This window comes from Streptomyces toxytricini (genome assembly GCF_014649915.1).
In the GTDB taxonomy this organism is placed as follows: Bacteria; Actinomycetota; Actinomycetes; order Streptomycetales; family Streptomycetaceae; genus Streptomyces; species Streptomyces toxytricini.
This window is the reverse complement of sequence record NZ_BMTY01000018.1, coordinates 45,403-100,657: the sequence shown is the minus strand read 5'-3', so window position 1 is coordinate 100,657 and position 55,255 is coordinate 45,403. Positions and strand designations below refer to the sequence as shown.

The following is a 55,255-nucleotide window of genomic DNA, read 5'->3' as shown; positions in this document are numbered from 1 at the left end:
GTCGGGGCGCTGGTCCTGGCGTCGGCACTGCTGCACGGCCTGGCCGCGCCGCGCGGCACCGCGGGCGCTCGCGGCACGGCGGAATCCGCTACAGGTCCTGCGGCAGCCTCTGCCACAGCTCCCGGCGGTCGGCGGAGCCGCGGAGGGCCGTGAGGACGGCCGGGTGGGGTTCGGCGTACAGGTCGGGGTAGTCGGCCTCGCCGAGTCCGGGGCGGACGGGGAAGGCGAGCCGTTCGGCGCCCAGGCGGAACTGGGCGTCCACGCCGGGTTTGTTGCCGCGCGGGTCCTGGCGGGCCCAGCCGCGGGAGCCGGGGAGCCGGAGGGCGATGAGGCCGTGGACGAGGGGCTGCGTGCCGTCGTCCTCGGTCAGCCGCTGGTAGCAGAGGCCGGCCGGGATGCCGCGGGCGCGCAGCAGGGCCACGAGGGCGTGCGACTTGGCGTGGCAGATGCCGTTGCGGGTCGCGAGGACGTCGGAGGCGCGCCAGGAGACGCGCAGGTCGCCGGAGTCCGCCGAGTGGGGGACGGCGTCCCGGACGAACTCGAAGGCCGCCTTGGCGTATGAGTATGCGTCCCCATGGGCGGACCACAGGCTGCCGGCCAGCTCCCGGACGTACGGATGGTCGTGGTCGACGGCCTCGCTCGCCGCCGTGTACGCGCGCTCGTCCGGGCTCCGCGGGATCAGCTGCATGGGGCGGAGCATAGGCATACCCCCGACCGCAATTCAATGGAATTGCGGTCGGGGGTATATCCATTCATGCGACCGTGCGCGGTCGGATCAGCGGGCCAGCTCTTCCTTCAGCGCCTGGAGGAAGCCGTCGACGTCCTCCTCGGTGGTGTCGAAGCCGCACATCCAGCGGACGTGGCCGGCGGCCTCGTCCCAGAAGTAGAAGCGGTAGCGCTCCTGGAGCCTGCGCGACACCTCGTGCGGCAGCTTCGCGAAGACCGCGTTCGCCTGGACCGGGTAGAGGATCTCCACCCCGTCGGTCTCGCGGACGCCTGCGGCCAGCCGCTGCGCCATCCCGTTGGCCTGCCGGGCGTTGCGCAGCCACAGGTCCTTGGCGAGCAGCGCCTCCAACTGGACGGAGACGAACCGCATCTTCGACGCGAGCTGCATCGACATCTTGCGGATGTGCTTCATCTGGCGCACCGCGTCGGGGTTGACCACGACGACGGCTTCGCCGAACATCATGCCGTTCTTCGTGCCGCCGTACGAGAGCACGTCGACGCCCGCCGCGTTGGTGAACGTGCGCATCGGCACGTCCAGGGAGGCGGCGGCGTTGGCTATGCGGGCGCCGTCGAGGTGCACCTTCATGCCGAGCGCGTGCGCGTGCTCGCAGATGGCCCGGACCTCGTCCACGGTGTAGACGGTGCCCAGCTCGGTGTTCTGGGTGATCGACACGACCTGCGGCATCGCCCGGTGCTCGTCCTCGAAGCCCCAGGCCTCCTGGTCGATCAGCTCCGGGGTGAGCTTGCCGTCCGGAGTGGGGACGGCCAGCAGCTTCAGGCCGGCCATCCGCTCCGGGGCGCCGCCCTCGTCCACGTTGATGTGGGCGGTCTTGGCGCAGATCACCGCACCCCAGCGGTCGGTCATGGCCTGCAGGGCCGTGACGTTCGCGCCGGTGCCGTTGAAGACCGGGAAGGCCTCCGCGTACGGGCCGAAGTGGCTGCGCATGACCCGCTGGAGGTTCTCGGTGTACTCGTCCTCCCCGTAGGCGACCTGGTGGCCGCCGTTGGCGAGGGCGAGGGCCTCCAGGATCTCCGGATGGACCCCCGCGTAGTTGTCGCTCGCGAAACCGCGCACCGCCGGGTCGTGCCGGCGGCGGGCGTCGGTCTTCACGGTTGCGGTGTGAGCCACAGACGCTGTCCGTTCACATCGATGGCGGACTTCTCCCAGACGCCGGCGATGGCCTCGGCCAGGTCCTTGACGTCGGTGAAGCCCGCGAACTTCGCATTGGGGCGCTCGGCGCGCATCGCGTCGTGCACCAGTGCCTTGATCACCAGGATCGCAGCCGCCGCTCCGGGGCCGTCCTCGCCCCCCGCCTTGCGGAAGGAGTCGGCCATCGCGAGGGTCCAGGCCTCGGCGGCGGCCTTGCCGGCGTTGTAGGCGGCGTTGTTGGCGACCGGCTTGTGCGCGCCCGACTGGCTGACCAGGACGTAGCGCCCGCGGCCGCTGCGGAGCAGGGCGTCGTGGAAGGCCATCGACGTGTGCTGGACGGTGCGGATCAGGAGCTTCTCCAGGAAGTCCCAGTCCGCGAGGTCCGTCTCGGTGAAGGAGGTGCTGCCGCGCCAGCCGCCGACGAGGTGGACGAGGCCGTCGACGCGGCCGAACTCCTTCTCGGTGCGGTCGGCCCACGCCTTGGTGGCCTCCAGGTCGAGCAGGTCCACGGTGTCGCCGGTGACGGTGGCGCCGCCGTGGGCGTACCGGGCCGCGTCCACGGCCTCGGCCAGGCGCGCCGCGTCGGCGTCGGACGCGACGACGACGGCGCCGGCCTCGGCGAGGCGCATCAGGGCGGCCCGGCCCGCGGGGCCGCCGGCCCCGGCTACCGCGACGACGGCACCCTTCAGCGGGGCCTCGGCGGTCCCGGCGTCCGCGGCGTTTCCGGTGTTCATCTGTGCAGCCTCCTGGGGGCGGGTGCTCACGCGGCGGCCTGCTCGGCGGCGTCCGCGGTCGGGGCGGTGATGCCCTTGGTGGAGGCGATCACACCCTTGAGCTTCTTCGCGAGGGCCTCGTAGAACATGCTGAGCGGAAACTCGTCCGGAAGCACGTCGTCCACGAGCTTGCGCGGCGGCTGCGTGAGGTCCAGGGCGTCGGGGCCCTTGGCCCACTTGGAGCCCGGGTGCGGGGCGAGGTAGGTGGAGACCAGCTCGTAGGCCTTGAACCAGTGGACGAGCTTCGGGCGGTCGATGCCGGCCCGGTACAGCTCCTCGATCTCGGCGCACAGCTGGTTGGTGACCTGCGGGGCGCGCATCCAGTCGATCTTCAGCTTGTTGTCCGTCCAGCGCACGACGTCGTGCTTGTGGAGGTAGGCGAAGAGGAGCTGGCCGCCGAGGCCGTCGTAGTTGCGGTTGCGGTCGCCGGAGACCGGGAAGCGGAACATCCGGTCGAAGAGGACGGCGTACTGCACGTCGCGGCCGTGCTCGTTGCCCTCGGACTCCAGCTTCACGGCCTCCTTGAAGGCGGTGAGGTCGCAGCGCAGCTCCTCCAGGCCGTACATCCAGAACGGCTGCCGCTGCTTGATCATGAAGGGGTCGAACGGCAGGTCGCCGTGGCTGTGGGTGCGGTCGTGGACCATGTCCCACAGGACGAAGGCCTTCTCGCAGCGCTCCTGGTCCTCGACCATGCGGGCGATGTCCTCGGGCAGCTCGATGCCCAGGATGTCGACGGCGGCCTCGGTGACCTTGCGGTAGCGGGCGGCCTCGCGGTCGCAGAAGATGCCGCCCCAGCTGAAGCGCTCGGGGGCCTCGCGGACCGCGATGGTCTCCGGGAAGAGCACCGCGGAGTGGGTGTCGTAGCCCGGGGTGAAGTCCTCGAAGGTGATGCCGAGGAAGAGCGGGTTGTCGTACCGGGTGCGCTCCAGCTCGGAGAGCCACTCGGGCCACACCATCTTCAGGACGACGGCCTCGAAGTTCCGGTCGGGGTTGCCGTTCTGCGTGTACATCGGGAACACGACCAGGTGCTGGCGGCCCTCGACGCGCTCCGCGGCCGGCTGGAAGGCGAGCAGCGAGTCCAGGAAGTCCGGCACGCCGAAGCCCTCGGAGACCCACTTGCGCAGGTCCGCGACGAGCGCCCGGTGGTATTCGGCGGCGTACGGCATCAGCGGAGACAGCGTCTCGACGGCGCGGGCCACGCGCTCGACGGCGGCTTCGACGTCGGCCTTGGCCGGGGCGTCGGCAGCGTCGAAGTCGATGGAGCCGTCCGCGGCCTGCCAGGGGCGGATCTCCTCCACGGCGGCCTTGAGCTCGGGCCACGCCGGGTGGTCGACCACCCGCGCACCGGCGGTTATCACCGCACCGCCAGAACCCGGCACAAGAGTTTCCGTCATGTCACTTCCTCCACAGGAGAACCTCACGTAAACCCAGGGTATGCACGGGAGGGTCTCCCGCTCAAGAGGGGGGCCAGGAAATTATTCGGCGCACCCCCCGCCGCGACCGCAATTCTTCCCGCCCTCGACCGCTGGAGCAGACGCTTCGTCAGTTCGTCAAGGCTGCGGTGGCGCGCCCACCCGCGGGTGACGCGACAGGGCCCTCCGGAGCCCGGCAGGGGCGGGCGGCCCTGGCGGGAACCGGCCCCCGGCGCCGTAGCGGTGCGTGCACGGGCGGTCTCATCGCGTGCGCGGCGCACTAGCATGCGTCCTCACCGCGCGCGCCGGACCTGGGACGCCGCGACCGCGCGGGCAGCCGCCGTCGACGGAAGCGAGAGAACCTTGACTTTCCTCACCATCGGTCACCGCGGGGTCATGGGCGTCGAGCCGGAGAACACGCTGCGGTCGTTCGTCCGCGCGGAGCGCTGCGGCATGGACGTCATCGCCCTGGACCTCCAGCTGAGCAAGGACGGCGTCCTCGTCGCCCTGCACGACCCCGGGGTGGACCGCACCACCGACGGCGCGGGCGCCGTCGCCGACCTGACCGCCGCCGAGCTGCGCGGCCTGGACGCGGGCCGGGGCGAGCGGATCCCGCTCTTCGAGGAGGTCCTGGAGGCGGTCCGGGCGCCGCTGCAGGTGTCGGTGCGGGACCTGTCGGCGGCCGCGGCGGTGGCGCGGCTGGTGGTGGAGCGGGACCTGGCCGGGCGCGTGGAGGTGGCGTCCTTCCACGACGCGGTGCTCGCCGAGACCGCCCGGCTGGTCCCGGGCGGCCGGACCGTCCTGTACTCGGACCTCGGCGGCGACGAGGCGGACGACGTCGTCGACCGGGCGCTCGCCGCGGGGGCGCGCACGCTGGCCCTGAACCTGCGGCGGCTCACGCTGGAGACGGTGGAGGCGGCGCACCGGGCCGGGCTGCGGGTCACCGGCTGGACGGTCAACTCCCTGGACCACCTGCGGCTGGCGCGGGCGCTGGAACTGGACGGCGCGGCCACCGACTTCCCGGAGATCCGCAGCACGGGCCGGTTCACGGCCTGAGCCCGCCCGCGGGCGGGCGCCGCCTTACAGCGGCTTGACCAGCAGTTCGAAGGCGAGGTCGTCGCGGAGCGGGACGCCGAAGCGCTCGTCGCCGTACGGGAAGGGGCTCAGCTCGCCGGTGCGCCGGTAGCCGCGGCGCTCGTAGTAGGCGATGAGCTCCTCCCGGAGGCTGACCACCGTCATCCGCATCTCCTTGGCCGCCCACATCTCGCGGCACCGGCGTTCGGCCTCTGCGAGGACCTCCTTGCCGAGGCCGCCGCCCTGGAGGCCGGGCCGGACCGCGAACATCCCGAAGTAGGCGTGGTCGCCGCGGTGTTCGAGCTGGCAGCAGGCCACGAGCTCGCCGTCGCGCTCCACGGCCAGGAGGACGCTGCCGGCGGTCCGGATGACGGCGCGGACCCCTTCCGGGTCGGTGCGCTGCCCGTCCAGGAGGTCCGCCTCGGTGGTCCACCCCGCGCGGCTCGCCTCGCCCCGGTAGGCCGACTCGACGAGGGCCACGAGCTCCGGCACGTCGGCCTCGACGGCGTGGCGGAACTCCAGTTCAACGGGCTGGGCGGTCGGCATCGGCGGGCTCCGTTCTGCGTGCTCAGCGGCATGCGGCATGCCGGTGGGGCAAGGACAGCCTAACCGGGCGCCGCGTGGGGGCCGTCCGGCCGGGGCATCTCTTCCCCTGACGCCGACGAGAACCGGGGGGGCCCAGCCGTGCACGGTCCAGCGATGTCCTCTTGGCCCTCCTTCGCCGCCGCCCTTCCCGCCTGGCTGACCGTGCTGGTGTGCGCCGTGAGCGGGGCCTGCTGCCTGCACCGGGCGTGCACGGCCGGGCGGCCGGAGCGCGGCCCGGCGGGGGGCGAGGCGGTGATGGCGCTGGGGATGGCGGTGATGGCCCTCCCGCCCGGGACCGCCCCGTGGGGGGCGCGGATCCTGCCGGTCCTGTGCTGCGGGGCCGCGCTGCACGCCGTCTGGCTGCTGCGGCGGGGGCTGCACCACACGCACCACCTGGTCGGGTCGCTGGCCATGGCGTACATGGCGCTGGCCATGTACGCGGGCGGCGGCCACGGGGGGCACGGGGGCGGCGCCGCCGGGCCGCCGCTCGTCACCGGCGCACTCCTCCTGTACTACGCCGCGTACGTGCTGCTCGGCGGGGCGCGGCTGGTGGCCGCGGGGCCGGCCGCGTCCGCCGCGGCGGCGGGGGCCGGGCCGGCGGGTGCGGGGCGCGGCGGGGAGGACGGGGAGGTGGCGCGCGCCTGCCGACTGGCCATGGGGACGGGCATGTTGGCGATGCTGCTGCTGATGTGAGGGCAGGGGAAACGTGTCCTGCGTCACCAATCGCCGGAGTGCGTACCTGCCGGTAGTCCGGCCCTCATAGGCTGGCGCCATGATGGTCCCCGCCGTTCTCCTCCTGCTCGGCGCCCTGACCGCGGTGCTCGCCCCGCGCCTGCTGGCCCGGGCCCAGTGGACCGGGCGTGAACCGGTCGTCGCGCTGTGGGCGTGGCAGTGCGTGGTGGGGGCGGTGCTCCTGTGCTTCGCGCTGTCGATGGTGTTCAGCGCGGCAGCCGCCTGGCTGGCGGTGCGGGGCCGGCTCTTCGCGGCGGCCCCGCACGGGGTGGTCGACGCCTACGGCCTCGGCCCGACGGGCGGCCCGTGGGCCGTCGGCACCGCGCTGCTGCTGGCGGGCGGCGGTCTGTGGACGGGGGTGCGGCTGGCCCGGGAGGTGCTGCGGGCGCGGGCGGGGCGGCGGGCGCGGGGCGCCGAGCTGATGGTCCGGGCGCCGCTGCTGCCGGGGGAGGTGCCGGCGCCGGGTGCCCGGCTCGTCGTCCTGGAGGGGCCGCGGCCCGACGCGTGGTGGCTGCCCGGCCCGGCGCCGCAGCTGGTGGTGACGACGGCCGCGCTCGGCAGGCTGAAGGGCAGCCAGCTGGACGCCGTCCTGGCGCACGAGCAGGGCCATGCGGCGGCCCGCCACGACTGGCTGCTGCACTGCTCGCGGGCGCTGGCCGGCGGGTTCCCGCAGGTGCCGGTGTTCGCGGCGTTCGAGGCGGAGATGCACCGGCTGGTCGAGCTGGCCGCGGACGACGTGGCGTCGCGCCGGTTCGGTCGGCTGACCATCGCGCTGGCCCTGGTGGGGCTGAACGAGGACCGGGGCGTCTTCGGCCCCTCGCCCGCCCCGCAGCCGCACGTGCCGGAGCGGGTGCGGCGGCTGCTGTCGGCGACGCCGCGGCTGTCGCCCGTGCGCCGGCTGCGGCTGACGGCGCTGGCGACGCTCGTCCCGGCGGTTCCGCTGCTGGTGGCGTTCGTGCCGGGGCTGCGGGCGCTCGCGTAGGGGCCCGCGGGGCGGACCCCCGGCAGCCCGGGCGGTGGCCGGTGCCGCGGCGCGTTCGGCGGCGCGGGCCGGATGGTGCGAGGATCTCCGCATGCGATGCGGGTGGGTTCGGTGGACTGGCATCGGCTGTGCGGTGCTCTGGACGGTGCTGACGGTCCTGGTGGCTGCGGGATGGCGGCCGCTGCTGTCCGGTGACGGCGCTGTGGCCGTGCGGCTGCACGCGTACGCCGTCCGGAACCCGGAGGCGACCGCCGTGGTGCGGGTCTTCTCCGACGTGGTGTGGGATCCGTGGATGATGCGGGCGCTGGCCGTGGCGGCCTGCGTGTGGCTCTGGCGCCGCGGGCGGGGGGAGCTCGCCCTGCGGGTGGCCGCGGCGACGGTGGCGGCAGCCCTGGTGAACCAGGGGATGAAGTCACTGATGGGGCGCGAACGGCCGGAGTGGCCGGATCCGGTGGATTCCGCTTCCTACGCGGCCTATCCGTCGGGCCATGCGGCGACCGCGGCGGCGGTTTGCCTGATGCTCCTGTGGTTGCTGCGGCGGCGGGTGCCCCGGCCGCCGGCGTGGGGCATGGCCGCTGCGGCTGTCCTCGCGGCCGTCTCCGTGCTGGGAGTCGGCTTCACACGGGTCTTCCTCGGGGTGCACTGGACATCGGACGTGCTGGCCGGCTGGGTGCTGGGAGCGGGGCTGGCGGCCCTGGCGATCACGGTGCCCCTGCGGGTGCGGCGTACGGGGCCGGGGCCGGCGGAGGCCGGACGGCGGGAGCCCTCCGGCAGGGCTTGACCTCAAGCGCGGTTGGGGTCGGAGGCTTCCTCCCGTGCCGCCGCCGCAGCAGGCCGGCGCGGCACTTCGCCCCTTGGAGGAGTCCCATGTCGAGCAGCACCGTTTCCGGTTCCGACCCCGTCGCCCCCGCCGCGGTCCCGGCCCGCCGTTCCCGCCTCGCCTGGTGGAAGCTCCTGGCCGCCGGCGCGGTCGGGGCGGCTGTCGTCAACCTGCTCGTGTTCGCCGTCGCCAGAGCCGCCGGCGCCTCGCTCGTCGTCATGGACCGCGGGCAGGAGCACCCGGTCACCACCGGCGGCGTCATCGCCTCGTCGGTCGTCCCCCTGCTCGCGGGCCTGGGCGCCGCACTGCTGCTCGCACTGTGGAAGCCGGTCTTCCTGCGGATCGCGCAGTGGGTGGGCGGCGGGCTGGCCCTGCTGTCGGTGGCAGGTCCGCTGATGTCGGACACCGACGGCGGCAGCGTCGCGGCGCTGGCGCTGATGCACGTCACCCTCGGCGCGGCGGTCGTCGCCGTGCTCGAGCTGCGCCGCAGGCGCTGACGGTGTCCGGGCGCGGGCGTGCTCTGCGCGATCCCCCGCGTCGCGCAGAGCAGCCGGCGCCGTGCGCCGAGTATATTGGCTGGAAGCCAGTCAACGCAGGAGTAAGCATGTCGCCGCGCAGCGCATCGGTCAATGAAGAATTGCGGCGACGCTCCCGGGAGCGGCTTCTCCAGGCCACGGTGGAGCTGGTGGCCGAGCGGGGCTACGAGGCCACGACGCTCGGGGACATCGCCGACCGGGCGGGCACCGCGCGGGGCCTCGTCTCGTACTACTTCCCCGGGAAGCGGCAGCTGCTCCAGTCGGCGGTGCACCGGCTGATGCACCTCACGCTGGAGGCGGCGCTGGAGCGGGAGCCGCGCAGCGAGGACGGCCGCGAGCGGCTCGCCCGCGCCGTCGACGCGGTGCTGGGGCTGGCCCGCGACCAGCCGCTGCTGATGCGGACCCACATGGCGGGCATCCTGCAGGCCGAGGGCTTCGTGCAGTGCCCGGAGCAGCAGAGGCTCGCCGCGCTGCTCCGGGACACGGTCGAGCGCTACGGCTCGGCCGACGTGGACACCGACTACCCGCTGCTGCGGGCCCTGCTGATGGGCGCGGTGGTGGCGGTCCTGCTGCCGGGCGCGCCGATGCCGGCGGCCCGGCTGCGGGCCGAGCTGTTCCAGCGCTACGGGCTGGACTGGGAGCTGGGCTTCCCCCCGGCGGCCGCGCCGCCGCCTGAGGGGACGGCTGCCGCCGCCCGGTTGCCGGGGCCGGCGGCGGGCGGGGTCAGCGGTACTCGGGCTGGGTCTGGACGTTGAGCCGGTCGAGCCGGACCCGCTCGGCGCTGTCGGTGCGCCGGTCGTCGATCCTGAGGACGTCGAGGCCCTTGGCGATGTCGTTCGAGTAGACGTGGCCGTTGTAGTAGTACGCGGACCACGATCCGCCGAGGGAGAGCTGGTCGGTGCTGAGCGGGCCGCGCTCGAAGTAGCCGATCTCCCGGGGCCGGGCGGAGTCGGTGAAGTCCCAGACGGACACGCCGCCCTGGTACCAGGCCTGGACCATGATGTCGCGCCCGGCGGCCGGGACCAGCGAGCCGTTGTGGGCGACGCAGTTCTCGGTGTCGGCTTGATGGCGCGGGATCTTGAAGTAGCTGCGGAAGGCGAGTTTGCGCTGGTCGCCGCGGCCGGTGATGTCGTAGATGCCGTTCGCGCCGCGGTTCGGGCCGGTGGCGTCGTTGCAGGTGGCGCCGCCGCCTCCGCCGAGCTCGTCGGTGAAGACGACCTTGTCGGCCTTCTCGTTGAAGGTCGCCGAGTGCCAGAACGCGAAGTTGGTGTTGTCCTGGACCCGGTCGATCACCCGCGGCCGCTCCGGGTCGCGGATGTCGAAGAGGATGCCGTCGCCCATGCACGCGCCGGCGGCGAGCCTCTTCGCGGGGAGGACGGTGATGTCGTGGCAGCCCGTGGTCTTGGAGACGCCGGGGTTGGTGGGCGCACCCGGGTTGCCGCCGTCGGGGAACAGCACGGGGAAGCCGACCACGGCGGCCTGGGCGGGTGCCTTGCGCGGGACCTTGACGACGGAGATGCCGTCGTGCGGGGGGCGGCAGTCGGGGAAGGCCTCGTTCGGGGAGTAGGAGGCCACGTACACATAGATGTCCCGGCCGTCCGGCACGAGGGTGTGGGTGTGTGAACCGCAGGCGGTCTCGACGGACTTGATGTAGCGCGGGTTCTTCTTGTCCTTGATGTCGAAGATCTTGATGCCCTCCCAGGAGGACTTCTCGGTGGCGGGCTGCGAGACGCTGTTGCAGGAGTCGTCGCTGCGCGAGGAGTCGGTGGAGAGGAAGAGCAGGTCTCCGTGGACGGAGATGTCGTTCTGGCCGCCCGGGCAGAGGACCGTGCTGACCGTCTTCGGGGCCTTGGGGTCGGCGATGTCGTAGATGGTGAAGCCGCCGTAGTTGCCGGCGTAGGCGTACCGGCCCTGGAAGGCCAGGTCGGTGTTGATGTCGTTCGGGAACGCGCGGGGGATGTTGACCAGCGGGGTGACGTTGGGGCTGTGCACGATCTCGTCCCGGCCTGGGATTTCGCCGGGTGCGAGTGCGCGGCCGGCCGGCGGGACCGCGCTCTGCGGGGCGCCCGCGCCGGGCGCCAGGTCCCCCGGGTCGGGGGTGGCGGCCGCGGGGTGTGCGGCGAGCAGGGCGGCGAGGAGGCCGCCCGCCGCCGCAGCCGCTGTGCGGATCCTCCGGTTGCCTCGGCCGGTGCGTCGCGGGTCGGCGGTGTGGTTCGGGGTCACTGTGCCCTCCCATGCTGTCCGGTCGATTCCGCTCTGGGTGGGAGTGGAATGCGGACGACGGCAGTATGTTCCTTACCATGGACATGGCAAAGGGCTTACCCGGTCGAATCCGCCGGCTCCTCGGTCCCGCCGCCGCGGCCGCCGGCGTCCTCCTCACCGTCACCGGCTGCACGGCAGACGGGGGCGCGGCACCCGCCGGAGACGCGGCCCCCGTCATCGCCCCAGGCAGGCCCGGCGAGAAGGCGCGCACCCTCTCCCCCGAGGAAGCCGCCCGCAGCCGGCCCGACGACACCCCCAACGCCGCCGACCGGGCCTACATGCGGCACATGGTCGAACACCACGAACAAGCCGTCCGGATGACCGCTCTCGCCCCGGACAGGGCCGCCGGGGACGCCGTCAAGCGGCTGGCCGAGCGGATCTCGGCGGCGCAGGCGCCGGAGATCGCCGTCATGCGGGCCTGGCTGGCCCGCCATCCCGGACCCGCCGGCGCGGACGGCGGCGGCCACGACCACGGCGCGATGCCGGGCATGGCGACCGAGCAGCAGCTGAAGGACCTCGAAGCCGCCCGCGGGGCCGACTTCGACCGGCTGTTCCTGACCCTGATGACCAGCCACCACGAGGGCGCCCTCACGATGGCCGGCGAGGTCCTGAAGGCCGGCAACAATGCGGCCGTCGAGGAGCTGGCCAACGAGGTCGTGGCCACGCAGAGCGCCGAGATCCACCGAATGCGGGCCATGGGCTGACGGCCCGCTGCCGCGGTGCCATGCTGGAGATCCCTGCGGGAGGAGTACCGCCGTGCTTCGTGTCGCCGTCGTCGGATCGGGCCCGAGCGGGGTCTACACCGCCCAGACGCTGGTCGCCCAGCGGGAGGTGCCGGGCGTGCGCGTCGACGTCCTGGACCGGCTGCCGGCGCCCTACGGGCTCGTGCGGTACGGGGTCGCCCCCGACCACGAGAAGATCAAGTCCCTGCAGGGCAGCCTGCGCACCGTGCTGGAGGACGAGCGGATCCGCTTCCTCGGCAACGTCGAGGTCGGCGGGCCGCAGCTGTCCACCGCACGGCTGCTGGAGCTCTACCACGCCGTCGTGTACTGCGTGGGGGCCGCCCGCGACCGGCTCCTGGGGATCCCCGGCGAGGAGCTGACCGGCGTGCACTCCGCGACGGAGTTCGTCGCCTGGTACAGCGGGCACCCGGACTCCGCGGACCGGGCCTTCGACCTGTCCGGGGTCCGCTCTGCGGTGGTCGTCGGCGCGGGCAACGTCGCCGTGGACGTCACCCGGATGCTCGCCCGCGGCGAACCGGAGCTCGCACCCACCGACATGCCGCAGCCGGCGCTGGGCGTCCTGGCCGGCAGCGGGGTGCGCGCGGTGTCGATGGTCGCGCGGCGCGGCCCCTCCCAGGCCAAGTTCACCACCAAGGAGCTGCGCGAGCTGGGCACGCTGCCCGGTGTCGCGGCCCTGGCCGACCCCGCCGAGCTGGCGCTCGACCCCGCGTACGCGGCGGGGCCCGAGGGGGCCGCCGACCTGCCCGCGGTGGCCCGGCGCAACCTGGAGGTGCTCCGCGGCTGGGCCGAGCCCGGAGCGGACCGCCCGGCCGGCCCCGCGGGACGCCGCATCGCCCTGCGGTTCTACCTGCGCCCGGTGGAGGTGCTCGCCGGGCGCGGTGGACGGGCCGCCGGGGTCCGCTTCGAGCGGACCGCCCCGGACGGCCGCGGCGGCGTCACCGGGACCGGCGCGTACGAGGACGTCGAGGCGCAGCTGGTGCTGCGCTCGGTGGGCTACCAGGGCGTACCGCTGCCCGGGATGCCCTTCGACGCGGCGAAGGCGACCGTCCCGCACGCGGCCGGCCGGGTCCTGCGGGCCGGCCGGGCCTCGGTCGGGGAGTACGTGGCCGGCTGGATCAAGCGCGGCCCGACCGGGGTGATCGGCACCAACCGGCCCTGCGCCAAGGAGACGGCCTCCTCACTCCTCCAGGACGCGGGCGCCCTGGCCCGGCGCGAGCTGCCCGGCGACCCGCTGGACGCGCTGCGCGCCGCCGGGTTGCGGCCCGTGGAGTGGCCCGGCTGGCTGGCCATCGAGGCCGCCGAGGCCGACCTGGGCCGGTCGCTCGGCCGCCGATCGGTGAAGATCCCGGACTGGGCGGGGCTGCTCGCCGCCGCGGACGGGCGGGCGGTCCCCGGCGCGGAGGCGCACGCCGCCGCCCCGTCCGCCTGAACCGGCAGCGCCCGAGCCGCGCCTCCGCCCGAGCCGTCCGGGCCCGGGCGGGGCTTCAGGACACCTCGCGGACGAGGTCCTCCAGCTCGGCGCGCAGCGCCCCGGCCAGCGCTGCCAGGTCGGGGACGGCCTCCGCGTCGGCGACGAGCCCGTAGTGGACGGTGTCCTTGTACGTGGACACTGCGACGGCGAGCGCGTGCCCCTGCGCCAGCGGCGCCAGCGGGTAGACCTCCCGGACCCGGCTGCCGCCGAGGGAGAAGGTGAACCCGGGCAGCGGGACGCTGGTGACCAGGATGTCGAAGAGCAGCCGCGCCGCCTGCGCCACCAGCGGGCCGCCCAGCCGGTGCCCCAGCGGGTGGACGTGGTCGGCGAGGAGGGCGACGGCCCCGGCCCCGCGGGACGGTCCGGCGTCCTTGTTGCGGTCCATGCCGCTGCGCACCCGCTGGAGCCGGCGCAGCGGGTCGGGCTCGTCGAGCGGGAGCCGGAGCAGGTAGCCGGAGAGCCGGTTGCCGTACTTCGCTCCCGCACCGGGCCTGCGGCGGGAGACCGGTATCAGCGCCCTCGGCCCGGCTCCGGGGGCGGCGGGGCTGCCCCGCTCGGCGAGCCACCGCCGCAGGGCGCCCGCCACGAGGGTGATCAGGACGTCGTTGACCGTGCCGCCGGCGACCTTGCGGATGCGGTTGACGTCGTCGAGGTCGAGGGCGAGGGCGGCCACCGCGCGGGTGCCGCTCCCGCCCGCGGCGGCGGTCAGGGCGGCGGGGACGCCGATCGGCAGGCCGGAGCGGGCCACCGCGGCGCCGATCTCCAGCGCCTGGCCGACGCCCTGGAGGCGGGCGGCGAGGGCGCCTTGGAGGCTGCGCAGGGACCCGGCCGGAGCCGGGGCGGGGACGGTCCGCGGGGCGCTCCGGCCGGGCGGCGGCCCCTCGTCGAAGAGGTGGGCGGCCAGCACCAGGGCGGCGAGCCCGTCGGCAAGCGCGTGGTGGAACTTGAACAGGACGCAGAAGGAGCGCGGGTCGGGGCCCGCCAGGACGTGCGCCTCCCAGGGAGGCCGGTCCCGGTCCAGGGGTCTGGCCATCAGCGGACCGGCGGCGGCCAGGGGGTCGTCGGTGCGGACGAGGAAGACGTGCCGGGCGGGGTCGAAGCCGGCGTCCGGCGCCCAGGCGGCCGCGCCCACCGGGAGCAGCACGTCGTGGATGCGGCGGCGCAGGCCGGGGACGCGGGCGCAGCGGGCGGCGAGGAGTTCGGCGGCGCGGGCCGCCGGGTCGGGTAGGGCGGCGGTGGCGGGAGGGGTGTCGGAGCGGGGGCCCGGCGGGGCGGAGTCGAGCACCGCGAGGGCGCCGAGATGCATGGGGTGGTCGGCTGAGTCGATCCGCCAGAAGGCGAGGTCGAGCGGGGAGAGGTGCTCTGTGACCACGTATTGCCTCTCGCGAGCAGTGGCTGAGGCTGGAAGTCAACCCCTTTCGGCCTCCTACGATCAAGTAGCCACACTTTGCCGCGCCGGTCGATCGCCGGCGGTCAGCCGGTCGCCGGCCACGGCCCCGCTGCCGGGCCACGGCCGCGGCACGGGTGCAGACTGGCCGGAAGGCGCCCGGCGGGACGCGTGGAAGTGCGGCCGGGCCGAGGACGGCCGGAGGTGTCGATCATGGCAGAGGTGCTGCTCCTGGCGGGGACCCGCAAGGGGCTCTTCATCGGCCGCAGCAGGGACGGCGGGCCGTGGCGGTTCGAGGGGCCGCATTTCAACGCCCAGGCCGTCTACGCCGTGGCGGTGGACCGGCGCCGCCCGGTGCCCCGGCTGCTCGTCGGCGGTGACAGTTCGCACTGGGGGCCGTCCGTGTTCACCTCCGACGACCTCGGGGCGACGTGGCGGGAGCCCGCACAGCCGGCGGTGCGCTTCCCCAAGGACACCGGGGCCTCCCTGGAACGGGTCTGGCAGCTGCACCCGGCCGGGCCCGAGGCGCCGGACGTGGTGTACGCGGGCACCGAGCCGGCCGCGCTGTTCCGCTCGGCCGACCGCGGCGAGTCGTTCGAGCTGGTCCGCCCGCTGTGGGAGCACCCGACCCGGGGGGACTGGATGCCGGGCGGCGGCGGTGAGGGCCTGCACACCGTGCTGACGCACCCGGCCGACCCCGCGGCCGTCACGGTCGCGGTCTCCACCGCCGGGGTCTTCCGCACGCGGGACGGCGGCGGCAGCTGGGCCCCGTCCAACCGCGGCGTGTCGGCGGTGTTCCTGCCCGACCCGCAGCCGGAGTGGGGGCAGTGCGTCCACAAGGTCGCCCGTGACGCCGGCGACCCGGACCGGCTCTACCTCCAGAACCACTGGGGGGTGTACCGCAGCGACGACGCCGGGGGCAGCTGGACCGACATCGGCTCCGGGCTGCCCTCCGACTTCGGCTTCGCCGTCGCCGCGCACCCCCGCCGGCCCGGGACGGCTTACGTCTTCCCGCTGAACGCCGACTCCGACCGCGTCCCCGCGGAGCACCGGTGCCGGGTGTTCCGCACCTCCGATGCGGGCGCCACGTGGGAGCCGCTCACCCGCGGCCTGCCGGACGGCGACCACTACGGCACGGTGCTGCGCGACGCGCTGTGCACGGACGACGCCGACCCGGCCGGCGTGTACTTCGGCAACCGCAACGGCGAGTTGTACGCCAGCCGCGACGACGGCGACAGCTGGGAGCTGCTCGCGGAGCACCTGCCGGACGTGCTGTGCGTGCGGGCCGCGGTGCTGCCCGCCTGAACGGCCCTCAGGAGGAGTGCGGCACGGGGCCGGGCGTTGGGCCAGTAGAGTGACTCCCCGTGGCTGCACGACCGTTGAAAGAAATCGTCGAGCCGGGCTGGGCCCGCGCTCTGGAGCCGGTGGCGGCGCACATCGCCGCCATGGGCGACTTCCTGCGCGCGGAGATCGCGGCCGGCAGGACCTACCTGCCGGCGGGGGCGAACGTGCTGCGCGCGTTCCAACAGCCCTTCGACGAGGTGAAGGTGCTCATCGTGGGGCAGGACCCGTACCCGACGCCGGGGCACGCGATGGGCCTGTCCTTCTCGGTGGCCCCGGAGGTCCGCCCGGTGCCCCCGAGCCTGGACAACATCTTCCGCGAACTCCACGCGGACCTGGGCGTGCCGCGCCCCGCGAACGGGGACCTGACGCCGTGGGCCCGGCAGGGCGTGCTGCTGCTCAACCGCTCGCTGACCACGGCGCCGCGCAAGCCCAACGCCCACCGGGGCAAGGGCTGGGAGGCCGTCACCGAGCAGGCCATCCGGGCGCTGGCGGCGCGCGGCAAGCCGCTGGTGTCGATCCTGTGGGGCCGCGACGCCCGCAACCTGCGGCCGCTGCTCGGCGACCTGCCGGCGGTGGAGTCCGTCCATCCCTCCCCCATGTCCGCGGACAACGGGTTCTTCGGCTCCCGGCCGTTCAGCAGGACCAACGACCTGCTGGCCCGGCAGGGGGCGCAGCCGGTGGACTGGCGACTGCCCGCCGGGGTCTGATCCGTCCGCAAGTGGATCATTCGGTTGAACCTTATACGACATTCATCGGATAAATACGGACAGATGCCGCCCGGCCGGACCCTGCCCGAACACCTGCTTCCGATAAGCCAGTAGCATGCGGCGCCATGAGCTCCCCCACTGGGCCCGCAAATGGCCTGCCCGTACGAATGCCGCGACCCCGCCAGACGGGACGCCACCGCCGGCCCGAGCCCGCGGTGGCCCCCGAGGGCGCGCCGACGCTGGTGCTCGCCGTGCCCGGCGCGCCTTCTGCCGCCTCGCGCGGGCTCGCGGAAGAGATCATCAGCATGGGCCGCTCCGAGCTGCCCGGTCTGGAGGCCCGCGTCGGCTTCCTGGAGGGTGACGACGCCGAGGGCGCCGAGTTCCCGGCCCTCGCGGGCGTGCTGACCGCCGTCGCGGCCGAGCGCGTCGCGCGCGCGGAGTTCGCGCGCGCCGCGGGCCACGAGGTTCCGGAGCAGTCCGGTCCGGACGCCGTGGTCGTCCCGCTGCTGGCCGGCCCCGACGCCGACCTGCTGCGCCGTATCCGCCAGGCCGTGATGGACTCCACGGCCGCCGTGGAGCTGGCCGAGGTGCTCGGGCCGCACCCGCTGCTCGCCGAGGGCATGCACGTGCGGCTGTCGGAGGCGGGCCTGGCCCGCGCCGACCGCGCGCGGCTCTTCACGGTGACGACCGCCGCCGACGGCATCATCGTCGCCACCACCGGCGGCGAGGAAGCCGTTCAGGTCGCCGGCGTCACCGGCATGCTGCTGGCCGCCCGCCTCGCAGTGCCGGTCAAGGCCGCCGCGCTGGACCAGGAGGGCGCGGTCGCCGCCGTCGCCGAGCAGCTGCGCAGCGAGGGCTCCACGCAGCTCGCGCTGGCGCCGTACCTGATCGGCCCGGAGGCCGCCGAGGGCCTGCTGGACACGGCGGCCAAGGAGGCCGACTGCGCGGTCTCCGAGGTGCTCGGCGCGTACGGCGCACTCGGCAAGCTGGTCGTCACCCAGTACGCCGCCGCCCTCGGGATCCCGCAGGGCGCCCCCGCCCGCTGACCCGGTCGGCACCGTCGGCACGAGGGCCCGCACCCCGCGATCCGGGGGCGGGCCCTCGCCGCGTCTGCGGCCCGCGCGGGCGGCCGGTCAGGCGAAGACGACGCAGGCGGCCGCCGGGACCGCGAGGGCCCCGGCCCGGTGCGGCTCGCCGGTCGCCGGGTCCACGTCGAACCAGGTGACGTCGCCGGAGCGCTCGTTGGCCGCGTACAGCCGGTGCCCGGCGGGGTCGGCGGCCAGGTCGCGCGGCCAGGCGCCGCCGCAGGGGGTGTTCGAGGCGGGGCGGGGCCGGTGCGGGCCGTCCGCGAGGGAGAGCGTCAGGATCGCGTCGGCGCCGCGCACCGCGACCCGGACGAAGCGCCCGTCGGGCGAGGCCAGCACCGCCGAGGGGTAGGCCCGTACGCCGCCGGGCGCGGCCCCCGGGGCGAGCGGCACCTCGCCGAGCGGCTCCAGCCGCCCGGAGCGCGGATCCCAGCGGCAGACGGTCAGCAGGGGCATCAGCTCGTGGACCACGTACGCGGTCCCGCCCTCCGGGTGGAAGGCGAGGTGGCGCGGCCCGCTGCCGGGACGCAGCCGGACCTCGGCGTGCGGGACCGGGGCGCCGGCGGCCGTGGCGGCGGGGCGGCACACGCGCACGGAGTCGGTGCCGAGGTCGACGGCGAGGACCCAGCGGCCGCTCGGGTCCGGCAGGACCTGGTGGGCGTGCGGCCCCTCCTGGCGGTCCGGGTCGGGCCCGCCGCCCCGGTGGGCGAGGACGGCGGCGGGGCCGGCGGCGCTGCCGTCCGGGGCGAGCGGGAGGCTGCTGATGCCGCCGGAGGTGTAGTGGGCGGTGAGCAGGGTGCGCCCGGCGAGGCTGAGGTGCGTGGGGCCGGCGCCGCCCACGGGGACGGCCGGGCCGAGGGGCGCGAGGCCGCTGCCGTCGGGCCGGAACACCTGCACGGCGCCCCGTTCCGTCTCGCTGACGGCGTAGAGGAGGCCGCTGCCGCGGTCGACGGCCAGGTAGGAGGGGTCGGCGAGGGCGTCGCCGGTGGCGGCGAGGACGGTGAGCGCCCCGGTCGACGGGTCGACGGCCGCGGTGGTGATCCCGCGGCCGCCGGCCGAGGTGAACGAGCCGATGTGGACGCGCGTGTGGACGCCTGCCGGGGCGGAGCCCGCCCCTGCCGTGCCGGGGATGCCGCCCGCCCCGCCCGCGCCTGCCGTGCCGTCCACGGATGCCCCTCTCCGCCGTTCCCGGTTTCCTCGGGGCCGACGGTAACAGAAGGTCTAGACCAAGTCGCGGCCCTCGGCCCGCTCCCGGGCGCCCGGGTGGTGCACGTAGGCGGTCGCGCTGGGCCGGTCCTCGTACGTGCGGTGGAAGACCGGCGTTGCCGCGCCCGAGATCGGCGGGACGATCCACGACCAGTCCGCGCCGACCTCCCGGCCCTTGCGCTCTTCGCGCGCCAGGTGGGTCAGGAACCGCCGGGACTCGCTGTGGTGGTCCGCGATGGTGACGCCCGCCCGGTCGTAGGAGTGCAGCACCGCCCGGTTCAGCTCGACGAGCGCGCGGTCCTTCCACAGCGAGCGGTCGCTGGAGGTGTCGAGGCCGAGGCGGCGGCCGACGGCGGGGAGCAGGTTGTAGCGGTCGGTGTCGGCGAGGTTGCGGGCGCCGATCTCGGTGCCCATGTACCAGCCGTTGAACGGGGCGGCCGGGTAGTGGATGCCGCCGATCTCCAGGCACATGTTGGAAATGGCCGGAACGGCGTGCCAGCGCAGCCCCCATTCCGCCCAGCCGGGGTCGTCGGGGTGCTCGATGGGCACCTCCAGCACCGCGTCGGCGGGGGTGTCGAACCAGCGCGGCTTGTCGTCGACGCCCTGGACGACCAGGGGGAGCAGGTCGAAGGGGGTGCCCGCCCCGCCGCGCCAGCCGAGGGCGAGCAGGGCGCTGGTGAGCGGCGCGTTCCGCGGGTCGCCGACGGTGAGCGAGGGGTGGTCGCCGTAGCCCGCGTACCGGATCAGCTGCTCGCTCCAGATCAGCGGGCCGGGGCGGTCGGGGGTGTCGGGGGCGAAGACGGTGATGGTGGGTCTGATCCGTCCGCCGTTGGTGGCCTCGCGCAGGTGAGCGAAGCACTCCTCGGCGAGCGCATCGGCGTCGCCGATGTGTCTGCGGTCGCGCACGCGCAGCGAGTTCCAGTAGAGCCTGCCTATGCAGCGGTTGCTGTTGCGCCAGGCGACGCGGGCCCCGTGGGCGAGTTCCTGCGGCGTGTGCCGGTAGGTCCCCGTCTCCGCGATCTCGGCCCGCACGGCGGCGAGCCGCGCGTGCGGATCACCCGCCTGCGGATTCTCCCGGTGGAAGAGGCGGACGAACTCCTCAGCCGCGGCCCACACCTGCGTCGTGGTCGAGCGTTCCCGAAGTTTTTCCATCCCGGGCCGTTACCCCCTGTCCGGACAGATCCACCCTGTGCGTGGCGGATGCACACGCGGTCGACGGTGACCCGTTGTACAGGCCGCAGGTCGGCGGAGTCAGCGTGCCGGGGGCCGGAACACACCGGCGAGTGATCTTCGACCGAACCTCCTGCGCGGCAGCCTGACGGGGCGTAGGATCCACCCCGGTCACGTGCAGGGCCGGGCCATGTAGAGCGCCCGCTCGCCGGCCGAGGGCGTGCCGTCGTAGAGGGCGGTGTCGAGGCCGCACAAGGTGAAGCCCATGCGCCGGTACGCGTGCACGGCGGGTGCGTTGACCGAGCTCACCTCCAGCCACAGGTGGGCCGCGCCGCGCTCGCGGCCGAAGCCGGCGGCGAGCTCCATCAGGGCGCGGCCGATGCCCCGGCCCCGGTGGGCGGGCGCGACCTCTATGTCGTCGACGGTCAGGCGCCGGTTCCAGGCGGCGTAGCCGACGGCGACGAAGCCGCACACCTCCGCGCCGTCGAGGGCGACGAAGACCCGCTCGTCGCGGCTCTCGGACCCGTGGTCCCCGGCCGCCTCGGCCGTGTCGGGGAACACCTTGTGCAGCGGCGGGTCTACGGGGACCTCGCGCACGCGGAAGCCGTCCTCCCCGGCGGTGACCCGGAAGACCGTGGCGGTGGTGAAGGAGCTGTCGATCCGGCCGATGGCCTCGGCGTCCTCGGGGAGCGCCGTCCGGTACGTGATGTCCATGCCGGGACCCTACGGCCGTACGGGCGCCCCGGGAGCCGGATCCGGTCAGGCGCTGATCACGAGCGGGGAGCGCGGGTCGGTGCGCAGCGGGGCGTGCAGCGCGACCAGGGCGTGCTCCAGCCCGTGCAGGTGGACCAGGGCCGGCTCGGCGGCCTGGGTCCGGCCCTGGGGCCGCGGCCCGCCGGCGGGGGTCTCGGCCCCGGCGGCGCCGTGCGGCGCGGTCAGGGCCTCGACGGCGGCCTCGACGCGCCAGCAGGCGGCGGCCAGGCGGGCGTCGTGGGAGGCCTGCGGGTCGGCCGCGACGGCCACGAGGCCGCGGACCTCGCGCGCGCAGTCGTCGAGGAGGGCGAGGACCTGGCGGGCGCGGGCCTTGCGGGCGCGCAGCGGGCTGAGGGGGTGGACCAGCGGGGCGAGCGCGGTGCGGGCGCGGCCCAGCAGCAGTTCCAGTTCGGCGGCGTGCGGCGCGGGGTCGGCGGCGTCGTCGCCGGCCAGCCGGTCGAGGGCGGCCGCGGTGGCCGCCCGTACGCAGTGCAGGGCGCGCTGGATGAACGCGTCGTTCACGGCGTGGGTGGTGACGGGGAGGATCAGGACGACGGCGAGCGCCGCGCCGAGCGCCCCGACGGCGGTCTCCTGGAAGCGCAGGAGCAGCAGGCCCGGGTGGAGCACGCCGAGCAGTCCGTAGAGCAGCCCGGCCATGACGGTGACGAAGAACATCATCCAGGAGTAGGAGGGCGCGGCGGTGTAGAAGATGCCGAAGACGCATACGGCGACCAGCGCGGCGGTGGGGGCGGGCGCGCCGTCCAGCGGTACGGCGATCAGCAGGCCCGCGGCGATGCCGACGACGGTGCCGAGGACCCGGCGGAAGCCGCGCACCAGGGTCTCGCCGCGCGAAGCGGTGTTGACGAAGATCCACCAGGCGGTGCCGACGGCCCAGTACCACCGCTCGTGCGAGAGCGCCTGCCCCACGAGCAGGGCGAAGGCGCAGGCGGCGGTGGCCTGGACGGCCTGCCGGGTGGTGGGCCGGGCCAGTCCCCGGCCGGGCAGGGCGGGCGGCGCGGGCGCGGGCGGCGTGCGCCGCTCGATCGGCCACAGCAGGAAGCGGACGGCGCCTGCGGCGAGCAGCGCCAGGCCGACGGCGGCGTACAGCTCGGGCAGCTGCGCGGGCAGCGCGTGCAGGAACTGCGTGACGAAGAACATCATGAAGGCGAAGATGCCGAGGGCGTGCCCGCGCGGCCCCCACCGGCGGGCGTAGACGCCGACGAGGACGACGGCGAGGAAGGCCGCGTCCCGGACGGCCGGCATGCCGTGCAGCGTGGTCGCCAGGGCCAGGACGGGGAAGCCGGCGACGGGCAGCAGGGCGGTCGTCGCGCGCTGGGCGCGGACGCTCGGGTCGAGCACGGTGAACAGGGCCAGCAGCGCCGCGAGGCCGCCGGTGATGGAGGCGGTGAGGGAGAGCCCCGACAGCTCCGCCGCGGCCACGGCCAGGAAGACGCCGATCACGGCGCGCAGCGAGTTGCGCAGTCTCAGACGCCCCGGATCCGGAGCAGTGAACATCCTCTTCACGGCGGTGTGCCGCCCCCCTCAAGGTGGTGCGCGCCGGTCCGGCGGCCGGCCCGGGGGTGGTGGGCGGGCGGACACGGCGAAGGCACCGCGCTCCGGGACCGGCCTCGTTGCCGCCCGGCGCCGCGCGGCGCCTGGTTACATGGATAGGCCACAGATAATCATCCGGGGGCCCGTTGGCTCAACACGGCCCCGGATCACTGGGCCAATGGCCCGGTCCCGGGCCGTCCGGACTCGCCACTGCCTGGCCAACGGACCAGCGTCAGGGGCGGGTGTTCCATGCGGCGATCACGGGGAGGCCGTGCTCGGTGGAGAGCGCGCTGACGGTTCCGGTGCGCAGCAGGAAGAGTCGGCCGTCCTGGGGCGGCAGGCCGAGGTAGCGGGCGGTGAGCACGCGCAGGAAGTGGCCGTGGGCGACGAGGACGGCGGGGCCGCGGTCCTCGGCCAGGACGGGGGCCACGCGGGCCAGCACGCGGTCGGCGCGGGCGCCGACCGCGGCGGCGTCCTCGCCGGGCAGGCCGTCCCCGCCGGGCGGGACGCCGTCCGTCCACAGCGACCAGTGCGGCCGGGTGCGGTGGATGTCGGCGGTGGTGACGCCCTCGTAACCGCCGTAGTCCCACTCGTACAGGTCCGGATCGGTGGCGGCGGCCGACAGGCCGGCGAGCTCCGCGGTGGCGACGGCCCGGCGCAGCGGGCTGGCCAGCACCACGGCGGGCTCCATGTCGCGGAAGCAGGGGGCGAGCGAGGCGGCCTGCTCCTCGCCGGCGGGGGTCAACGGGATGTCGGTGCGCCCCGTGTGGCGCCCGGAGGCGCTCCACTCGGTCTCGCCGTGCCTCACCAGCAGCAGGTCGCTCATCCTCCGGACGATAGCCGGTCGGACGGCGGCGGGCCCGGCGCCGAGGGGCGGCGCCCGAGCCCGGCACCGGATTCGATGCGGAAACGATGCGAGTGGTGCGCGCTGGTGCCTCCGGAGAGGCTCGCCCCATGGATGAAGCGGAGCACGACGAGCGGTTGGCCGCCGGTTTCGCGGCCGGTGACGAGCGGTGCATGGAGGCCGTCTACCGCCGCTGGCGGCCCCTGGTCCACGCCCTCGCCCAGCGGAGCCTGGGCGACGAGCGCGAGGCCGAGGACGTCACGCAGCAGGTGTTCCTCGCCGCCTGGCGCGGCCGGAACCGCTACCGGCCGGGGCCGGGAGGGCTGGGGGCGTGGCTGACCGGCATCACCCGCCACAAGGTGGCGGACGCCCTGGAGGCGCGGACCCGGCGGGCCCGGGCGGCGGCCGCCGCCGCGCGGGTGGCGCCGGCGCCGGGCAGCGCGTCGGGCGCGCCGCGGCCGGTCGCGGAGCAGGCGGTGGACCGGCTGGTGGTCCTCGGGGAGCTGGCCCGGCTGCCGTCGGCGCAGCAGCGGGTCATGCGGCTGGCGTTCTACGGCGACCTGACGCAGGCGCAGATCGCCGACCGCACGGGGCTGCCGCTGGGAACGGTCAAGAGCCATATGCGCAGGGCGCTGCACCAGCTGCGGCGCTCCCTGCCGGAGGCGGTTCCTGCGCTGCGATGACGGCGAGGGCGGAGCGCAGCCCGTGCAGCCGCCCCGTGCCCGGCACGGGCGTACCCCCGCCCCAGCCGGGGCCGGCGAGCAGCAGCGCCGACTGCGTGCGCGCGCCGCGGAGCCCCCATTCGATGCGGGCCAGGGATCTGGCGAGGGCCCTGTCGGCGGTCGTGCGGGACTGGGCCCACAGGACGACGGCCCGGGGGCCGGTGCGCCGTACGGCGTCGTGCAGGGCCTCGGCGGGCAGCGCCGCGCCGAACATGCGGGTCGGGACGCCGCGCTCGCCGAGGGCCGCGTTCAGTGCCTCGACGGGCAGGGTGTGCTGCTCGCCGGGGACGCAGGCGAGGAGGACGGGCGGGGTGTGCGGGGGCGCGGGCCGGGGCCGGACCCGGTGCAGTGCCTGCGAGACGTGCCAGGACAGCAGGTGCTCGACCTCCACGTACCGCTCCCCCGCGGTCGCCCACTTGCGGCCCACCGCGTGCAGGGTCGGCGCCATCACCTCCTCCCAGGCGGTGACGAGGCCGTGCTCGGCCAGGGCCGCGTCGAGCAGCTCCGCCACGGTCGGCGCGTCCAGGCGTACGGCCGCCCGGGACAGGCCGCGGCACTCCGGCCGCACCGCCCCCAGAGGCAGGCCGCCGCCCGGCCCTCCCGGGGCGTCCTCCGGCGCCGGGGCCGGCGCCTCGGCGGGGCGGGGCGGCTCGGCGGCGCCGCCGAGCGCGGTGCGGGCGGCCTCCGCCGGCGGAACGCCCTGCGCGGTCAGCCGGCACATCAGCTCCAGCCGGGCGATGTCCTGCGGGGTCCAGCGGCGGTGCCGGCCGTCCTCGCGGTGGGCCGGGCCGATGGCGTAGCGGCGCTCCCAGGAGCGGACCGTCGTCGGGGAGACGCCGAGGCGGCGGGCCACCGCGCCGGTGCTCAGGGCGGCCCCGGGCGGGGCGGGCCGCGGTGCCTGCGCGGACCCCTCGGGCTGCGGGAGGGCGGGCTGCGCCGGCGGGGCGGGGGACGTGCTGTCCATCCGGCTCACGATACGGCCCGGCGGTTCACTCGGAGCCGCGGCCGCGGCGGAAGCGGTCAAGCCCGTCGGCGAGCCCGATCAGCGGCGCCGGGTAGTCGTACCGGGCCCGCTCGGCCTCCGGGAGCCGCCACGGCTCGTGCACCTGCGGCGCGGGCAGCCCGGCGAGCTCCGGCACCCAGCGGTGCACGTACCGGCCCTCGGGGTCGAAGCGGAGCCCCTGGCGGACCGGGTTGAGGACCCGGTTGGGCCGGGTGTCGGTGCCGGTCCCGGCGACCCACTGCCAGTTGAGCTGGTTGTTGGCGAGGTCGCCGTCGACGAGGAGGTCGAGGAAGTGCCGGGCGCCGATCCGCCAGTCCACGTACAGGGTCTTGGTGAGGAAGCTCGCGGCGAGCAGGCGGCCGCGGTTGTGCATCCAGCCCTCGTGGCGCAGCTGGCGCATGGCCGCGTCCACGACCGGGTAGCCGGTGCGGCCCTCCTTCCAGGCCTCGGTCTCCTCCTCCGCGTCCCTGCCGGTGCGCCACCGGTCGCCGCGCGCGCGGTAGTCGCGGGCGGCGCAGTCGGGGCGGGCGGCCAGCACCTGGTAATGGAAGTCGCGCCAGCACAGCTGGCGGACGAAGGCCTCCGTGCCGGGCCCGCCGGCGGCGCGGGCGCGCTCGACGGCCTCGGTGGGCGAGAGGGTGCCGAAGTGCAGGTGCGGGGAAAGGTGCGAGGTCGCGTCGCCGGCGAGGTCGTCGTGCGCCTCCTCGTAGCGGGCGGCGCCGCTGCGGAGCCAGCGCGCCAGGAGGGCGCGCGCCTCGCGCTCCCCGCCCGCCGCGAGGCCCGGGGAGACGCCCGCGACGTCCCCGCGGCGGGGCAGCGGTTCCGAGCCGGGCCCGTCGGGGACGGGCACCGTGCGCGGGGCGGCGAGCACCGGGCGCAGCGGGAGCTCTGCCCAGCGGCGGAAGTACGGGGTGAAGACGGCGAAGTGGTCGGAGGAGGCGGGGCGCACCGCTCCCGGGGCGGCGGCGGTGACGACCGCCTCGTGCACGTAGAGCCGGCGGCCCTCCGCTTCGAGGGCGGCCCGCAGGCGCTCCTCGCGGGCGCGGGCGTGGTTGCTGACCCCGGCGGCCATGTGGACCTCGTCGGCGTCGCACTCGCGCACCAGGGCGCACACCTCGCGGGTCACGTCGCCGGAGCGCAGGACGAGGCGTCCGCCGCGGTCCCGGAGCGCGGCGTCGAGGCCGGCCAGGCAGTCGGCGAGGAAGGCCAGCCGGTTGGGGGCGGCGAAGCCGGCGGCGTCGACGGCGCGGTCGCGGACGAAGAGCGGGACGACCCGGTCGCAGGAGGAGAGGGCCGCACGCAGCGGCGGGTGGTCGTGCAGGCGCAGGTCGGAGGTGAACAGGACGACCGCGACGTTCATGGCTTCGGGCTCCGCTCCGGGGCGTGCGGGGGTTCGGGGGGTTTCCCCTCGCCCCCTGCTTCGGCCGGGGGGCCGCCCGCGGATGCGGGGACGCCGGCCGGGATGGCGTGCTGCGCCTCCAGGCGGCTCGCGGCGTGGGCGATGTTGCGGGCCATCCCGCCGAAGACCACGGCGTGGAAGGGCGAGACGCCCCACCAGTAGAGGTGTCCGAGCAGACCGTGCGGGTGGAACAGGGCGCGCTGCCGGTAGCGGGCCCTGCCGCCGCCGGGTGTCCCGGCAGGGCCGGCCGGCTCGGCGTACATCTCCAACCAGGCGAGGCCGGGCAGCCGCATCTCGGCACGCAGCCGCAGCAGCCGGCCCGGCTCGATCTCCTCGACCCGCCAGAAGTCGAGCGAGTCGCCCACCCGCAGCCGGGCCGCGTCGCGGCGGCCGCGGCGGATGCCGACGCCGCCGACGAGCCGGTCCAGCCAGCCCCGTACCGCCCAGGCGAGGGGGAAGGAGTACCAGCCGTTCTCGCCGCCGATGCCCTCCACGACCCGCCACAGTGCGTCGGGCGAGGCGTCCACGTCGCGCTCGCGCGCGTCGGTGTAGAGGCTGCCGCCCGCCCAGTCCGGGTCGGTGGGCAGCGGGTCGCTGGGGGCGCCCGGGGTTCCGGCCGAGGACCAGCGGGTTGCGACGCGGGCCTCCTTGACCTGCTTGAGGGCGAGTTCCAGCGCCTGGTCGAGGCCGATGGGCGAGCCCGGCGGGTCGGGGACGAAGCGGGCGATGTCGTGCTCGGCGCAGACGACCTCGTGGCGCAGGGACTCGGCGAGCGGCCGGGCCAGGGCCCGCGGCACCGGGGTGACGAGTCCGATCCAGTGGCTGGACAGCCGCGGGGTCAGCATCGGCACCCGCAGGATGAACCGCGGCGGGAGGTGGGCCACGACGGCGTAGCGGTGCATCATCTCCTCGTACGTGACCACGTCGGGCCCGCCGATGTCGAAGGCGCGGCTGACGCCGGGCGGCATGTCGGCGCTGCCCACCAGGTAGCGCAGCACGTCGCGGACGGCGATGGGCTGGACGCGGGTGCCGACCCAGCTGGGCGTGACCATGACGGGCAGCCGCTCGGTGAGATAGCGCAGCATCTCGAAGGACGCCGAGCCGGAGCCGATGACGACGGCGGCGCGGAGCACGGTGGTGGGGACGCCGGAATCGAGGAGGATGTCGCCGACCTCGGCGCGCGAGCGCAGGTGCGGGGAGAGGCCGCGGACGGGGACGCCCGCGGGGGTCAGGCCGCCCAGGTAGACGATGCGGCGGACGCCGGCCTCGCGGGCGGCGTCGGCGAAGATCCGGGCGGCCGCCCGGTCTCGGTCCTCGAAGCCGGTGCCGGCGCCCAGCCCGTGGACGAGGTAGTAGGCGGTGTCGATGCCCCGCATGGCGTCCGCGACGGAGGCGGCGTCGCCCACGTCGCCGCGGACGGCCTCCACCCGCCCGGCCCAGGGGTGGTCGCGCAGCTTCTCCGGGGAGCGCGCCAGGCAGCGGACGCGGTGCCCCGCGTCGAGGAGTTCGGGCACGAGGCGGCCGCCGATGTAGCCGGTGGCGCCGGTGACCAGGCAGTGCAGGCCGGCCATGGTTCTCCTTCCGTCGTCCCCGCCGCTTCCTCCGCCCCGCCGCGGCCTCATCAGCGGCGCGGCTCCCGTACGGGATTCGGCCGGTCCGGTCCGCGCGGATGCACCGGCCGCGGCGGGGGCGCGGCCGGGCGGAGGGCCGTTGGTACAGTCGCCGCATGGCGGTGGACGAACTCGACACCCGCATCCTGCGGCTCCTGATCGAGCAGCCGCGTACCAGCATCCGCGAGTACGCCCGGATCCTCGGGGTGGCGCGCGGCACGCTCCAGGCCCGGCTGGACCGTTTGGAGCGCACCGGTGTGATCACGGGGACGGGCCCGGTGCTGTCGCCGGCCGCGCTCGGGCATCCGGTGCTGGCGTTCGTGCACGTCGAGGTCACCCAGGGGCACCTGGACGAGGTCGGCGAGGCGCTCGCGGCCGTTCCCGAGATCATCGAGGCGTTCTCGATCACCGGTGGCGGAGACCTGCTCACCCGGGTCGCGGCCCGCGACAACGAGCACCTGGAGGACGTCATCCAGCGGCTGATCCGCCTCCCGGGCGTGGTCCGCACCCGCACGGAGGTGGCGCTGCGCGAGCGGGTCCCGCACCGGCTGCTGCCGCTGGTGGAGGCGGTCGGACGGGCCGCCCGCAAACCCTGACCGGGACCGCCGGCCGGCACCGGGATTCAAGCCCAACCCTCCCTGCACACGGCCGGATTGGGCCGGCAGGGATCTGGCGGGGCGGGCCGTCCGCTGCCACCATGCGTGCGTGACAGCCACCCTGACGCCCCCGGGCGCCGAGCGCGGACCGCGCCGGTGGCCCCTCGTGGGCAACCTGCCGGCCTTCGCCCGCGACCCCCTGGCCTTCTTCGAGTCCCTGCGCGACGGGCACGGCGACTGGGTGCCCTGGGCGCTCGGCCCCAAGCGCAATGTGCTGGTGTCCCGGCCGGAGCACGCGGGGGAGCTGCTGGGCTCCGTCGAGAAGACGTTCAAGCCGATGGAGCTGGGCTGGGCGTTCCACCAGCTCCTCGGCGACGGCGTCGTCGTCGCCACCGGGGAGGAGTGGCGGCGCAAACGCGCCCTGGTGCAGCCCGCGGTACGGCCCCGCCAGGTGCGCTCGTACGCCGCGACGATGGTCGAGTGCGCGGACGCGCTGGTGGGCGGGTGGGCCGGCGGGGACCGCATCGACGTGCACCGGGAGATGGCCGGGCTGACCCAGCGGATCGCGGTGCGCACCCTGTTCGGCAGCGACGCCGCGGGGCGCGAGGGGCCCATCAGCGCCGCCATGGCCACGGCCCAGCGCGAGCTCGGCGCGGAGTTCCGCGGGGTGACGCTGTTCCTGCCGCCGTGGGTGCAGACGCCCGGGCGGCGCCGGCTGCGGCAGGCCGTCGCCGTGCTGGACCGCGAGATCGACCACGTCATACGCGAGCACGAGGCGGCCCGCGCCGGCGGCACCGAACGCGACGACCTGCTGAGCCGGCTCCTCGCCGCCCGCGACGAGACGGGGGCGCCGCTGACGCGCAAGGAACTGCGGGACGAGTCGATCACCCTGTACATCGGCGGCCACGAGACCACCTCGACCACACTCACCTGGGCCTGGCAGCTGCTGTCCGGGTCGCCCGCGGCGCGGGCCCGGTTGGCGGAGGAGCTGGACCGGGTGCTGGGCGGACGGCTGCCCGCGTACGAGGACTACGAGCAGCTGCCCTTCACCCGCCAGGTGGTCAAGGAAGCGCTGCGGCTGTACCCGCCGGTCTGGCTGATCTCCGCGGTCGCCGGGGACGGCGCGGTGATCGGCGGGCGGGCGGTGCCGGCGGGGACCGCCGTGTGGACGAGCCCCTGGTCGATGCACCGCGACGGGCGGTGGTTCCCGGAGCCGGAGGCGTTCCGGCCGGAGCGGTGGGACGCCGGCGCCGAAGGCCGGGCCGACGAGCGGGCGTGGATCCCCTTCGGCGGCGGGCCGCGGGCCTGCCTCGGGGCGCGGTTCGCGCTGGTGGAGGCCGCGCTCGTGCTGGCGGTGCTGGCCCGCCGCTTCCACCTCGACACCGGGCCCGAGCCCGTGCCGGTCTTCCCCGGGCTGACGCTCCAGCCCGCGCGGCCGGTCCCGGCGGTGCTGCGGCGGCCCTGACCGCCCCGAGGGAGGGCCGGGAAGATCCCGGGCACCCCGCCGGTTGGTGGAACCGTGAACGAAAACACGCGCGGTGTGCGGGCCGGGTCGGCCGGCGACGTCGACGTGGTGGTCGTGGGCGCCGGCCAGGCCGGCCTGTCCACCGCCTACCACCTGGCCCGGGCGGGCATCGGGCACGTCGTGCTGGACCACGCGCCGCGCCCCGGCGGCGCATGGCAGTTCCGCTGGCCCTCCCTCACGTACGCCAAGGTCCACGGCATGCACGCGCTGCCGGGCATGGAGCTGGTGGGCGCCGAACCGCAGCGCCCGTCCTCCGAGGTGATCGGCGCGTACTTCGCCGCCTACGAGGAGCGGTTCGGGCTGGACGTGCGGCGGCCCGTGCACGTCACCGCCGTACGGGAGGGGCGGGGCGGGCGGCTGCGGGTGGAGTCCTCGGCGGGCACCTGGTCCGCGCGGGCCCTCGTCAACGCCACCGGCACATGGGACCGGCCGTTCTGGCCGCGCTACCCGGGCCAGGAGTCCTTCCGGGGACGGCAGCTCCACACGGCGCAGTACCCGGGGCCGCAGGCGTTCGCCGGGGCCCGGGTCGTGGTGGTCGGCGGCGGCACGTCCGCGGTGCAGCACCTGCTGGAGATCGCGGAGGTGGCCGACGAGACCACCTGGGTGACGCGCCGGCCGCCGGTGTTCCGCGAGGGGCCGTTCGGGGAGGCCGAGGGCCGGGCCGCGGTGGCGCTGGTCGAGGAGCGCGTACGGAGCGGCTTGCCCCCGCAGAGCGTGGTCAGCGTGACCGGGCTCGCCCTGAACGAGGCCGTGCGCGCCGGGCTCGCCTCGGGGGTCCTGGAGCGGCAGCCGGTGTTCGACCGGATCACTCCGACCGGTGTGGCCTGGGCGGACGGGCGGCACCTGGAGGCCGACGTGATCCTGTGGGCGACCGGCTTCCGTGCGGCGGTCGACCACTTGGCGCCGCTGCGGCTGCGTGAGCCGGGCGGCGGCATACGGCTCGACGGGACCCGCGCGGTCCGGGACGAGCGGGTCCACCTGGTCGGCTACGGCCCCTCGGCGTCGACGATCGGGGCCAACCGGGCGGGCGGCTCGGCGGTACGGGAGATCCGCCGCCTGCTGGCCCGCGAAGTCACCCCCGGCGACGGCGACCGCGCCCGGGAGCCGGTCCCTGCGGCGGCCCCTTGAGGACCCTTGTCTAGTCGGTGCGTGCTCCGGGCTGCTGCTGGGCGCGGCCGGCCACCATGCGCGTGCCGGCGTCGGCGGTCGCCCGGAGCCGGTTGAACTCGGCCACGTGTTTGCGGTGCGCGGCGTAGGTGGCCGAGAACCGAGTGTCCCCCGGTTTGACGGTGACGAAGTACAGCCAGTCCCCCGGTGTGGGTGCGACCGCGGCGGCCATGGCCTGCAGTCCGGGGCTGTCGATGGGGGCCGGGGGCAGGCCCTGCCGCCGGTAGGTGTTGAAGGGGCTGTCGATGCGGGTTTCGCCGAGCTTGGTGTCCACCGTGTGCCGGTTCAGCGCGTAGTTGAGGGTGGAGTCCATCTGGAGGGGCATCGACCGGGCCAGCCGGTTGTGCACGACCCGGGCGACCTTGCCCATGTCCGCGGCCGAGTCGGCCTCCGCCTCGACGATGCTGGCGAGGGTGGCGGTCTGGTAGGGGGTCATGCCGTGGGCCCGGGCGCCGTCGGCGACGGCCTTCGTGGCGAGCTTCTCGTTGGCCGTGCGGACCATGGCCGTGAGGAGTTCGGCGGGGGTGGTGCGGGAGGTGACGGGGTACGTCGCGGGGAACAGGAAGCCCTCCGGGTTGCCCTTCGCCTCGGCGGGCAGGTCGAGCGCGGCCGTCGCCGCGGCGGCCTTGGCGGAGCCGGCGGGCAGGCCGAGGACGCGGTCGATCGCGGCATAGACCTCGGGGGCACGCCGGCCTTCCGGGACCAGGAGGTGGCGGGGCTTCTCGGCGGCCTCGTCGGCGCCCCGCAGCAGGGGGACGGCGATGAGTGCGCCGGTGGCGAGCAGCATGCCGAGGAAGAGCGCCAGACGGCCCCGGCGGGTCAGCCGGGAGCGGCGCCGTGGCGGACGGTACTCATGACGCATGCGGGCACGCTAACCCGGCGCAGGCCGCATTCCCGGCATCACACCCCACAACCGGTCATACGATCACACGTTCACCGGCGCGGAGGGGGCGAGCTCCCCACCGGAGGCGTCCGACCCGCCGGCCCCCCGGGGCCCCTCCGACCCGGGCGGCCCCAGGGGCGCGCGGGCGGTCTCGCGGTCCCGGCGGACCAAGGCCGCGTACCGGCCGCCGGCTGCGATGAGCTCGTCGTGGGTGCCGCGCTCGGCGATGCGGCCCTGGTCCAGGACGACGATCTGGTCGGCGTCGCGGACGGTCGAGAGGCGGTGCGCGATGGTGATCGTGGTGCGGCCCGCCGAGAGCTCGTCGATCGCCTGCTGCACCGCGTGCTCCGTCCGGGTGTCGAGGGCGCTGGTCGCCTCGTCGAGGAGGAGCACGGGCGGGTCGCGCAGGATGGTCCGGGCGATGGCCAGGCGCTGCTTCTCGCCGCCGGAGAACCGGTAGCCGCGCTCGCCGACCAGGGTGTCGTACCCCTCGGGAAGGGACGCGATGTGGTCGTGTATCTGGGCGGCGCGGGCGGCCTCTGCGATCTCCTCGTCGGTGGCGTCCGGCTTGGCGAAGCGGAGGTTGTCGGCGACCGAGGCGTGGAAGAGGTAGGTCTCCTGGGAGACCACGCCTATGGAACGGGCCAGCGAGTCGAAGTCGAGGTCCCGCACGTCCACGCCGTCGATCGCCACCCGCCCGCCCGTGACGTCGTACAGCCGGGGCACCAGGTAGCTCAGGGTGCTCTTGCCGGAGCCGGTCGGGCCGACCACGGCGAGGGAGCCGCCGGCCGGGACGGTGATGTCGATGCCCTTAAGCGCGGGGCCGTTCCGGTCGTCGTAGGCGAAGTCCACGCCCTCCAGCCGCACCTCGCCGCGGGCCCGGCCCAGGCGCACCGGGCGCTCCGGTTCCGTGATCTCCACCGGCAGGTCGAGGTACTCGAAGATGCGGGCGAACAGGGCGAGGGAGGTCTGAATCTGCACACCGGTGGACAGCAGGCTCACCGCGGGCCGGAACAGCGCCTGCTGGAGCGTCACGAAGGCCACCAGCGTGCCGACGGAGAGCGAGGGCGCACCGGACTGGAGGGCGATGCCGGCCGCCCAGTAGATCATCGCCGGCATGGCGGCCATCACGATGCCGATGGTCGACATCCGCCAGCGTCCGGCCATGCTGGCCCGCACTTCGAGCGCGACGAGCTTCTCGGACTCCTCGGCGAAGGAGCGGGTCAGGGAGTCGGCGCGGCCCATGGTGCGGCCCAGCAGGATGCCGCTCACCGACAGGGACTCGGTGACGGTCGCGGCCATGGCGGCCATCTGCTTCTGCCGCTGCGTGGTGACCTGCTTGCGCTCGTTCCCGACGCGGCGGCTGATCCAGACGAAGACCGGCAGCAGGAGCAGCGAGACCAGCGTGAGCCGCCAGTCGAGGGCGAGCATCGCGACCACGGTCGCGATCACGGCCGTCAGGTTGGAGACGAGCGAGGTCGCGGTGGAGGTGACGGTGGCCTGCATGCCGCCGATGTCGCTGGCTATGCGGGACTGCACCTCTCCGGTGCGCGTCCGGGTGAAGAAGGCCAGCGGCATCCGCTGGAGGCGCGCGTAGACGGCGGTGCGCAGGTCGTGCATGACGCGCTGGCCGACCGTGGTGGAGACGAGCGTCTGGACGACGCCGAAGACGCTGGTGACCACGGCGGTCAGGATCATGCCGAGGGCGAGCAGGCTGAGCAGCCCGGTCCGCCCCTGCGGAATGGCGACGTCCAGGATCTCCCGCAGCATGAACGGCGAGGCCACGCCGACCAGCGAGGAGGCGCAGACGAGCAGCCCGACCACGGCGAGCCTGCCGCGGTAGGGGCGGAAGAGGCCGACGATCCTGCGCAGTTCGCGCGGCCGCTCCTTCGGGCCGGGGCGGCGCGGGTCGAGGGGCTCCTCGGGCGGTGTCCAGTTCGGTTCCTCGGGGCGCATGGGCCTCCTTCTGGCGGGACTCCCACTGAGCATAGGTCATTGTTACCTAGGTTCACAATGAGCCCGGCCCTGGTACTGTTTCCCAGTATGAGCACCGCTCCCGAGACCGACAGCACGGACGGCGTCCTCGCCGAGCAGCTGCTGCGGCTGACCCGGCGCCTGCACCGGATCCAGAAGCGCCATCTGGAGCCGCTGGGCATCACCCCCGCGCAGAGCCGGCTGCTGCGCCTGGTCTCGTACGCCGAGGGCGACCGGCCGCCCCGGATGGCGGACCTCGCCGCGCGCCTCGAAGTCGTGCCCCGCGCGGTGACGACACTGGTCGACGGCCTGGAGGCCGCCGGCTGCGTGCGACGCGCGCCCGACCCTGCCAACCGGCGCGTCATACGGATCGAGCTCACGGACTCGGGGCGCGAAACGCTGCGCCGGCTGCGCAGCGCGCGGACCGACGCCGCGGAGGAGATCCTTGCCCCGTTGACCGCCGAGCAGCGGGACCAGCTCGGCGGCCTGCTGGACGCGCTGACGGACGCCCCGCGGGGGCGCCACTGCTGACGGGAGCGAGGGGTCGCCGATGCCGCTGCTGGAACCCGAGCCCGGGGCCCTGCGCCCCGCCGGCATCCTGGGCCCCTCCCCCGACCGGCTGCCCGACCGGCGGGCGGCGGGCACGCCGGAGCCGCTGCGGAGCGGCCTGACGGAGCTCCTCGGGCCGCGGAAGGTGCTGTGGAAGGCGTCCGACCTGGTCCGCTACGCCTCCGACGCCTCCCCGTACCGGTTCGTGCCGCAGGCCGTCGTCCTCGCCGAGGACCTCGACGACGTCTCGGCCGTGCTGTCCTACGCCCGCGGCCACGGCCGGGACGTGGTCTTCCGCGCCGCCGGCACGTCCCTGAACGGGCAGGCCCAGGGCGAGGACGTCCTCGTCGACGTGCGCCGCCACTGGGCGGGCGTGGAGGTGCTGGAGGAGGGGCGGCGGATCCGGATCCGGCCGGGCACGACCGTCGCGCGCGCCAACGCCGCCCTCGCCCGGTACGGCCGCGTCCTCGGCCCCGACCCGGCCAGCGCGGCGGCGTGCACGGTGGGCGGGGTCGTCGCCAACAACGCCTCCGGCATGACGGCCGGGACGACGCGCAACGCCTACAGCACCCTGTCCTCGCTCACGTTCGTCCTGCCGAGCGGCACCGTCGTCGACACCGCCGACCCCCTCGCCGACGAGGCGCTGGCCCGCGCCGAACCCGGGCTGTGCCGGGGGCTGATCGAGATCAAGCGCGAGATCGAGGCGGATACGGGGCTGGCCTCCCGCATCCGGGCCAAGTACGCGATCAAGAACACCACCGGCTACCGGCTCGACGCCTTCCTGGACGGCACCACCCCGGTGGAGATCCTGCGCGGCCTCATGGTCGGCTCGGAGGGCACCCTCGGCTTCCTCGCCGAGCTGGTCTTCGACACCCTGCCCCTGCACCGTGCGGCGGCCGCCGCCCTGCTGTTCTTCCCCTCGCTGCCCGCCGCGGCGGCGGCCGTCCCCCTGTTCAACGACGCCGGGGCCGCCGCCGTCGAGCTGATGGACGGCAACACCCTGCGCGCCTGCGCCGGCGCCGCCGGGGCCCCCGCCGACTGGGCCGGCCTGCCGAAGGACACCACCGCCCTGCTGGTGGAGTTCCGCGCCGCGGACGAGGCCGCCCTGGCGGAGTACGAGCACCGGGCCGCCGGCGTCCTGGCCGGGCTGGACCCGATCGCCCCCGTGCCCTCGGCCGCGGGCGCCTTCACGCGGGACCCGGCGGTGATCGCCGGGTTCTGGAAGGCCCGCAAGGCCTTCGTCACCGCGGTCGGCGGAGCCCGCGCGCCCGGCACCACCCTGGTCACGGAGGACTTCGCCGTGCCGCCGGCCCGGCTCGCCGAGGCCTGCGCGGCCCTGCTGGACCTCCAGGCCGAGCACGGCTTCGACACGGCCGTGGCCGGCCACGCCGCCCACGGCAACCTGCACTTCCTCCTCGCCTTCGACGCGGCGCGGCCGGCCGACGTGGAGCGGTACGGCGCGTTCATGGACGCCTTCTGCCGGCTGGTGGTGGAGCGCTTCGACGGCTCGCTGAAGGCCGAGCACTCCACGGGCCGCAACATGGCGCCGTTCCTGGAGCTGGAGTGGGGCCCCGCCGCGACCGCGCTGATGTGGCGCACCAAGCGGCTCGTCGACCCGCAGGGCGTCCTCGCCCCCGGCGTCCTCCTCGACCGCGACCCGCGGGCGCACCTGCGCGGCCTGAAGACGATCCCGCGGATCGAGGCCGTGGCCGACCCCTGCATCGAGTGCGGGTTCTGCGAACCCGCGTGCCCCAGCGCCGGCCTGACGACCACTCCGCGCCAGCGCATCGTGCTGCGCCGCGAGATGGTCCGCCAGCAGCCCGGCTCCCCCGTCCAGGAGGCCCTGCTCGACGCGTACGGGTACGACGCCGTCGACACCTGCGCCGGCGACTCCGCCTGCAAGCCGGCCTGCCCCATCGGCATCGACACGGGCGCGCTGATGAAGGATTTCCGCCGCCGCCGGCACAGCCCTCTGGAGGAGCGGGCGGCGGAACTCGCCGCCCGCGGCTTCCGCGCCGTCGAGGCCGCGGCGCGGCTCGCCGCGGCCGCCGCCGACGGGGCCGCCGGCGCCACCGGGGGCCGGCTCCCGGCCGCGGTGACCGGGGCGGCGCGGCGGCTCGTACGGCCCGACCTGGTGCCCGCCTGGCTGCCGCAGCTGCCCGGCGCTGCGGCCCGCACGCCCCCGGCGACGCGCCGCAGCGGGGCCGCCGCCGTCTACTACCCGTCGTGCGTCAACCGGATCCTCGGCGGCCCGCCGGGCGATCCGGGCCCGTCGGTGCAGGAGGCGCTGGTCGCCGTGTCCGAACGGGCGGGGAAGCCGGTGTGGATCCCCGGAGACGCGGCCGGCACCTGCTGCGCGACCATCTGGCACTCGAAGGGCTACGAGGCCGGCAACCGCGTGATGGCCAACCGGATCGTGGAGGCCGCCTGGGGCTGGACGGCCGGAGGGCTGCTGCCCCTCGTCGTGGACGCCTCCTCCTGCACGCTCGGCATCGCGCAGGAGGTCGTCCCGTACCTGACGGACGGGAACCGGGCGCTGCACGCGGAGCTCACCGTCGTCGACTCGGTCACCTGGGCGGCGCGGGAGCTGCTGCCCGGCCTGCGGATCCTGCGCACGGCCGGCTCGGCCGTGCTGCACCCCGCCTGCTCCATGGACCGGCTCGGCACCGGCGGGCACCTGAGGGAGGTGGCGGCCGCCTGCGCCGCGGAGGTGGTCGTCCCGGACGACGCGGGCTGCTGCGGCTTCGCCGGCGACCGGGGCATGCTCCACCCGGAGCTGACCGCGGCCGCGACGGCGCGCGAGGCGCAGGAGGTGGGAGCCCGCGCGTTCGACGCGCACCTGTCCGCGAACCGGATGTGCGAGGTGGGGATGGAGCGTGCCACCGGCCGCCCCTACCGCTCGGTCCTCATCGAACTGGAGCGGGCCACGCGCCCCTGACCCGGCCTGCGCGGACCCCGGGCGGAAGGCCCCGGGGGGACCGCGCCGGGCCTGCGGGAACGCGCCGGCGCAGCGCCGGTGCAGTGCACTGCGGGTGAGGCTCTGGCCGACGCAAATTCGATTGCCCCGGAGGGTCGCGGAAGGCGAACCTTGCACGGTTTGAACTCCTCGACCAGTCATGGGGCGTCATGCAGATCAGCGACCTTCCGTATCCGGACCCCGGAGTGCCCGACGCCCGCTCCGGCCCGCGCTTCCTGCTGTGGCTGGGGCGCGGCCAGCTCGGCGGGCAGGCGAAGAGCCTGTGCTGGGGCCTGGTCCACTTCGGCGGCATCGCGGGGCTGCCCTATGCGGTCGGCTCGGGCGTCGGCGCGGTCGTCGAGGGCGACGGCGCCGGGCTGCTCCGGGCCGGCGCGCTGCTGCTCCTGATCGGCGTGGCGATCTCCGTCGGCGACGCCATGCTCCACCGCACCGCCGTCACCAACTGGATCACCGCGGCCGCGCGGGTGCAGCAGCTGCTGGCCCGCAAGACGGCCGAACTGGGCTCCGCCCTGACCCGGCAGGTCGCCGCCGGCGAGGTCGTGGCGGTCTCGACGGGCGACGTGGAGAAGATCGGATGGTTCGTCGAGGCCGTCTCCCGATTCCTGGCCGCCGCCTGCGCCATCGTCGCGATCTGCGTCGGGCTGCTCTTCCTCGCCCCGTCGATCGGCGTGGTCGTCGCCGTCGGGGTGCCGGTGCTCGCCCTGTCCGTCCTGCCGCTGCTGCCGCACGCCACGCGGCGCGCCGACGTCCAGCGCGACAAGGCCGGCAAGGCGACCGAGCTGGCCTCCGACACCGTGGCGGGCCTGCGCGTCCTGCGCGGCATCGGCGGCGAGGAGCTGTTCCTCGGCCGCTACCGCGAGGCCTCGCAGCAGGTCCGCGAGGCCGCCGTGCGCAGCGCGGGCATGTGGGCGCTGATCGCGGCGATCCAGGTGCTGCTGCCCGGCGTCCTGCTGCTCACGGTGGTCTGGTACGGGGCATCGCTCGTCCAGGAGGGGCGGCTGGAGGTGGGCGAGCTCGTCGCCGCGTTCAGCGCGGTGGCCACGATGCTCTACCCGCTGCGGAACGTGGAGGAGATCGCGATGGCGTACTCCTTCTCCCGCCCCTCGGCCCAGCGGGCCGCCCGGGTCCTGTCGCTGACGCGCACCGGCCCCGGCCTGGCGGACTCGGGGCCGGAGGGCGGCGGGGGCCCCGATCCGGTAGGCGACCTCCACGACCCGGCCACCGGACTCGTGGCCCCCGCGGGCAGGCTCACCGCGGTGGTGTGCGGCGATCCCGACGCCGCGGGCCGGCTGGCGGAGCGGCTCGGCGGCCACCCGGCGGCCGCCGGGGACGACGCCGGCGACGCCTCCGACGGCCTCCCGGTGCTGCTGGGCGGGGTCGCGCTGGACGGGCTGCCGCTGGACACCGCGCGCCGGCTGGTCCTCGTCCAGGACAAGGACCCGGTGCTGCTGTCGGGGACACTGCGGGAGCTGTTCGACGTACCGTCCTCCGGGAAGGTGGAGCCCGAGGCCGCGCTGGCCGCCGCCCACTGCGGGGACGTCCTGGACGCCCTGCTCCAGGCGGCCCCCGCCGGGGTGGACGACCCGATGGACGCCCGGATCACCGAGCGCGGCCGGTCCCTCTCGGGCGGGCAGCGCCAGCGGCTGGCCCTCGCCCGGTCCCTGGCCGCCGACCCGGCGGTGCTGGTCCTGGACGAGCCGACCTCGGCGGTCGACTCGCACACCGAGGCGCGCATCGCGGAGGGGATCGCGGCCTTGCGGGCCGGGCGGACCACCGTGGTGCTGGCCTCCTCCCCGCTGCTGCTCGACCGCGCCGACCACGTGGTGCTGGTCGACGGCGGCACGGTGGCCGCGACCGGCACCCACCGCGAACTGCTGCGCCGCGAACCGCGCTACCGGGCCGTCGTCACCCGGGAGACGGAGGAGGAGCAGCGCGTCGCCCGCCTCGGGCCGGCCCGGCTCGGGAAAGAACTCACAGGGATCGAGGAATCAGCATGATCGGCGTGGCGCCGCCGGCGCACGACCCGGCGGCCCCGGAATCGGCCGCCACCCTGCCCGTGGGCTCGCCGGCGACCGTGCGGGCGTACGTGCGGGGGCTGCTGCGGCGGCACCGGAGGGCGTTCGGCGTCCTGGTCGGGGTCAACGCGGTCGCGGTGACCGCCTCCATGGTGGGCCCGTACCTGCTGGGCCGGGTGGTGGACGGGCTCGCGGCGGGCTCGCGCGAGCTGCACCTGGAGCGGACGGCGCTGCTGTTCGCTGCGGCGCTCGTGGTGCAGACGGTGTTCGTACGGCTGGTCCGGCTGCGGGGCGCGATGCTCGGCGAGGAGATGCTCGCCGACCTGAGGGAGGACTTCCTCGTCCGGTCGGTGGGGCTGCCGCCCGGCGTGCTGGAGCGGGCCGGCACCGGCGACCTGCTGTCCCGCATCACCACCGACGTCGACCGGCTGGCCAACGCGATGCGGGAGGCCGTGCCGCAGCTGGCCATCGGCGTGGTCTGGGTCAGCCTGCTCTTCGGGGCGCTGACGGTGACGGCTCCGCCGCTCGCCCTGGCCGCGCTGGTGGCCCTGCCGGTGCTGGTGACCGGCTGCCGCTGGTACTTCCGGCGGGCCCCGTCGGCGTACCGCTCGGAGGCCGCCGGGTACGCGGCGGTTGCGGCGGTGCTGACGGAGACGGTGGACGCCGGGCGCACCGTCGAGGCGCACCGCCTCGGCCCGGCGCGGATCGCGCTGTCGGAGCGGCGGATCCGGGAGTGGACGGCGTGGGAGCGGTACACGCTCTTCCTGCGGACGGTCCTCTTCCCCGTCATCAACGTCACCTTCGTGACGATCCTCGGGTCGGTGCTGCTGTTCGGCGGCTACTGCGTGCTGCAGGGCTGGCTGTCGGTGGGGCAGCTGACGACGGGTGCGCTGCTCGCGCAGATGATGGTCGATCCGATCGGGCTGATCCTGCGCTGGTACGACGAGCTGCAGGTCGCCCAGGTGTCGCTCGCCCGGCTGGTGGGCGTGCGGGAGATCGAGCCGGACGCGGGCGACGCCGCGGTCCGCCCGCAGGGGCGGGACGTCCGCGCCGACCGGGTCCGGTTCGGCTACCGGGAGGGCGTGGACGTGCTGCACCAGGTGTCGATGGCGGTGCCGCCCGGCACCCGGGTGGCGCTGGTCGGCCCGTCCGGCGCGGGCAAGTCGACGCTCGGGCGGCTGCTCGCGGGCATCTATGCGCCGCGGACCGGCGAGGTGACCCTCGGCGGGGCGCAGCTGTCGCAGATGCCGGCCGAGCGGGTCCGCGAGCACGTGGCCCTGGTGAACCAGGAGCACCACGTGTTCACGGGCTCACTGCGGGACAACCTGCGGCTGGCCCGGGCGCACGCCGAGGACGCCGAGCTGTGGGCCGCCCTGGGCGCAGTAGACGCGGACGGCTGGGCGCGGGCCCTGGGCGACGGGCTCGACACGCAGGTCGGCTCGGGCGGCTCGGCGCTCACGCCGGCGCAGGCGCAGCAGGTGGCGCTGGCCCGGCTGGTGCTGGCGGACCCGCACACCCTGGTGCTGGACGAGGCGACGTCGCTGCTGGACCCGCGGGCGGCGCGGCACCTGGAGCGGTCACTGGCGCGGGTGCTGGACGGGCGGACGGTCATCGCGATCGCCCACCGGCTGCACACGGCGCACGACGCCGACGTGATCGCGGTCGTCGAGGCGGGGCGGATCAGCGAGCTCGGCTCGCACGACGAGCTGGTCGCTGCCGGCGGCGCGTACGCGGCCCTGTGGCGCTCCTGGCACGGGTGATCCCGGCGCCCCGCGGCCTGCGCGGGGCGCCGGTGCGGGCACGGGGCGGACGGCTGCGGGTCAGATGAACCCGAGTGCGGAGGCTCCGCCGAAGCCGCCGAGCAGCATGAACGCGGGCATGAGCACCTTCAGCTCCACCCAGCTGCCGGCCCGGAAGCGCATCCCCTTCGGCGGTCCGACGGGGTACCACCGCTTCCCGGCGATGGGCAGCGGCCACAGGATCGGGCAGCCGGACACCGTCAGGGCGTCGCCGATGTCGTGGACCAGCGCGCCGAGGACGACGGGCAGGCCCAGCCACACGTAGGCGTAGTCCGGGCCGAACAGCCAGTCGGCGCCGTTGCCCGGCTGGTCGAGGACGCCGGCGAGGATCCAGGCGCTCGTCGCCCCGAGCAGCCAGACGAGGATGTCGCTGGACATCCTGGCCGCCCGCCACAGCAGGCCCTCCACGGCCAGCACCAGGTGGACGAAGAGCAGGACGAGGACGCCCCACCGGTCGGTGGCGGCGGCCAGGACGGAGGAGCCGGCGCCGATCAGCACCGCCCACAGCCACGTGTGGGTCAGGGTGCGGTGGCCTCCGGAGCGGCGGGCGTCCTTGCGGGAGCGGGTGGACTTGTAGACGGAGTACGACAGCTTGTCGACGACCTCGCACACGCCGCGGGACAGCGGGCCGAAGGCGCGCGAGATCGTCGCGGACTTGTGGTCGAGGTCGGGGGCGAGGGCCGCCCCGGCGCAGATCAGCGCGCCGACGACGAGGACCGGCCAGGGCATCGGGTGCCCGGCGGCCGCGGTGGCGGCGCCCACTCCCAGCCAGGCGGCCGCCCCCGACAGCGAGTGCGCCGGACCCATCATGCTCGTTACCCCACCCCAGGTCGTGTGCCCGCGGGCCCCGCCCGACGCCTCGCGCGGTCCCGATCGACGGCTCAGCGTACCTGCGATGATCTTCTTTCCTTCCGCCGGTTCCCTCATCCGGGCGGAAGGCAGGCAAGATGGGGGGTGTGACCCTCATTGATCAGCTCCCGCCGAACGCCGACCCCGACGCGCTCTTCGAGGCCTTCTCCTCGTGGGCGGAGGACCAGGGCATCAGCCTGTACCCGGCCCAGGAGGAGGCGCTGATCGAGGTCGTCTCCGGAGCGAACGTGATCCTGTCCACCCCGACGGGCTCCGGCAAGAGCCTCGTCGCGGCGGGCGCGCACTTCACGGCGCTGGCCCAGGACAAGGTCACCTTCTACACCGCGCCCATCAAGGCGCTGGTGTCGGAGAAGTTCTTCGACCTCTGCAAGCTGTTCGGCACCGAGAACGTCGGCATGCTCACGGGCGACGCCTCGGTGAACGCCGACGCCCCGGTGATCTGCTGCACCGCCGAGGTGCTGGCGTCCATCGCGCTGCGGGACGGCAAGTACGCCGACATCGGCCAGGTCGTGATGGACGAATTCCACTTCTATGCGGAGCCGGACCGCGGCTGGGCCTGGCAGATCCCGCTGCTGGAGCTGCCGCAGGCGCAGTTCGTCCTGATGTCGGCCACCCTCGGCGACGTGACGCGGTTCGAGGAGGACCTGACCCGCCGCACCGGCCGCCCGACCTCGGTGGTCCGCTCGGCGACCCGGCCCGTCCCGCTGTCGTACGAGTACGTCACCACGCCGATCACCGACACGATCACCGAGCTGCTGGAGACCCGGCAGGCGCCGGTGTACATCGTGCACTTCACGCAGGCGCAGGCGGTCGAGCGGGCGCAGTCGCTGATGAGCATCAACATGTGCACCCGCGAGGAGAAGGACAGGATCGCCGAGCTGATCGGCAACTTCCGCTTCACCACGAAGTTCGGCCAGAACCTCTCCCGCTACGTCCGGCACGGCATCGGCGTGCACCACGCGGGGATGCTGCCGAAGTACCGGCGCCTGGTGGAGAAGCTCGCCCAGGCGGGCCTGCTCAAGGTGATCTGCGGCACCGACACCCTCGGCGTCGGCGTCAACGTCCCCATCCGCACCGTGCTGTTCACGGCGCTGACGAAGTACGACGGCAACCGGGTGCGCACGCTGCGCGCCCGCGAGTTCCACCAGATCGCCGGCCGGGCCGGGCGGGCGGGCTTCGACACGGCGGGCTTCGTCGTCGCCCAGGCTCCGGAGCACGTCATCGAGAACGAGCGGGCGCTGGCGAAGGCGGGCGACGACCCGAAGAAGCGCCGCAAGGTCGTCCGGAAGAAGGCGCCCGAGGGCTTCGTCGCCTGGTCGGACACCACCTTCGAGAAGCTGATCGCCGCCGAGCCGGAGCCGCTCACCTCCCGGTTCAAGGTCACCAACATCATGCTGCTGTCGGTCATCGCCCGCCCGGGCGACGCCTTCCAGGCGATGCGCAGCCTCCTGGAGGACAACCACGAGCCGCGCAAGGCGCAGCTGAAGCACATCCGCCGGGCGATCGCGATCTACCGCTCGCTCCTGGACGGCGGGGTGGTCGAGCAACTCGACACCCCGGACGCCGAGGGCCGCACGATCCGGCTGACCGTCGACCTCCAGCAGGACTTCGCGCTGAACCAGCCGCTGTCGACGTTCGCGCTGGCCGCCTTCGACCTGCTGGACCCCGAGTCGCCGTCGTACGCGCTGGACATGGTGTCCGTCGTCGAGTCGACCCTGGACGACCCGCGCCAGATCCTGGCCGCCCAGCAGAACAAGGAGCGCGGGATCGCGGTCGGCGCGATGAAGGCCGACGGGATCGAGTACGAGGAGCGGATGGAGCGGCTCCAGGACATCACCTATCCCAAGCCGCTGGAGGAGCTCCTGCTCCACGCCTACGACGTCTACCGCAAGAGCCACCCGTGGGTGGGCGACCACCCCGTCTCCCCCAAGTCGATCATCCGCGACATGTACGAACGCGCGATGACCTTCACCGAGTTCACCTCCTTCTACGAGCTCGCCCGCACCGAGGGCATCGTGCTGCGGTACTTGGCGAGCGCCTACAAGGCGCTGGACCACACCATCCCCGACGACCTCAAGTCGGAGGACCTCGAGGACCTCATCGCCTGGCTGGGCGAGCTGGTCCGCCAGGTCGACTCCAGCCTGCTCGACGAGTGGGAGCAGCTGGCGAACCCGGAGCTGGAGACGGCGGAGGAGGCCCAGGAGAAGGCCGACCAGGTCAAGCCGGTCACTGCGAACGCGCGCGCCTTCCGCGTCCTGGTCCGCAATGCCTTGTTCCGCCGGGTGGAGCTGGCCGCGCTGGACCGCATCGACGAGCTGGGCGAGCTGGATGCCGACTCCGGCTGGGACGCGGACGCGTGGGGCGAGGCGATGGACGCCTACTGGGACGAGTACGACGACCTCGGCACCGGCCCTGACGCGCGAGGACCGAAGCTGCTGCAGATCGAGGAGGACCCGGCGCACGGCCTGTGGCGCGTCCGCCAGACGTTCGCCGACCCGAACGGCGACCATGGCTGGGGCATCAGCGCCGAGGTCGACCTGGCCGCCTCCGACGAGGAGGGCCGGGCCGTGATCCGGCTGACCTCGGTCGGCGAGCTCGGCGCGCACTGACCGACGCCCGCGACCGACCGGACCCGCCGGACCCGACAGTGGAGAGGATCTGATGACGAACCCCGCCGAGAGACTGGTCGACCTGCTCGACCTGGAGCAGATCGAGGTCAACATCTTCCGCGGCGCGAGCCCGCAGGAGTCCCTCCAGCGGGTCTTCGGCGGGCAGGTCGCCGGCCAGGCCCTCGTCGCCGCCGGCCGCACCACCGAGGGCGACCGGCCCGTCCACTCCCTCCACGCGTACTTCCTGCGCCCCGGCATCCCCGGGGTGCCGATCGTGTACCAGGTGGAGCGGGTCCGGGACGGTCGGTCCTTCACCACCCGGCGCGTCACCGCCGTCCAACAAGGCAAGACGATCTTCAACCTCACCGCCTCCTTCCACCATCCGGAGGAGGGCGGCATCGAGCACCAGCTGCCTCCCCGCCTCGACTTCCCCCACCCGGACACGCTGCCGAAGGTCGCCGACGAGATCCGCGCCCACCTGGGCGCACTGCCCGAGGCGCTGGAGCGGATGGCCCGCCGCCAGCCCTTCGACATCCGGTACGCGGACCGGCTCCGCTGGACGCCCGAGGAGCTCAAGGACGCCGATCCGCGCAGCGCGGTGTGGATGCGCGCCGTCGGCCCGCTCGGCGACGACCCGCTGGTGCACACCTGCGCCCTCACCTACGCCAGTGACATGACCCTCCTCGACGCCGTGCGCCTCCCCGTGGAGCCCCTGTGGGGCACGCGAGGCTTCGACATGGCGTCCCTGGACCACGCCATGTGGTTCCACCGGCCCTTCCGCGCGGACGAGTGGTTCCTCTACGACCAGGAGTCGCCGATCGCGCACGGCGGACGCGGCCTGGCCCGCGGCCGCATCTACGACCTGGAGGGCAGGCTGCTGGTCTCCGTCGTCCAGGAAGGACTCTTCCGCCCCTACCCGTCCGGGCGGCCGCAGCCGAAGCCGCCCGCGGCCGCCGAACCGACCCCGAAGAGCTGAGCACACCCATGCCGACCCCGGCCCACCCCTGCCCCTGCGGGCTGCCCGCCGCCTACGCCGACTGCTGCGGACGCTTCCACTCCGGCACCGGTCAGGCCCCGACCGCCGAGCTGCTGATGCGGTCCCGCTTCAGCGCCTTCGCCGTCGGCGACACCGCTTACCTGATGCGCTCCTGGCACCCGGCCACCCGCCCCGACCGGCTCGACCTCGACCCGGAGCAGCGCTGGGTGAAGCTGGAGATCCTGGGCACCGACCGCGGCGGGCTGTTCGAGACGGAGGGTTCGGTGGAGTTCCGGGCGCACTACCGCGAGGGCCGGCACACCGGCTCCCTGCACGAGAACAGCGCCTTCAGCCGCGAGGGCGGGGCCTGGGTCTACGTCGGCCCCCTCTCCCCGGTCGCGTTCGACTGAGCCCGCGCCCCGGCGAGGGCGAGGTCCAAGCCGGCGCGGTACCACCGGACCTCGTCCGGCTGGTCGGCCACCAGCAGCCGCTGCGCCACGGCCGCGGCCGCCGGGATCTGCGGGTGCCCGTACGGCGCGGGCGGGCCGAGCGCGGCGAGCACCATCCGCTCCGCCGGGTCCGGGACGGCCAGCGCGACCTCCTCCTCCGGGAGGACGCAGGCCAGGACGGCGGCCCGCTCCCAGGGGTCGGCGGTCCGGCCCAGCAGCAGCTCCACGTGCCGGCCCCGCCAGCGGCGGGGCCGCAGGTCCGCCCCCCGGGCCATCAGCTCCCGGTCCCCCGGGGTGACGCCGCCGTGCAGCAGGGCCGTCCGGTGCTCGCCGAACTCCCGCAGCTCCGCGGCGAGGTAGAGCCACACGACCGCCCGGTACCGGTTGATGCGGTAGCCGACAGGGGTGAGGTGCCCGCACCGGGCGAGCCGGGTGAACCGGGTCGGGCCGATGCCCAGCACGGCGCACGCGGCGGACGCCCCGGCGACCGTCTCGACCTGCGCGCGAAGGGCTTCCGGGAACCCCTCGGCCGCCCGCAGGCGCTCCAGCTCCACCCTCGCGTACCGCGCGGCGCCGCCCGGAGCGGGCGGTCCGGCCCGGACGATGCCGAGCTGTACGGCCCGGGCGAACTCGCTCCTGTTGAGGCCGAGTTCCCCGGCGGCGCGCGCACCGCCCACCGCCGCTCCCGGCGGCACGGGCCCCGGCCCTCCGGCCCCGCCGGCCGGGCCGGCCACCGGTCCTGCGGCTCCCCCGCCCGTCGGGCGCACCTGCGTTGCGAGCTTCACGGCCGTCCCCCTCACACATCGAGATCACTCTGTGTGACGAAGGTAGCCCGCTGCCGCCACCCTGCGCGAGGCCTGTGGACAACTCTTGCCGCGCCGACGCGGCCTGGCCTTCCGTCACCCCCCGGTGATCCGCCGCTCGGCCACCCCCAGGTGCTCTCCCACCCGGTTGACCAGCAGCGTCATCTCGTACGCGACCTGGCCGACGTCCGAGTCCGCCGCGCTCAGCACGCACAGCGAGCTGCCCGCCCCGGCCGCCATGACGAAGAGGACCCCTTCGTCGAACTCGACCATCGTCTGCCGCACTTCGCCCGCCCCGAAGTGCCGGCCCGACCCCTTGGCCAGGCTCTGGAGCCCCGCCGCCACGGCGGCCAGGTACTCGGCGTCCTCGCGGACCAGGCCCGCGCTCGCGCCCGTGACCAGGCCGTCGTTGGAGAGCACCACTGCGTGCCGCACCTGCCGGACCCTGCGGGACAGGTCGTCCAGCAGCCAGTCGAGCTGCTTGTCCCATGCCATGTCGAGCCCCTCCCCGTCGGCGCCGCCGCGGCCGCGCCTCACCCCGCGTACCAGTGCCGCAAGCCTTCCCCACCAGTGGCTCCCCGGCAAGGAGGACGCCCCGCGGAGAAGGAAGGACTCGGCAACACGGGCCGGCCCGACGGGACGGGCCTCCCCTCAGCCGGAGCCGGGCCCCGCCTCCACGGCCTCCAGCAGCCGCGCCGTGTGCACGCGCCCGGCGTACTCGACGAGCCTGATCAGCACTTCCTTCCCGGAGTCGCGGTCCCGCGCGTCGCACAGCACCACCGGAGTCCCCCGCTCCAGGTCCAGGGCGCGCGCCACCTCGTCCGCCGCGTAGCGCCCGGAGTCGCTGAAGCAGTTGACGGCCACGACGAACGGGATGCGCCGGTGCTCGAAGTAGTCCACCGCCGGGAAGCAGTCCTGCAGCCGCCGCGTGTCCGCCAGCACCACCGCCCCGAGGGCGCCCTGCGCCAGCTCGTCCCACAGGAACCAGAACCGGTCCTGGCCGGGCGTCCCGAACAGGTACAGGGAGAGCCCGGACCGGATGGTGATCCGCCCGAAGTCCATCGCCACGGTCGTGGTGGTCTTGCGCTCCACCCCTCCGGTGTCGTCGACCATCTCGCCGGCCTCGCTGAGCCGCTCCTCCGTCCGTAGCGGCCTGATCTCGCTGACCGCGCCGACCATCGTGGTCTTGCCGACCCCGAAGCCGCCCGCGACGAGGATCTTCAGCGACAGCGCCGCCGCGTCCGGGCCCTCGTCCGCCCCGGCGGCCGTCTCGGCGGCCGTCTCGGGGCCGGCGGCCACATCGTGTCGTTGCATCACAGTGCTCTCAATCCCTCGATGACTTCCCGCAGGATCCGCGTCTCCGGAAGCCGGGCCGGCGGCACCGGCCGGCCGACGCGGACGTGTCCCGCCTCCAGCAGATCGCCGAGCAGCACCCGCACCACGCCGACGGGCAGGTCGGCGTCGGCGGCGAGCTCGGCCACCGACTGCGTCCCCGTCCGGCACAGCCGCAGCAGGGCCTCGTGCTCCGGCCCGGGCACGGTGCCCGCGGCGGATCCGGCCTCCACCGCCACCAGGGCGATCAGGTCGAAGCGGACGCCGTGCGGTCCGGGCTTCGTACGCCCTCCCGTCACCGCGTACGGGCGCACGAGCGGACCCGCGTCGGCGTCGTACCAGCGGCCGCCGTCCGCCGGCCCGGCCGTCGCGCTCACCCTGCGGCCGGAGGCCGGGCCGCGGACCGCGGCCGGGTCTGCAGGTGTTCTCCGACGCGCTTCACGAGCCGGGCCATCTCGTACGCGACCAGCCCGACGTCGGTGCCGGCGCCGCTGAGGACGGCCAGGCACGAGCCGTCCCCTGCGGCGGCGACGAAGAGGAACCCCTCGTCCATCTCCACCAGCGTCTGGCGCACGCCCCCGGTGTGGAAGTGCCGGCCCGCGCCCTTGGCGAGGCTGTGGAAGCCGGATGCGACGGCGGCCAGGTGGTCCGCGTCCTCACGGTCCAGTGCGCTGGACGCACCGACCGCGAGCCCGTCGTGGGAGAGGACCACTGCGTGGCGGACCTCCCGGACCCGGGCCACCAGCTCGTCCAGCAGCCAGTCGAGGCCGCCTCGCGCGGGGATGCCGGCAACGCTGCCGTATGCCTGGTGCTCGATCATCGTGTGTCTCCTTCGCCGCCCGGGCGGGCGGGCTCCTCCTGTGCACCCCGGGCCCAGCCGGCCCGGTAGGCCGCCATCCGGTCCCTGGCCTGTTCCGGGCTGGGCCCCGCGTCCTCCCCGGCCGGGCGGGCCGCGGCCGGCGGCCCCTGCGGCTGCGGCCGCACGCGCAGCTGCGGCGCCAGGCCGGCCTGGCGCGTCCGGCGCGGCAGCCCGCCCGGCGCGGGGGCGGGCACGGCGACGGCCGCGGTGCGGGGCGGGGGCGGCGGCACGGCCGCTCCCGGACGCGCCTGCGGCGGGGCCGGCGGCCCTGCGTCCGCCGAGGCGCCCTCCCCCGGCGACCCCCCGGCCCCGGCGAACCCGGGCTCCGCCGCGGCCAGCACGGCCGGTTCCGGCTCCGGTGCGCCCTGGAGGAGGGGCTTCGGCAGCAGCACCACCGCGGTGGTGCCGCCGTACGGCGAGGGCTGCAGGTGGACGCGTACGCCGTGCCGGGCCGCGAGGCGGCTCACCACGAACAGCCCGAGCCGGTCGCTGTCGAACAGGTCCAGGGCACCCGACTGCGCGATCCGCCGGTTGGCCTCGCCGAGGGTCTCCCGGCCCATGCCCAGTCCGCGGTCCTCGACCTCCAGGACGTACCCGGCGCCGACCGGCTCGCCGCCGACCCGGACCGCGGTGTGGGGCGGGGAGAACTGGGCGGCGTTCTCGATCAGTTCGGCGAGGAGGTGCGTGAGGTCGGCGACGGCCGCGCCCGCGACGGCGGCATCGGCGAGCCCGCGCACCTCGACGCGCTGGTACTCCTCGATCTCGGAGACGGCGGCCCGCACCACGCCGGACAGCGGAACAGGCATGCGCCAGGCCCTTCCCGGGGCGGCGCCCGACAGGATGATCAGGCTTTCGGCGTGCCGCCGCATACGGGTGGTGAGGTGGTCGAGGCGGAAGAGGTCGCCCAGTTCGGCGGGGTCGTCCGCGCGGCGCTCCATCGAGTCGAGCAGGGTGAGCTGCTTGTGGACGAGGACCTGGCTGCGGCGGGCGAGGTTGACGAAGACGCCGCCGATGCCGCCGGCGAGCTCGGCCCGCTCCGCGGCGGCTGCGAGCGCGGCCCGGTGCACAGTGGCCAGCGCCTCCCCCACCTGGGCGATCTCGCCCTCGGCGGCCGGCCCGGGCGGGGCCTCGGCCTCGATGTCGATGTCCTGCCCGGCGCGGAGGCGCTCCATGGCATGGGGCAGCCGGCGGCGGGCGATGTCCAGCGCGGTGTCGCGGAGGGCGGCGAGTTCGACGACGAGCCCGCGGCCGATGCGCACGGAGATCGCGAGCGCGGCACAGACGGCGAGCAGCCCGAGCAGGACGGCCGCGCCGGCGGGGCCGAGGACGCCCCGGGCGACCGGGTCGCCGCGGTCCGCGGCGGCGGCGTACGCGGCGGCCTCGATGTCGCGCAGGGAGGCGCCGACGGAGGCGTACGCGGCGTCCCAGCCGGCGGGCGGCTGCTGAGCGGCCTCCTTGGCCGCGCCCCCGGCCGGGTCTTTCGCGGCATCCTTCGCCGCGTCCCTGGCCGGGCTCCTGCTCGGCTGGGGGGCCGCCGCCAAGGCGCGGTCCTCGGCGGCGGTGAGCTCGGCGTACGCGGAGCTCCTTGCGGCGGACCGCCAGGCGTCACGCACGGCGGCAGGCAGGTCGTGGGCAGCGCCGGCGGTGAGGGTGCGGCGCGCCTCGACGAGGCCGGCGAGACGGCGAATCGATTCGGCGGTGCGCGGGCCGGGCGCCGCCATCAGCGCGTCCTCGCGGGAGAGGAGCTCCCCCGCCCGGGTGAACTCCAGCAGGACCCGGGCGTCGGTGCCGAGGTCGGGCCGGTCGCCGCCGGCGAGGGAGCCGAGGACGGCGAGGGCGGCGTCGACCGCGCGGTTGTACGTCTCGTAGGCGGCGTCCGGCGCCGCCCGGCGGTCGGCGACGTCTTGGCGCAGGGAGCCGAGGCCCTCGGCGGCCGCGACGAACTCCCGCAGCCGGACGACGACAGCGGTGCGCTGTCCGCCGGATTCGGCCACGGTGTGCCGGTCGCCGAGGCGGAGCCGCCGGACCGCGGCGTCGGTGCGCCGCACCTGCTTCTCCAGGTCGGCGGCGCGCTCGCCGGCCGGCGCGGGGGCCGCGAGGAGGCGTACGGCGGCGCGGCGTTCGGCCTGGAGTTCGCTCACGGTGGCGGCGACGGGCATGCGGATCTGCCGGTCGATGTCCCGGACGCGGCTCATGCGGGCGATGTCCTGGGCGGTGCCGACTGTGGTGAGGCCCCAGAGGGCGAGCAGCGCGACGACGGGAACCATGAGGAGCGAGACGACCTTCGCGCGGACCGTCGCCGGGCGGTGGAGGCGGGCGCGGGCGCCGGGGACGGGCCGAGTCGGCGGCGCCGCTGCTTCCGGCTGTCTCGGGGGTGTGGGCATCTGCTCCTCGTTCCGGGGCGGGTCGGGACCGGTCAGCGGGCGGCAGCCGGGGATGCGGCGGGGGCGGAGGGGGCGGCCGCCCGCCCGGCGGCGGTCGGGGAGAGCGCGACGAACGCCGCGGTGAGGAAGAGGTACGAGCCGAGCCCCACGGCGAGCGGGAAGACGAACTGCATCGCGGTCGCCCCCGGCAGGGCCCGGTCGGAGGGGACGACGCGGACCCCGACGGCCGCCATGCCGGTGTAGTGCATGCTGCTGACGGCGGCGCCCATGACGAGCGAGGCGACCGTGACGGCCGCGGGCGTCCTGGTGTGGAGCGCCGCCCAGAGGGCGGCGGTGGCCGCGGCGACGGCGACGGCGACGGACAGCGCGACGGCGGCCGGGTCGTAGGTGACGCTGCCGTGCAGGCGGAGGGCGGCCATCCCCAGGTAGTGCATGCCGGCGACGCCGAGGCCGGTGGTGAGGCCGCCGACGGCCAGGGCCCGGCCGCGGCCCTGCCCGTACCCGACGGCGAAGAGCCCGGCGCCGACGACCACGACGGCGACGACCAGCCCGAGGACGGTCAGAGGCACGTCGTAGCGGATCTCGGTGCCGGTGACGCGGAAGCCGAGCATCGCGACGAAGTGCATGGTCCAGATGCCGGTGCCGATGGCGGAGGCCGCGGTGAGGAGCCAGTTGCGGCGGGCGGCTCCGGTCGCGGCGAGCGCGCGGACGGTGCAGCGCAGGCCGAGGGCGGCGCCGGCGGATGCCAGCGCATATGACAGGACGGGCGTCAGCCAGCCGTACGCCGCGTGGTCGAGGTGTCCCATGGCCCCGGGACGCTAGTGCGGGTGAGGGCGCGAACAGGGGACGCATTTCGAAAGCCGCTGGAACTGCTGGAATATGACAGAGAAAGGTCCGGGTCCGACCGCAGTGCGCGACAGCTTGCCCGGCGGACCGGGACCCGGGGGAAGGTCGGCGCGGTGCGGGATCATGTGCCCATGACCGAGGACCGCACGCACGCCCCCGAGCCCGCAGCCCGTCCCGCTCCGGCTCCCGCCCCCGACACCCCGCACACCCACACGCACGTGCAGGAGTTCTTCGGCGCGCGGGCCGCCGCGTGGGACGCGAAGTTCCCCGACGACGGCCCCGCCTTCGCTGCGGCCGTGGCCGGGTTCGGGCTGCGGCCGGGTGACCGCGTGCTCGACGCGGGCTGCGGCACCGGGCGGGCACTGCCCGCACTCCGGGCCGCCGTCGGCCCGAACGGATCGGTACTCGGAGCCGACCTGACGCCGCAGATGCTGGACGCCGCGCGGCAGGCCGGACGCGACGCGCAGGGGGTGCTGCTGCTCGCGGACGCGGCCCGGCTGCCGCTGCGCGACGCGGCGCTGGACGCGGTGTTCGCGTCCGGGCTGGTCGCGCACCTCCCCGAGCCGGCCGCGGGCCTGCGGGAGCTGGCCCGCGTGGTGCGTGCCGGCGGCCGGCTGGCCCTGTTCCACCCGATCGGGCGGGCGGCGCTGGCCGCGCGGCAGGGCCGCGAGCTGACCCCGGACGACCTGCGGGCCGAGCACAACCTCCGCCCCCTGCTGGCCGCTTCGGGCTGGGAGCTCGTCTCGTACGAGGACCTCGACAGCAGCTTCCTGGCCGTCGCGGTGCGCCGCCCCTGAGGACGTACGACGGCCCCGGACGCGGCGCCCGCGGAGGCGCCCGGCATCAGGCCGGGGGCTGGGCCCCGGCTCCGCTCGCCCGGCGCTGGTGCGGTACGGGGCAGCCGCCGGGGCCGGGCATCGGGAACGTTCCGAGCTCGCCCACGTCATAGCCGTCGCGGTAGCCCTTGATCTCCGGGTTCTGGCGGGCGTAGTGCGGGGCCCTGCGCGGGGGCAGCAGCCGGACGGCCCGCCCCCGCAGCCGCAGCGCGCCCCTGACCAGGCCGCGGACGCGCGGGTGGGGCCGCGCGAAGCGGAAGGCGTCCAGCAGGGCGTCGTCCAGGAGCGCGAGGCTGGCGCCGCGCACGGCGGGGGCGAGCGGTGCGGGGTACCAGGAGGCCAGCAGGTCGAGGGTGGCGTCGGCGACGCGACGGCCGCCCTCGTCCCAGCCGAAGTGCTCCGCCTCGTAGGCGTCGAGGACGGCCTCGAACTCCTCGAAGGAGCCCGGAATGTCCTTGATGCCCATGTGGCGACCGAGCGTGGCGTAGTAGTTTGCGGAGGCCCGGCGCTCGTGGTGGGTCATCTTCCGCCAGCCGTAGGCGTCGAGCCAGCGGGCGGGGATCACCACGAACGTGCACAGCACGTAGCGCATCTCGTCGTTCGGGATGTCGTGGCTGCGGTGCATCTGGTTGATGCGGCGGATCGCGGTGCGCGCCGTCTCGTGCGCGAAGCCGTGCTCGACGACGGCGTCGAGGAGCAGCGCCGTGTCGTCGTAGCGCTTCTGCGCGCGCTCGGTGAACTCCGCCGTCTCGGCCAGCAGCCGGCCGATGCCGGGGACCGCGTAGGTCCGGAAGAGGGCGAGCTCCAAGGCGCGGGTGAAGTCCCAGGGGAACTCGTACGTGGCGGTGAGCCGGTAGATCGCGAGGAAGTCCTTGTCCGGATCCAGCCCGAGGATCTCCCTCAGCCGGTCGTAGCGCTGCACCGGATGCCCCTTTCTGTGGCGGGCGCCCAACTCTACGTGCAGGTGGGGACCTTGGAAATCGGGGCCCGCGGGCTCTCGACGGGGAGGTTACCGGCTGGTTAGGGTGCGCCGACGGGCGGCGAGAGACCGGGAGGCCAGGTGTCCGAAGACGAGGGCGGCGGTTCCCTGTGGGTGCTGACCGCGGTGCTGCTGACCCCGGCCGGGTTTCCGAGCGTGCTGGGCGACGACTTCCCCGAGGCGTGCGCGCTGCTCGGGGTGGATCCGGACCCGCAGGGCTACGGGCTGGTGCTCGGCCAGGACGAGGAGGGGGCCCGCTGGACGGTCGTCGTGGACGACGTCTCACTGGTCGCCGCCGCCATCGCGGCCTGGGACTGCGGCATGGAGTACGACCTGTCGCCGGACGAGCGCACGGTCGTCGCCTCCCTCGCCGGGTGGCCGCTGGAGCTGACGGTCGCCGCGTCGGGGCTGCCCGAGCCGCACGATCCGGAGCAGGGTGCGGACGGCACCGGGCGGGTGCCGCTGGCCCCGCCGTCCGCGGACGGCTGGGGGCCGGTGCAGCGCCGGCTGGGGGCCGACCAGGTCGCCCGGGAGTGGGCCGAGTGGAGCGGGCGCGTCGCCGCGGACGGCGGCGCGTCGGCAGCGGCGCACCCCGGGCTCGCGCGGGCGCTGGCGCAGGCCGGAGCGTACACGCGCACGCCGCCGCCGGCGGGCCGGGTGCGGTCGGCGTTCGCGGGCGAGGGCGCCCGCACCCTGCGCGCGGACGGCCCGGGCTGGTCGCTGGTCGCCCGGACCGGGGACGCCGCCTTCGTCCTGCTGGACGAGGAGCCGGGCGAGGTG

At 75.3% G+C, this 55,255-nt stretch carries 50 protein-coding genes; 24 read left to right on the top strand and 26 right to left on the bottom strand.

Annotation, left to right across the window (positions count from 1 at the left end):
• Nucleotides 1-88 precede the first annotated feature (88 nt).
• The 4 genes from IE170_RS22630 to IE170_RS22615 form a co-directional block, all read right to left on the bottom strand.
• Nucleotides 89-688: a transglutaminase-like domain-containing protein gene (locus IE170_RS22630; RefSeq protein WP_189811275.1), complete on the bottom strand. Its 600-nt coding sequence runs from the start codon at nt 686-688 to the stop codon at nt 89-91.
• Nucleotides 689-775: 87 nt separating this feature from the next.
• Nucleotides 776-1,837, bottom strand: coding sequence for a threonine aldolase family protein (locus IE170_RS22625; RefSeq protein ID WP_189811274.1), 1,062 nt, complete (start codon nt 1,835-1,837; stop codon nt 776-778).
• On the bottom strand, nt 1,834-2,610 hold the full coding sequence (locus IE170_RS22620) for an SDR family NAD(P)-dependent oxidoreductase (protein WP_189811273.1): 777 nt from the start codon (nt 2,608-2,610) through the stop codon (nt 1,834-1,836). Before IE170_RS22620 ends, IE170_RS22625 begins: the two co-directional genes overlap by 4 nt.
• 26 nt (nt 2,611-2,636) lie before the next feature.
• A complete protein-coding gene (locus IE170_RS22615; protein WP_189811272.1) occupies nt 2,637-4,043 on the bottom strand; it encodes a DUF6421 family protein in 1,407 nt (468 codons plus the stop codon).
• A gap of 381 nt (nt 4,044-4,424) precedes the next feature.
• On the opposite strand from IE170_RS22615, the gene IE170_RS22610 reads away from it, so the two are divergent.
• Nucleotides 4,425-5,117 (top strand): glycerophosphodiester phosphodiesterase, encoded by a 693-nt coding sequence (locus IE170_RS22610; RefSeq protein ID WP_189811271.1) that lies wholly within the window; start codon nt 4,425-4,427, stop codon nt 5,115-5,117.
• Nucleotides 5,118-5,141: 24 nt separating this feature from the next.
• Here the strand turns inward: IE170_RS22610 and IE170_RS22605 are convergent, their stop codons facing one another.
• Complete coding sequence (locus IE170_RS22605) at nt 5,142-5,681, bottom strand: GNAT family N-acetyltransferase (protein ID WP_189811270.1); 540 nt, start codon at nt 5,679-5,681, stop codon at nt 5,142-5,144.
• Nucleotides 5,682-5,834: 153 nt separating this feature from the next.
• Between IE170_RS22605 and IE170_RS22600 the strand changes: the two genes are divergently transcribed.
• The 5 genes from IE170_RS22600 (at nt 5,835) to IE170_RS22580 (ending at nt 9,545) form a co-directional block, all read left to right on the top strand.
• Nucleotides 5,835-6,413, top strand: coding sequence for a DUF5134 domain-containing protein (locus tag IE170_RS22600; RefSeq protein ID WP_189811269.1), 579 nt, complete (start codon nt 5,835-5,837; stop codon nt 6,411-6,413).
• 79 nt (nt 6,414-6,492) lie between these two features.
• Nucleotides 6,493-7,434: a M56 family metallopeptidase gene (locus tag IE170_RS22595; protein ID WP_189811268.1), complete on the top strand. Its 942-nt coding sequence runs from the start codon at nt 6,493-6,495 to the stop codon at nt 7,432-7,434.
• Nucleotides 7,435-7,567: 133 nt separating this feature from the next.
• Nucleotides 7,568-8,215: a phosphatase PAP2 family protein gene (locus tag IE170_RS22590; RefSeq protein ID WP_229885076.1), complete on the top strand. Its 648-nt coding sequence runs from the start codon at nt 7,568-7,570 to the stop codon at nt 8,213-8,215.
• Between the two features lie 86 nt (nt 8,216-8,301).
• Nucleotides 8,302-8,751 carry a DUF6069 family protein gene (locus tag IE170_RS22585; protein WP_189811266.1) on the top strand — a complete coding sequence of 150 codons (450 nt, stop codon included), beginning with the start codon at nt 8,302-8,304 and terminating at the stop codon, nt 8,749-8,751.
• A gap of 107 nt (nt 8,752-8,858) precedes the next feature.
• Nucleotides 8,859-9,545 (top strand): TetR/AcrR family transcriptional regulator, encoded by a 687-nt coding sequence (locus IE170_RS22580; RefSeq protein WP_189811265.1) that lies wholly within the window; start codon nt 8,859-8,861, stop codon nt 9,543-9,545.
• On the opposite strand, the gene IE170_RS22575 is transcribed toward IE170_RS22580, so the two are convergent.
• Nucleotides 9,514-11,013 (bottom strand): LVIVD repeat-containing protein, encoded by a 1,500-nt coding sequence (locus tag IE170_RS22575; protein ID WP_373299038.1) that lies wholly within the window; start codon nt 11,011-11,013, stop codon nt 9,514-9,516. The genes IE170_RS22580 and IE170_RS22575 overlap by 32 nt on opposite strands.
• Before the next feature lie 77 nt (nt 11,014-11,090).
• On the opposite strand from IE170_RS22575, the gene IE170_RS22570 reads away from it, so the two are divergent.
• The gene (locus tag IE170_RS22570) at nt 11,091-11,756 is read left to right on the top strand and encodes a DUF305 domain-containing protein (protein ID WP_189811264.1); all 666 of its coding nucleotides are present in this window, start codon (nt 11,091-11,093) and stop codon (nt 11,754-11,756) included.
• Nucleotides 11,757-11,808: 52 nt separating this feature from the next.
• On the top strand, nt 11,809-13,224 hold the full coding sequence (locus IE170_RS22565; protein WP_189811263.1) for an FAD-dependent oxidoreductase: 1,416 nt from the start codon (nt 11,809-11,811) through the stop codon (nt 13,222-13,224).
• A gap of 55 nt (nt 13,225-13,279) precedes the next feature.
• Here the strand turns inward: IE170_RS22565 and IE170_RS22560 are convergent, their stop codons facing one another.
• Entirely contained in the window at nt 13,280-14,638 is a 1,359-nt protein-coding gene (locus IE170_RS22560) for a wax ester/triacylglycerol synthase family O-acyltransferase (RefSeq protein ID WP_189811262.1), read from the bottom strand.
• A gap of 228 nt (nt 14,639-14,866) precedes the next feature.
• On the opposite strand from IE170_RS22560, the gene IE170_RS22555 reads away from it, so the two are divergent.
• The 3 genes from IE170_RS22555 (at nt 14,867) to IE170_RS22545 (ending at nt 17,750) form a co-directional block, all read left to right on the top strand.
• A complete protein-coding gene (locus IE170_RS22555; protein WP_189811261.1) occupies nt 14,867-15,958 on the top strand; it encodes a WD40/YVTN/BNR-like repeat-containing protein in 1,092 nt (363 codons plus the stop codon).
• Between the two features lie 59 nt (nt 15,959-16,017).
• Nucleotides 16,018-16,704 carry a uracil-DNA glycosylase gene (locus IE170_RS22550; protein WP_189811260.1) on the top strand — a complete coding sequence of 229 codons (687 nt, stop codon included), beginning with the start codon at nt 16,018-16,020 and terminating at the stop codon, nt 16,702-16,704.
• A 125-nt stretch (nt 16,705-16,829) separates the two neighbouring features.
• A complete protein-coding gene (locus tag IE170_RS22545) occupies nt 16,830-17,750 on the top strand; it encodes a sirohydrochlorin chelatase (protein ID WP_189811259.1) in 921 nt (306 codons plus the stop codon).
• 87 nt (nt 17,751-17,837) lie between these two features.
• Here the strand turns inward: IE170_RS22545 and IE170_RS22540 are convergent, their stop codons facing one another.
• From IE170_RS22540 to IE170_RS22520, 5 genes are all read right to left on the bottom strand, one after another.
• Complete coding sequence (locus IE170_RS22540) at nt 17,838-18,920, bottom strand: lactonase family protein (protein WP_189811338.1); 1,083 nt, start codon at nt 18,918-18,920, stop codon at nt 17,838-17,840.
• Nucleotides 18,921-19,010: 90 nt separating this feature from the next.
• Nucleotides 19,011-20,147: a nitric oxide synthase oxygenase gene (locus IE170_RS22535; protein WP_189811258.1), complete on the bottom strand. Its 1,137-nt coding sequence runs from the start codon at nt 20,145-20,147 to the stop codon at nt 19,011-19,013.
• Nucleotides 20,148-20,336: 189 nt separating this feature from the next.
• Nucleotides 20,337-20,879, bottom strand: a complete 543-nt coding sequence (locus tag IE170_RS22530; RefSeq protein ID WP_189811257.1) for a GNAT family N-acetyltransferase — start codon at nt 20,877-20,879, stop codon at nt 20,337-20,339.
• 45 nt (nt 20,880-20,924) lie between these two features.
• Nucleotides 20,925-22,433, bottom strand: coding sequence for an FUSC family protein (locus tag IE170_RS22525; RefSeq protein ID WP_189811256.1), 1,509 nt, complete (start codon nt 22,431-22,433; stop codon nt 20,925-20,927).
• Nucleotides 22,434-22,701: 268 nt separating this feature from the next.
• Nucleotides 22,702-23,295: a histidine phosphatase family protein gene (locus IE170_RS22520; RefSeq protein WP_189811255.1), complete on the bottom strand. Its 594-nt coding sequence runs from the start codon at nt 23,293-23,295 to the stop codon at nt 22,702-22,704.
• Between the two features lie 128 nt (nt 23,296-23,423).
• Between IE170_RS22520 and IE170_RS22515 the strand changes: the two genes are divergently transcribed.
• Complete coding sequence (locus tag IE170_RS22515; RefSeq protein ID WP_223857042.1) at nt 23,424-23,996, top strand: RNA polymerase sigma factor; 573 nt, start codon at nt 23,424-23,426, stop codon at nt 23,994-23,996.
• Here the strand turns inward: IE170_RS22515 and IE170_RS22510 are convergent.
• From IE170_RS22510 to IE170_RS22500, 3 genes are read right to left on the bottom strand one after another with little or no spacing between them, the layout of a single operon-like run.
• On the bottom strand, nt 23,923-24,999 hold the full coding sequence (locus IE170_RS22510; RefSeq protein WP_189811253.1) for a MerR family transcriptional regulator: 1,077 nt from the start codon (nt 24,997-24,999) through the stop codon (nt 23,923-23,925). The genes IE170_RS22515 and IE170_RS22510 overlap by 74 nt on opposite strands.
• A gap of 25 nt (nt 25,000-25,024) precedes the next feature.
• Nucleotides 25,025-26,398 (bottom strand): cryptochrome/photolyase family protein, encoded by a 1,374-nt coding sequence (locus IE170_RS22505; RefSeq protein ID WP_189811252.1) that lies wholly within the window; start codon nt 26,396-26,398, stop codon nt 25,025-25,027.
• Nucleotides 26,395-28,008, bottom strand: a complete 1,614-nt coding sequence (locus IE170_RS22500) for an SDR family oxidoreductase (protein ID WP_223857041.1) — start codon at nt 28,006-28,008, stop codon at nt 26,395-26,397. Before IE170_RS22500 ends, IE170_RS22505 begins: the two co-directional genes overlap by 4 nt.
• A 155-nt stretch (nt 28,009-28,163) precedes the next feature.
• Between IE170_RS22500 and IE170_RS22495 the strand changes: the two genes are divergently transcribed.
• The 3 genes from IE170_RS22495 (at nt 28,164) to IE170_RS22485 (ending at nt 31,296) form a co-directional block, all read left to right on the top strand.
• The gene (locus IE170_RS22495; RefSeq protein WP_114056455.1) at nt 28,164-28,643 is read left to right on the top strand and encodes an Lrp/AsnC family transcriptional regulator; all 480 of its coding nucleotides are present in this window, start codon (nt 28,164-28,166) and stop codon (nt 28,641-28,643) included.
• 109 nt (nt 28,644-28,752) lie between these two features.
• Nucleotides 28,753-30,108, top strand: coding sequence for a cytochrome P450 (locus tag IE170_RS22490; RefSeq protein ID WP_189811250.1), 1,356 nt, complete (start codon nt 28,753-28,755; stop codon nt 30,106-30,108).
• A 54-nt stretch (nt 30,109-30,162) separates the two neighbouring features.
• The gene (locus IE170_RS22485; RefSeq protein ID WP_229885072.1) at nt 30,163-31,296 is read left to right on the top strand and encodes an FAD-dependent oxidoreductase; all 1,134 of its coding nucleotides are present in this window, start codon (nt 30,163-30,165) and stop codon (nt 31,294-31,296) included.
• A gap of 10 nt (nt 31,297-31,306) precedes the next feature.
• On the opposite strand, the gene mltG is transcribed toward IE170_RS22485, so the two are convergent.
• Together mltG and IE170_RS22475 are read right to left on the bottom strand one after the other, a co-directional pair.
• Entirely contained in the window at nt 31,307-32,197 is an 891-nt protein-coding gene (gene mltG / locus IE170_RS22480; RefSeq protein ID WP_189811249.1) for an endolytic transglycosylase MltG, read from the bottom strand.
• Between the two features lie 63 nt (nt 32,198-32,260).
• Entirely contained in the window at nt 32,261-34,174 is a 1,914-nt protein-coding gene (locus tag IE170_RS22475; RefSeq protein WP_223857040.1) for an ABC transporter ATP-binding protein, read from the bottom strand.
• Nucleotides 34,175-34,261: 87 nt separating this feature from the next.
• Between IE170_RS22475 and IE170_RS22470 the strand changes: the two genes are divergently transcribed.
• The 4 genes from IE170_RS22470 (at nt 34,262) to IE170_RS22455 (ending at nt 41,493) form a co-directional block, all read left to right on the top strand.
• Complete coding sequence (locus IE170_RS22470; RefSeq protein WP_189811248.1) at nt 34,262-34,723, top strand: MarR family winged helix-turn-helix transcriptional regulator; 462 nt, start codon at nt 34,262-34,264, stop codon at nt 34,721-34,723.
• Between the two features lie 19 nt (nt 34,724-34,742).
• Entirely contained in the window at nt 34,743-37,679 is a 2,937-nt protein-coding gene (locus IE170_RS22465; protein WP_189811247.1) for an FAD-binding and (Fe-S)-binding domain-containing protein, read from the top strand.
• 188 nt (nt 37,680-37,867) lie between these two features.
• Nucleotides 37,868-39,715 carry an ABC transporter transmembrane domain-containing protein gene (locus IE170_RS22460; RefSeq protein WP_189811246.1) on the top strand — a complete coding sequence of 616 codons (1,848 nt, stop codon included), beginning with the start codon at nt 37,868-37,870 and terminating at the stop codon, nt 39,713-39,715.
• Entirely contained in the window at nt 39,712-41,493 is a 1,782-nt protein-coding gene (locus tag IE170_RS22455; protein WP_189811245.1) for an ABC transporter ATP-binding protein, read from the top strand. The genes IE170_RS22460 and IE170_RS22455 overlap by 4 nt, the downstream gene beginning before the upstream one ends.
• 60 nt (nt 41,494-41,553) lie before the next feature.
• Here the strand turns inward: IE170_RS22455 and IE170_RS22450 are convergent, their stop codons facing one another.
• Nucleotides 41,554-42,342, bottom strand: coding sequence for a metal-dependent hydrolase (locus tag IE170_RS22450; protein ID WP_189811244.1), 789 nt, complete (start codon nt 42,340-42,342; stop codon nt 41,554-41,556).
• Nucleotides 42,343-42,488: 146 nt separating this feature from the next.
• Between IE170_RS22450 and IE170_RS22445 the strand changes: the two genes are divergently transcribed.
• Genes IE170_RS22445 through IE170_RS22435 form a run of 3 tightly spaced genes read left to right on the top strand, consistent with a single transcriptional unit; the run spans nt 42,489 to nt 46,397 of the window.
• Nucleotides 42,489-45,011: a DEAD/DEAH box helicase gene (locus tag IE170_RS22445; protein ID WP_189811243.1), complete on the top strand. Its 2,523-nt coding sequence runs from the start codon at nt 42,489-42,491 to the stop codon at nt 45,009-45,011.
• Nucleotides 45,012-45,063: 52 nt separating this feature from the next.
• Nucleotides 45,064-45,987, top strand: coding sequence for an acyl-CoA thioesterase (locus IE170_RS22440; RefSeq protein ID WP_189811242.1), 924 nt, complete (start codon nt 45,064-45,066; stop codon nt 45,985-45,987).
• Between the two features lie 8 nt (nt 45,988-45,995).
• Complete coding sequence (locus IE170_RS22435) at nt 45,996-46,397, top strand: YchJ family protein (RefSeq protein WP_189811241.1); 402 nt, start codon at nt 45,996-45,998, stop codon at nt 46,395-46,397.
• Here IE170_RS22435 and IE170_RS22430 read toward each other — a convergent pair.
• The 7 genes from IE170_RS22430 to IE170_RS22400 form a co-directional block, all read right to left on the bottom strand.
• Nucleotides 46,361-47,221 (bottom strand): DUF6397 family protein, encoded by an 861-nt coding sequence (locus IE170_RS22430; RefSeq protein ID WP_189811240.1) that lies wholly within the window; start codon nt 47,219-47,221, stop codon nt 46,361-46,363. The two genes, IE170_RS22435 and IE170_RS22430, sit on opposite strands and share 37 nt — an antisense overlap.
• Before the next feature lie 114 nt (nt 47,222-47,335).
• Nucleotides 47,336-47,734, bottom strand: a complete 399-nt coding sequence (locus IE170_RS22425; protein WP_189811239.1) for a roadblock/LC7 domain-containing protein — start codon at nt 47,732-47,734, stop codon at nt 47,336-47,338.
• Between the two features lie 156 nt (nt 47,735-47,890).
• Entirely contained in the window at nt 47,891-48,553 is a 663-nt protein-coding gene (locus tag IE170_RS22420) for a GTP-binding protein (RefSeq protein WP_189811238.1), read from the bottom strand.
• A complete protein-coding gene (locus IE170_RS22415; RefSeq protein WP_189811237.1) occupies nt 48,553-48,948 on the bottom strand; it encodes a DUF742 domain-containing protein in 396 nt (131 codons plus the stop codon). The genes IE170_RS22420 and IE170_RS22415 overlap by 1 nt, the downstream gene beginning before the upstream one ends.
• On the bottom strand, nt 48,945-49,391 hold the full coding sequence (locus tag IE170_RS22410) for a roadblock/LC7 domain-containing protein (protein ID WP_189811236.1): 447 nt from the start codon (nt 49,389-49,391) through the stop codon (nt 48,945-48,947). Before IE170_RS22410 ends, IE170_RS22415 begins: the two co-directional genes overlap by 4 nt.
• Entirely contained in the window at nt 49,388-51,814 is a 2,427-nt protein-coding gene (locus IE170_RS22405) for a sensor histidine kinase (RefSeq protein ID WP_189811235.1), read from the bottom strand. Before IE170_RS22405 ends, IE170_RS22410 begins: the two co-directional genes overlap by 4 nt.
• A gap of 32 nt (nt 51,815-51,846) precedes the next feature.
• Complete coding sequence (locus IE170_RS22400) at nt 51,847-52,620, bottom strand: MHYT domain-containing protein (protein ID WP_189811234.1); 774 nt, start codon at nt 52,618-52,620, stop codon at nt 51,847-51,849.
• Nucleotides 52,621-52,791: 171 nt separating this feature from the next.
• Between IE170_RS22400 and IE170_RS22395 the strand changes: the two genes are divergently transcribed.
• Entirely contained in the window at nt 52,792-53,457 is a 666-nt protein-coding gene (locus tag IE170_RS22395; protein WP_189811233.1) for a class I SAM-dependent methyltransferase, read from the top strand.
• Between the two features lie 46 nt (nt 53,458-53,503).
• On the opposite strand, the gene IE170_RS22390 is transcribed toward IE170_RS22395, so the two are convergent.
• A complete protein-coding gene (locus IE170_RS22390) occupies nt 53,504-54,418 on the bottom strand; it encodes an oxygenase MpaB family protein (protein WP_189811232.1) in 915 nt (304 codons plus the stop codon).
• 138 nt (nt 54,419-54,556) lie between these two features.
• Between IE170_RS22390 and IE170_RS22385 the strand changes: the two genes are divergently transcribed.
• The coding region (locus IE170_RS22385; protein WP_189811231.1) for a hypothetical protein at nt 54,557-55,255 on the top strand (699 nt) is incomplete at its 3' end.

Coding starts and splice junctions, on each gene's coding strand:
- IE170_RS22600 (WP_189811269.1), top strand. CDS start 5,835: ATGTCCTCTTGGCCCTCCTTCGCCGCCGCCCTTCCCGCCTGGCTGACC.
- IE170_RS22615 (WP_189811272.1), bottom strand. CDS start 4,043: ATGACGGAAACTCTTGTGCCGGGTTCTGGCGGTGCGGTGATAACCGCC.
- IE170_RS22530 (WP_189811257.1), bottom strand. CDS start 20,879: ATGGACATCACGTACCGGACGGCGCTCCCCGAGGACGCCGAGGCCATC.
- IE170_RS22595 (WP_189811268.1), top strand. CDS start 6,493: ATGATGGTCCCCGCCGTTCTCCTCCTGCTCGGCGCCCTGACCGCGGTG.
- IE170_RS22410 (WP_189811236.1), bottom strand. CDS start 49,391: ATGATCGAGCACCAGGCATACGGCAGCGTTGCCGGCATCCCCGCGCGA.
- IE170_RS22395 (WP_189811233.1), top strand. CDS start 52,792: ATGACCGAGGACCGCACGCACGCCCCCGAGCCCGCAGCCCGTCCCGCT.
- IE170_RS22475 (WP_223857040.1), bottom strand. CDS start 34,174: ATGCGCCCCGAGGAACCGAACTGGACACCGCCCGAGGAGCCCCTCGAC.
- IE170_RS22440 (WP_189811242.1), top strand. CDS start 45,064: ATGACGAACCCCGCCGAGAGACTGGTCGACCTGCTCGACCTGGAGCAG.
- IE170_RS22510 (WP_189811253.1), bottom strand. CDS start 24,999: ATGGACAGCACGTCCCCCGCCCCGCCGGCGCAGCCCGCCCTCCCGCAG.
- IE170_RS22450 (WP_189811244.1), bottom strand. CDS start 42,342: ATGATGGGTCCGGCGCACTCGCTGTCGGGGGCGGCCGCCTGGCTGGGA.
- IE170_RS22400 (WP_189811234.1), bottom strand. CDS start 52,620: ATGGGACACCTCGACCACGCGGCGTACGGCTGGCTGACGCCCGTCCTG.
- IE170_RS22425 (WP_189811239.1), bottom strand. CDS start 47,734: ATGGCATGGGACAAGCAGCTCGACTGGCTGCTGGACGACCTGTCCCGC.
- IE170_RS22605 (WP_189811270.1), bottom strand. CDS start 5,681: ATGCCGACCGCCCAGCCCGTTGAACTGGAGTTCCGCCACGCCGTCGAG.
- IE170_RS22585 (WP_189811266.1), top strand. CDS start 8,302: ATGTCGAGCAGCACCGTTTCCGGTTCCGACCCCGTCGCCCCCGCCGCG.
- IE170_RS22460 (WP_189811246.1), top strand. CDS start 37,868: ATGCAGATCAGCGACCTTCCGTATCCGGACCCCGGAGTGCCCGACGCC.
- IE170_RS22505 (WP_189811252.1), bottom strand. CDS start 26,398: ATGAACGTCGCGGTCGTCCTGTTCACCTCCGACCTGCGCCTGCACGAC.
- IE170_RS22515 (WP_223857042.1), top strand. CDS start 23,424: ATGGATGAAGCGGAGCACGACGAGCGGTTGGCCGCCGGTTTCGCGGCC.
- IE170_RS22630 (WP_189811275.1), bottom strand. CDS start 688: ATGCAGCTGATCCCGCGGAGCCCGGACGAGCGCGCGTACACGGCGGCG.
- IE170_RS22545 (WP_189811259.1), top strand. CDS start 16,830: ATGAGCTCCCCCACTGGGCCCGCAAATGGCCTGCCCGTACGAATGCCG.
- IE170_RS22525 (WP_189811256.1), bottom strand. CDS start 22,433: ATGTTCACTGCTCCGGATCCGGGGCGTCTGAGACTGCGCAACTCGCTG.
- IE170_RS22620 (WP_189811273.1), bottom strand. CDS start 2,610: ATGAACACCGGAAACGCCGCGGACGCCGGGACCGCCGAGGCCCCGCTG.
- IE170_RS22455 (WP_189811245.1), top strand. CDS start 39,712: ATGATCGGCGTGGCGCCGCCGGCGCACGACCCGGCGGCCCCGGAATCG.
- mltG (WP_189811249.1), bottom strand. CDS start 32,197: ATGCGTCATGAGTACCGTCCGCCACGGCGCCGCTCCCGGCTGACCCGC.
- IE170_RS22495 (WP_114056455.1), top strand. CDS start 28,164: ATGGCGGTGGACGAACTCGACACCCGCATCCTGCGGCTCCTGATCGAG.
- IE170_RS22580 (WP_189811265.1), top strand. CDS start 8,859: ATGTCGCCGCGCAGCGCATCGGTCAATGAAGAATTGCGGCGACGCTCC.
- IE170_RS22465 (WP_189811247.1), top strand. CDS start 34,743: ATGCCGCTGCTGGAACCCGAGCCCGGGGCCCTGCGCCCCGCCGGCATC.
- IE170_RS22470 (WP_189811248.1), top strand. CDS start 34,262: ATGAGCACCGCTCCCGAGACCGACAGCACGGACGGCGTCCTCGCCGAG.
- IE170_RS22520 (WP_189811255.1), bottom strand. CDS start 23,295: ATGAGCGACCTGCTGCTGGTGAGGCACGGCGAGACCGAGTGGAGCGCC.
- IE170_RS22500 (WP_223857041.1), bottom strand. CDS start 28,008: ATGGCCGGCCTGCACTGCCTGGTCACCGGCGCCACCGGCTACATCGGC.
- IE170_RS22420 (WP_189811238.1), bottom strand. CDS start 48,553: ATGCAACGACACGATGTGGCCGCCGGCCCCGAGACGGCCGCCGAGACG.
- IE170_RS22405 (WP_189811235.1), bottom strand. CDS start 51,814: ATGCCCACACCCCCGAGACAGCCGGAAGCAGCGGCGCCGCCGACTCGG.
- IE170_RS22570 (WP_189811264.1), top strand. CDS start 11,091: ATGGACATGGCAAAGGGCTTACCCGGTCGAATCCGCCGGCTCCTCGGT.
- IE170_RS22435 (WP_189811241.1), top strand. CDS start 45,996: ATGCCGACCCCGGCCCACCCCTGCCCCTGCGGGCTGCCCGCCGCCTAC.
- IE170_RS22535 (WP_189811258.1), bottom strand. CDS start 20,147: ATGGAAAAACTTCGGGAACGCTCGACCACGACGCAGGTGTGGGCCGCG.
- IE170_RS22555 (WP_189811261.1), top strand. CDS start 14,867: ATGGCAGAGGTGCTGCTCCTGGCGGGGACCCGCAAGGGGCTCTTCATC.